General features: G+C 41.1%; 51 protein-coding genes, 1 pseudogene and 1 riboswitch (1 of these 53 cut by a window edge). Of the genes and pseudogenes, 15 read left to right on the forward strand and 37 right to left on the reverse strand.

Going from position 1 to position 57671, the window contains the following annotated elements:
* Together B7E06_RS12760 and B7E06_RS12765 are read right to left on the reverse strand one after the other, a co-directional pair.
* A protein-coding gene (locus B7E06_RS12760; protein WP_082234358.1) for a phytoene desaturase family protein crosses the window boundary here: on the reverse strand, nt 1–1392 show its 5' portion. Its footprint begins 75 nt before the window's first position; 1392 of the gene's 1467 nt are visible here — the first part of the coding sequence; its start codon is at nt 1390–1392; its stop codon lies beyond the left edge, outside the window.
* Nucleotides 1392–2876, reverse strand: coding sequence for a phytoene desaturase family protein (locus tag B7E06_RS12765; RefSeq protein WP_082234359.1), 1485 nt, complete (start codon nt 2874–2876; stop codon nt 1392–1394). Before B7E06_RS12765 ends, B7E06_RS12760 begins: the two co-directional genes overlap by 1 nt.
* A 262-nt stretch (nt 2877–3138) precedes the next feature.
* Between B7E06_RS12765 and B7E06_RS12770 the strand changes: the two genes are divergently transcribed.
* Nucleotides 3139–3297 (forward strand): YjcZ family sporulation protein, encoded by a 159-nt coding sequence (locus tag B7E06_RS12770; RefSeq protein ID WP_082234360.1) that lies wholly within the window; start codon nt 3139–3141, stop codon nt 3295–3297.
* A gap of 61 nt (nt 3298–3358) precedes the next feature.
* On the opposite strand, the gene B7E06_RS12775 is transcribed toward B7E06_RS12770, so the two are convergent.
* The 6 genes from B7E06_RS12775 to B7E06_RS12795 form a co-directional block, all read right to left on the reverse strand.
* Nucleotides 3359–4717 carry a TrkH family potassium uptake protein gene (locus B7E06_RS12775; RefSeq protein ID WP_082234361.1) on the reverse strand — a complete coding sequence of 453 codons (1359 nt, stop codon included), beginning with the start codon at nt 4715–4717 and terminating at the stop codon, nt 3359–3361.
* Nucleotides 4718–4770: 53 nt separating this feature from the next.
* The gene (locus B7E06_RS12780) at nt 4771–5196 is read right to left on the reverse strand and encodes a YwpF-like family protein (protein WP_082234362.1); all 426 of its coding nucleotides are present in this window, start codon (nt 5194–5196) and stop codon (nt 4771–4773) included.
* Between the two features lie 161 nt (nt 5197–5357).
* Complete coding sequence (gene moaA, locus B7E06_RS12785) at nt 5358–6368, reverse strand: GTP 3',8-cyclase MoaA (protein WP_082234363.1); 1011 nt, start codon at nt 6366–6368, stop codon at nt 5358–5360.
* Nucleotides 6369–6386: 18 nt separating this feature from the next.
* On the reverse strand, nt 6387–7664 hold the full coding sequence (locus B7E06_RS12790) for a molybdopterin molybdotransferase MoeA (RefSeq protein WP_143414493.1): 1278 nt from the start codon (nt 7662–7664) through the stop codon (nt 6387–6389).
* A gap of 119 nt (nt 7665–7783) precedes the next feature.
* Complete coding sequence (locus B7E06_RS21880; protein ID WP_179134047.1) at nt 7784–7921, reverse strand: hypothetical protein; 138 nt, start codon at nt 7919–7921, stop codon at nt 7784–7786.
* 85 nt (nt 7922–8006) lie between these two features.
* Nucleotides 8007–8525: an HD domain-containing protein gene (locus tag B7E06_RS12795; protein WP_082234364.1), complete on the reverse strand. Its 519-nt coding sequence runs from the start codon at nt 8523–8525 to the stop codon at nt 8007–8009.
* A gap of 129 nt (nt 8526–8654) precedes the next feature.
* Between B7E06_RS12795 and B7E06_RS12800 the strand changes: the two genes are divergently transcribed.
* The 3 genes from B7E06_RS12800 to B7E06_RS12810 all read left to right on the forward strand — a co-directional run bounded on the left by B7E06_RS12800 (nt 8655) and on the right by B7E06_RS12810 (nt 10471).
* Nucleotides 8655–9401 carry an SDR family NAD(P)-dependent oxidoreductase gene (locus B7E06_RS12800; protein WP_082234365.1) on the forward strand — a complete coding sequence of 249 codons (747 nt, stop codon included), beginning with the start codon at nt 8655–8657 and terminating at the stop codon, nt 9399–9401.
* A gap of 73 nt (nt 9402–9474) precedes the next feature.
* Nucleotides 9475–9807 carry a hypothetical protein gene (locus B7E06_RS12805; protein ID WP_082234366.1) on the forward strand — a complete coding sequence of 111 codons (333 nt, stop codon included), beginning with the start codon at nt 9475–9477 and terminating at the stop codon, nt 9805–9807.
* Between the two features lie 103 nt (nt 9808–9910).
* Complete coding sequence (locus tag B7E06_RS12810) at nt 9911–10471, forward strand: FAD-dependent oxidoreductase (protein WP_082234367.1); 561 nt, start codon at nt 9911–9913, stop codon at nt 10469–10471.
* A gap of 43 nt (nt 10472–10514) precedes the next feature.
* Here the strand turns inward: B7E06_RS12810 and corA are convergent, their stop codons facing one another.
* A complete protein-coding gene (corA, locus tag B7E06_RS12815) occupies nt 10515–11462 on the reverse strand; it encodes a magnesium/cobalt transporter CorA (RefSeq protein WP_082234368.1) in 948 nt (315 codons plus the stop codon).
* 117 nt (nt 11463–11579) lie between these two features.
* On the opposite strand from corA, the gene B7E06_RS12820 reads away from it, so the two are divergent.
* Nucleotides 11580–12185: a GNAT family N-acetyltransferase gene (locus B7E06_RS12820; RefSeq protein ID WP_082234369.1), complete on the forward strand. Its 606-nt coding sequence runs from the start codon at nt 11580–11582 to the stop codon at nt 12183–12185.
* A 28-nt stretch (nt 12186–12213) separates the two neighbouring features.
* Here B7E06_RS12820 and B7E06_RS12825 read toward each other — a convergent pair whose 3' ends face one another.
* Nucleotides 12214–13140, reverse strand: coding sequence for a manganese-dependent inorganic pyrophosphatase (locus tag B7E06_RS12825; RefSeq protein ID WP_082234370.1), 927 nt, complete (start codon nt 13138–13140; stop codon nt 12214–12216).
* 143 nt (nt 13141–13283) lie between these two features.
* Between B7E06_RS12825 and B7E06_RS12830 the strand changes: the two genes are divergently transcribed.
* Nucleotides 13284–14420 (forward strand): zinc-dependent alcohol dehydrogenase, encoded by a 1137-nt coding sequence (locus B7E06_RS12830; RefSeq protein WP_082234371.1) that lies wholly within the window; start codon nt 13284–13286, stop codon nt 14418–14420.
* 1223 nt (nt 14421–15643) lie between these two features.
* Here B7E06_RS12830 and B7E06_RS12840 read toward each other — a convergent pair.
* Both B7E06_RS12840 and B7E06_RS12845 read right to left on the reverse strand, forming a co-directional pair.
* Nucleotides 15644–17671, reverse strand: a complete 2028-nt coding sequence (locus B7E06_RS12840; RefSeq protein ID WP_082234373.1) for a penicillin-binding transpeptidase domain-containing protein — start codon at nt 17669–17671, stop codon at nt 15644–15646.
* Nucleotides 17672–17773: 102 nt separating this feature from the next.
* Nucleotides 17774–18118, reverse strand: a complete 345-nt coding sequence (locus B7E06_RS12845; protein ID WP_082234374.1) for a hypothetical protein — start codon at nt 18116–18118, stop codon at nt 17774–17776.
* Between the two features lie 165 nt (nt 18119–18283).
* Here B7E06_RS12845 and B7E06_RS22085 point away from each other — a divergent pair.
* Nucleotides 18284–18490 (forward strand): annotated as a pseudogene (locus tag B7E06_RS22085) (nitroreductase family protein); the annotation flags it as partial.
* 525 nt (nt 18491–19015) lie between these two features.
* On the opposite strand, the gene B7E06_RS12855 reads toward B7E06_RS22085, so the two are convergent.
* Nucleotides 19016–21043 (reverse strand): penicillin-binding transpeptidase domain-containing protein, encoded by a 2028-nt coding sequence (locus B7E06_RS12855; RefSeq protein WP_082234373.1) that lies wholly within the window; start codon nt 21041–21043, stop codon nt 19016–19018.
* A 102-nt stretch (nt 21044–21145) separates the two neighbouring features.
* Complete coding sequence (locus tag B7E06_RS12860) at nt 21146–21490, reverse strand: hypothetical protein (protein ID WP_082234374.1); 345 nt, start codon at nt 21488–21490, stop codon at nt 21146–21148.
* 165 nt (nt 21491–21655) lie between these two features.
* On the opposite strand from B7E06_RS12860, the gene nfsA reads away from it, so the two are divergent.
* The 4 genes from nfsA to B7E06_RS12880 all read left to right on the forward strand — a co-directional run bounded on the left by nfsA (nt 21656) and on the right by B7E06_RS12880 (nt 24803).
* A complete protein-coding gene (gene nfsA, locus B7E06_RS12865; RefSeq protein WP_082234376.1) occupies nt 21656–22387 on the forward strand; it encodes an oxygen-insensitive NADPH nitroreductase in 732 nt (243 codons plus the stop codon).
* Between the two features lie 13 nt (nt 22388–22400).
* Complete coding sequence (locus tag B7E06_RS12870; RefSeq protein ID WP_082234377.1) at nt 22401–23132, forward strand: NAD-dependent protein deacylase; 732 nt, start codon at nt 22401–22403, stop codon at nt 23130–23132.
* A 98-nt stretch (nt 23133–23230) separates the two neighbouring features.
* Nucleotides 23231–24232: an aldo/keto reductase gene (locus tag B7E06_RS12875; RefSeq protein WP_082234378.1), complete on the forward strand. Its 1002-nt coding sequence runs from the start codon at nt 23231–23233 to the stop codon at nt 24230–24232.
* Between the two features lie 88 nt (nt 24233–24320).
* The gene (locus B7E06_RS12880) at nt 24321–24803 is read left to right on the forward strand and encodes a DUF456 domain-containing protein (protein WP_082234379.1); all 483 of its coding nucleotides are present in this window, start codon (nt 24321–24323) and stop codon (nt 24801–24803) included.
* A gap of 51 nt (nt 24804–24854) precedes the next feature.
* Here B7E06_RS12880 and B7E06_RS12885 read toward each other — a convergent pair whose 3' ends face one another.
* The 4 genes from B7E06_RS12885 to B7E06_RS12900 all read right to left on the reverse strand — a co-directional run bounded on the left by B7E06_RS12885 (nt 24855) and on the right by B7E06_RS12900 (nt 30436).
* Entirely contained in the window at nt 24855–25322 is a 468-nt protein-coding gene (locus B7E06_RS12885; RefSeq protein WP_082234380.1) for a helical membrane plugin domain-containing protein, read from the reverse strand.
* The gene (fdhF, locus tag B7E06_RS12890; RefSeq protein ID WP_082234381.1) at nt 25315–28266 is read right to left on the reverse strand and encodes a formate dehydrogenase subunit alpha; all 2952 of its coding nucleotides are present in this window, start codon (nt 28264–28266) and stop codon (nt 25315–25317) included. The genes B7E06_RS12885 and fdhF overlap by 8 nt, the downstream gene beginning before the upstream one ends.
* Before the next feature lie 301 nt (nt 28267–28567).
* Nucleotides 28568–29773 (reverse strand): MFS transporter, encoded by a 1206-nt coding sequence (locus B7E06_RS12895; protein WP_179134048.1) that lies wholly within the window; start codon nt 29771–29773, stop codon nt 28568–28570.
* Between the two features lie 72 nt (nt 29774–29845).
* The gene (locus tag B7E06_RS12900; RefSeq protein ID WP_082234383.1) at nt 29846–30436 is read right to left on the reverse strand and encodes a DUF2087 domain-containing protein; all 591 of its coding nucleotides are present in this window, start codon (nt 30434–30436) and stop codon (nt 29846–29848) included.
* A gap of 153 nt (nt 30437–30589) precedes the next feature.
* On the opposite strand from B7E06_RS12900, the gene B7E06_RS12905 reads away from it, so the two are divergent.
* The gene (locus B7E06_RS12905) at nt 30590–30946 is read left to right on the forward strand and encodes a DUF488 domain-containing protein (protein ID WP_082234384.1); all 357 of its coding nucleotides are present in this window, start codon (nt 30590–30592) and stop codon (nt 30944–30946) included.
* Between the two features lie 33 nt (nt 30947–30979).
* Here the strand turns inward: B7E06_RS12905 and B7E06_RS12910 are convergent, their stop codons facing one another.
* The 7 genes from B7E06_RS12910 to B7E06_RS12940 all read right to left on the reverse strand — a co-directional run bounded on the left by B7E06_RS12910 (nt 30980) and on the right by B7E06_RS12940 (nt 41590).
* Entirely contained in the window at nt 30980–32422 is a 1443-nt protein-coding gene (locus B7E06_RS12910; RefSeq protein ID WP_179134136.1) for a phospholipase D family protein, read from the reverse strand.
* A 104-nt stretch (nt 32423–32526) separates the two neighbouring features.
* A complete protein-coding gene (locus B7E06_RS12915; RefSeq protein WP_082234386.1) occupies nt 32527–34317 on the reverse strand; it encodes an L-lactate permease in 1791 nt (596 codons plus the stop codon).
* Nucleotides 34318–34391: 74 nt separating this feature from the next.
* The gene (locus tag B7E06_RS12920) at nt 34392–35174 is read right to left on the reverse strand and encodes a fumarylacetoacetate hydrolase family protein (RefSeq protein WP_082234387.1); all 783 of its coding nucleotides are present in this window, start codon (nt 35172–35174) and stop codon (nt 34392–34394) included.
* Between the two features lie 16 nt (nt 35175–35190).
* Complete coding sequence (locus tag B7E06_RS12925; RefSeq protein ID WP_082234388.1) at nt 35191–36654, reverse strand: FAD-binding oxidoreductase; 1464 nt, start codon at nt 36652–36654, stop codon at nt 35191–35193.
* Between the two features lie 6 nt (nt 36655–36660).
* A complete protein-coding gene (locus B7E06_RS12930) occupies nt 36661–38058 on the reverse strand; it encodes a (Fe-S)-binding protein (protein ID WP_082234389.1) in 1398 nt (465 codons plus the stop codon).
* Nucleotides 38059–39330, reverse strand: coding sequence for an FAD-binding oxidoreductase (locus B7E06_RS12935; protein ID WP_082234390.1), 1272 nt, complete (start codon nt 39328–39330; stop codon nt 38059–38061).
* 82 nt (nt 39331–39412) lie between these two features.
* Nucleotides 39413–41590 (reverse strand): malate synthase G, encoded by a 2178-nt coding sequence (locus B7E06_RS12940; protein ID WP_082234391.1) that lies wholly within the window; start codon nt 41588–41590, stop codon nt 39413–39415.
* A gap of 222 nt (nt 41591–41812) precedes the next feature.
* On the opposite strand from B7E06_RS12940, the gene B7E06_RS12945 reads away from it, so the two are divergent.
* The gene (locus B7E06_RS12945) at nt 41813–42718 is read left to right on the forward strand and encodes a LysR substrate-binding domain-containing protein (protein ID WP_082235999.1); all 906 of its coding nucleotides are present in this window, start codon (nt 41813–41815) and stop codon (nt 42716–42718) included.
* A gap of 93 nt (nt 42719–42811) precedes the next feature.
* Here the strand turns inward: B7E06_RS12945 and thiT are convergent, their stop codons facing one another.
* From thiT to B7E06_RS12965, 4 genes are all read right to left on the reverse strand, one after another.
* A complete protein-coding gene (gene thiT, locus B7E06_RS12950) occupies nt 42812–43384 on the reverse strand; it encodes an energy-coupled thiamine transporter ThiT (RefSeq protein ID WP_082234392.1) in 573 nt (190 codons plus the stop codon).
* A gap of 79 nt (nt 43385–43463) precedes the next feature.
* A riboswitch (TPP riboswitch) is annotated at nt 43464–43568 on the reverse strand.
* Between the two features lie 68 nt (nt 43569–43636).
* Nucleotides 43637–44062 (reverse strand): universal stress protein, encoded by a 426-nt coding sequence (locus tag B7E06_RS12955; protein ID WP_082234393.1) that lies wholly within the window; start codon nt 44060–44062, stop codon nt 43637–43639.
* A gap of 63 nt (nt 44063–44125) precedes the next feature.
* Nucleotides 44126–44875 carry an alpha/beta hydrolase gene (locus tag B7E06_RS12960; RefSeq protein ID WP_082234394.1) on the reverse strand — a complete coding sequence of 250 codons (750 nt, stop codon included), beginning with the start codon at nt 44873–44875 and terminating at the stop codon, nt 44126–44128.
* On the reverse strand, nt 44872–45729 hold the full coding sequence (locus B7E06_RS12965) for an SDR family oxidoreductase (RefSeq protein WP_218672918.1): 858 nt from the start codon (nt 45727–45729) through the stop codon (nt 44872–44874). Before B7E06_RS12965 ends, B7E06_RS12960 begins: the two co-directional genes overlap by 4 nt.
* A 143-nt stretch (nt 45730–45872) precedes the next feature.
* Between B7E06_RS12965 and B7E06_RS12970 the strand changes: the two genes are divergently transcribed.
* Entirely contained in the window at nt 45873–46448 is a 576-nt protein-coding gene (locus B7E06_RS12970) for a YgjP-like metallopeptidase domain-containing protein (protein WP_179134049.1), read from the forward strand.
* An 83-nt stretch (nt 46449–46531) separates the two neighbouring features.
* On the opposite strand, the gene zupT is transcribed toward B7E06_RS12970, so the two are convergent.
* The 5 genes from zupT to B7E06_RS12995 all read right to left on the reverse strand — a co-directional run bounded on the left by zupT (nt 46532) and on the right by B7E06_RS12995 (nt 51986).
* The gene (gene zupT, locus B7E06_RS12975; RefSeq protein ID WP_143414494.1) at nt 46532–47338 is read right to left on the reverse strand and encodes a zinc transporter ZupT; all 807 of its coding nucleotides are present in this window, start codon (nt 47336–47338) and stop codon (nt 46532–46534) included.
* Between the two features lie 152 nt (nt 47339–47490).
* A complete protein-coding gene (locus B7E06_RS12980; protein ID WP_082234398.1) occupies nt 47491–48624 on the reverse strand; it encodes a S1C family serine protease in 1134 nt (377 codons plus the stop codon).
* A 10-nt stretch (nt 48625–48634) separates the two neighbouring features.
* Nucleotides 48635–49810 (reverse strand): zinc ribbon domain-containing protein, encoded by a 1176-nt coding sequence (locus B7E06_RS12985; RefSeq protein WP_082234399.1) that lies wholly within the window; start codon nt 49808–49810, stop codon nt 48635–48637.
* A 269-nt stretch (nt 49811–50079) separates the two neighbouring features.
* Nucleotides 50080–51276 (reverse strand): dicarboxylate/amino acid:cation symporter, encoded by a 1197-nt coding sequence (locus tag B7E06_RS12990; protein WP_082234400.1) that lies wholly within the window; start codon nt 51274–51276, stop codon nt 50080–50082.
* Between the two features lie 473 nt (nt 51277–51749).
* A complete protein-coding gene (locus tag B7E06_RS12995; protein WP_245807730.1) occupies nt 51750–51986 on the reverse strand; it encodes a hypothetical protein in 237 nt (78 codons plus the stop codon).
* Nucleotides 51987–52142: 156 nt separating this feature from the next.
* On the opposite strand from B7E06_RS12995, the gene B7E06_RS13000 reads away from it, so the two are divergent.
* Nucleotides 52143–53387, forward strand: a complete 1245-nt coding sequence (locus tag B7E06_RS13000; protein ID WP_082234403.1) for a YeeE/YedE family protein — start codon at nt 52143–52145, stop codon at nt 53385–53387.
* A 735-nt stretch (nt 53388–54122) separates the two neighbouring features.
* Here B7E06_RS13000 and B7E06_RS13005 read toward each other — a convergent pair.
* The 3 genes from B7E06_RS13005 to B7E06_RS13015 are packed head-to-tail and all read right to left on the reverse strand — an operon-like array spanning nt 54123 to nt 57572.
* Nucleotides 54123–54521: a secondary thiamine-phosphate synthase enzyme YjbQ gene (locus B7E06_RS13005; protein ID WP_082234404.1), complete on the reverse strand. Its 399-nt coding sequence runs from the start codon at nt 54519–54521 to the stop codon at nt 54123–54125.
* A gap of 17 nt (nt 54522–54538) precedes the next feature.
* Nucleotides 54539–55498 (reverse strand): diaminopimelate epimerase, encoded by a 960-nt coding sequence (gene dapF / locus B7E06_RS13010; RefSeq protein ID WP_082234405.1) that lies wholly within the window; start codon nt 55496–55498, stop codon nt 54539–54541.
* 46 nt (nt 55499–55544) lie between these two features.
* Nucleotides 55545–57572, reverse strand: a complete 2028-nt coding sequence (locus B7E06_RS13015) for an iron ABC transporter permease (protein ID WP_082234406.1) — start codon at nt 57570–57572, stop codon at nt 55545–55547.
* Nucleotides 57573–57671: the final 99 nt, after the last annotated feature.

A 57671-nucleotide genomic window follows, 5' to 3' on the forward strand; every position in this document is an offset into this window, starting at 1 on the left:
CATTACAATAGGTATACCACCGCCTGGATGAATGGATGCCCCTACAGCAAAAACATTATCTAAAGGATATGGCTGTAGCTGAGGGCGAAAAACACCTGACTGAAACAGTGTAGGAGCTATTCCAAAGCTCCCTCCCTGAAACAACCCATCCCTTTCTGCTTCTACCGGTGTGCGAACCTTCATCCATTCCACATGATTCCTCAGATCCGTAAACCCGCGTTTTTCCATTTGCTCAATTACCTTTTCCACGAGAGCATCTTTTTTTGTCCAATCTGCCTGAGACGGTACAGGGATTAATGTGTATAATACCCCTTTGCCCTCCGGAGCTAAAGAGGAATCAATAACAGACGGATGAAACGTGTAGAATGAGGGATCATCGGGAAGAACTTTTTCTTGGAAAACCTGCTTCATATGACGATCAAAATCATCAGACATAAAGAATTGATGAATGGTATTTTCATAGTACACTTTATTTAGCCCCATATAAATCAAAATACACCCTGATGAGGAAGTATACCTGCGGCGCAGCTGTTTATGAGCAGGAAATAAACGGTCCATCAGAGGAAAATCTCCGTTAAGCACTACTCGATCTACTGAATAGTCTTGTCCATTTGCTTGAAGACCCGTGATTTTCCGTTTGTTAATTTGGATGCTTTGGACTTCACAGTTTGTTTCAATCTGAACGCCCCGTTTCTCTAACTCCTCTGCAATAATTTCAACAAGCCGGGCATAGCCTCCTTTCATGTACCAAACGCCGTGCTTATGCTCACTGTAAGATACGAGAGAGTACATAGCGGGAGACTGTTCAGGATGTCCGCCAATATAGAGAGTTTGGAGTGTATATGCTTCTACTAGCCTTTCATCCTTAAAATAATTTCTCATCATCTTTTTCACATTTTGATAAGCCTTCAGTCTCATTAATGTTTGCAAATTTTTCTTAGTAAAGAAGGTTTTTTTATTAACAAATGATTTTTCTAAAAAATGTTCTTTCCCTTGAAGAAAACGGTACTTCATATCCTCTAAAAATCGAAGATAGCCTGCTTCATTACCGGGAAATTTACGCTTAATTTCTTCCAGCTGTTTTTCCAGATCAGCATATTTCGTATAGCTTTTTCCATCTTTAAAACGGATATGATATAAAGGTTCACAGGGAACAATTGGGATTCTGTCGCGGCTGATTCCTCCCTCTTCAAGAATTGAAAGCAGCATTTCAGGCAGAAGTACAATTGTAGGACCCTGGTCAATTTTATATTCACCAAATCTTTCATATGTCAGCCTGCCGCCCAGGTGGTCATTCTTTTCTAAGATTTTGACGTTTTCATTCCTATTAGAAAGCAGCAATGCTGTTATAAGACCTCCAATACCTCCTCCTACAATCGTCACTTCTGACATTATAATGCCACCTCTTTTCTTTCTTTGATCCAATTCGCCGTGATTCGTGCTGATTCGAGTATCGTCGGCAGTCCGCTTCCCGGATGTGTTCCTCCCCCAACAAGCCAGCAGTGGTCCAGTTCTTGGAATCGATTATGAGGGCGGAAATACATCATTTGTGAGAGCTGATGCGCCATACTGAAAGTTGCTCCCTTGTGGACATAATGATCGGTTTCCCACTGCAGAGGAGTTAACACTTTTTCTTCTTTAATATGATTTCTAATATCTTTAAAGCCTGTTTTCTCCTCTACTTCGTTAAGAACCAATTCCCGAAATGCTGCTTCTTTTTCATCCCAGTCTATTTCTGCATAGTTATTGGGAACCGGTGCTAAAATGTATAGAGCTGAATGTCCCTCAGGCGCCAGTGTAGAATCTGTTACACTTGCGTTATGGATATAAATGGACGGCTCTTTTGACAGCACCATATCTTTTGTCATTTCTTCTACGTTTTTTTTATAATCCTTAGCAAATAAAATCGTATGGTGGGGCATGTCATACTTACGATCGACTCCGAGATAAATCATAAATGTCGAGCAGGAATACTTCCGCTTATCCAATTTCTCTTTAGTGAATTTCTTTAATACGCCATCTTCCACAAAGCGGCTCATCGAATGGGCGAAATCAGCATTTACGATTACTTCATCGGCCGGTTCTGTTCGGCCGTTTTCAAGCCTGACCCCCCTTACTTTTTTTCCTTCTAGCACAAATTCCTTTACACCCTGATTTAAATGAAGCGTTCCGCCAAGTTCTTCAAAGGCTTTTGCCATTGCCTTTGATAATTGATTAACGCCACCTACAGGATGAAAAACTCCATACTCATGCTCCATATAAGAAAGGATAGAAAAGGCGCCGGGACACTCCCACGGAGACATACCTAGATATTTTGCCTGAAATGTAAAAGCTATTTTCAATTGTTCATCATTAAAATATTCCGATAAAACGTCATATACTGATTTCCCAATTGATAGCTGTGGCAATGCCTTTAACGCTCGCGGACTGAGATAATCGACGAGCCGATGATGCCTCGTCTGAAGCAGAGGTAGAAGTGCATTCATTTTTTTACGAGTATCTTTCATAAACCGCAAATATCCTTCTTCATTGCCCGGGAAATGTCTTTCAATTACTTCAAGCATCTTATCCCTGTCTCGATACATCGGGACTCTCCGATCCTCAAACTGAAGCTCGTACATAGGGGACAGCTCAACTAAATCTATATAATCATGCAGATTTTTTCCTGCCTGTTGAAAAATTTCTTCAGCAATATGCACCATACTCAAAAAGGTAGGTCCTATATCAAAAGTATATGGGCCAAGCTGGAAATGACCGTTCCTTCCACCTGGATAGCTTTTCTTTTCATACACATGAACGTTATAACCTTCTGCAGCAAGTAGCATAGCAGAAGCTAAGCCTCCAGGTCCTGCTCCGATAATGATAATTTCCTTCATTAACCTACCCCCAAATCATATACAAATGTTATACAAAAATTATACAAAGGTTATATAAAAGTTGCAATTAATCCTTCTCTTCCAATGTGTTCCTTTAAATTTCTATCTTTTACCATACCCTTCACTTTTAACCAATAAGCGTTTGTGTTATTCGTCCTTCATAATTTTATTTATTGAAAAAAAAAGAAAACTGGGTAATCCCCCATACCCTCCGCTTGTACCCATCATAGGCTGAGAATGTAAGATAACAGGAGGTGACATTATGTACGGAAACAGTCCTTATCCAGTATACGGAGCCAACATGCCATACTCTGTTGCTCCTTATTACGGCCGCAGGTGTCATAGACCAGGCAGCACGTTTGCATTGATCGTGGTGTTATTTATCCTGCTCATCATTGTAGGAGCCGCCTTTTACTGCTAATTAAAAAAAAGCTGTTTCCTTATCTTTGGAAACAGCTTTTTTTTTACATAGATTCTATCGATCAGCCGATAAGAATTCGTTCTTTCGGGAAAGAATATTTAGCCGTTCGATGAGGCTTATGAAAAGAAAACAGGAAAGTTAGTATCCCAATTCTCCCTAGAAACATCAGAAACATGAGTACAAACTTGCCAAATGAAGTCAAATCAGAAGTTAGACCGAGCGATAAACCGACTGTTCCAAAAGCAGAACATACTTCAAATATTATTTCATGCAGCATGGCATCTTCTGAAATACTTAAAGCTAATACCGAGGTAAAAACAGTTATAAGCGCCATCATTGTCACGACCACTGCACGGTTTAAATCCTCGTGGTGGATTTCTCTTCTAAAGATCCGAATATTATTCTCACCGCGAGCAAAGGTCAAAATAAAAATAATAACGAGAGCAAAGGTTGTCGTACGAATTCCTCCTCCCACACTGCTGGGAGAAGCTCCGATAAACATTAGAGAAGACATGAACAGTTGAGTGTGTTCTGAAAACTGGTTGATGTCCATTGTAGACAACCCGCCGCTTCTTGTAGTCACGGATTGGAATAAAGAAAAAAATAGAGATTCATGCCACGTTTTCCCCGCAAAAAACTGATTAAACTCCAATATGTAAATCATGACGGCCCCAAAAATAACAAGAGCAAAAAACGTAAAGGAAGTTAACTTGGTAAATAAAGAAAATTGGACGGTACGCAAGTCATTCCTGTTGTATAAATACTGTTTTACTTCTATGAGAACCGGAAAACCAATCGCGCCAGAAATGATCAGAATCATGTTTACAAATTGGACAAAGTAGTCATTGCTAAACGGGATGAGAGAGGCCCCCGTTATATCGAATCCTCCATTTGTCATTGCGCTGACGGCCCCAAAAAAGCCTTGGAGGTACGCTTCGCCTGGCTCATAATATTGAAGAAAATAAGTACCTAAAGTCAAAAAACCGATAAATTCAATGAGAAGAACCACAAGAACGATCTCTTTTACCAATCTTACTATACCCTCATTGGATGTTCGGTTTTGGTCGGCCATAATTAAACGACGTTCCTTTAGACCAATCTTTTTTCCTATTACCAGCCAAATCATCGTTCCAACGGTCATGACCCCAATTCCTCCGAATTGAAGGACAAAAGCGATAATAAAATATCCAGTCGTACTAAAAGTTTCTGTAATTGAAACCGTGGTAAGCCCCGTTACGCTTACTGCACTCACCGCTGTGAATAAAATATCTGTAAAACCTAATTCCACTCCAGGACGATGTGCGACTGGAAGGGCGACTAAAATAGAAGATATAGTAACTGCAATAAAATAATATAATGCGATAAGCTGAAATGGTGACAGCTGGTTCAGCCACCTTAGACTTCTCCTTCTCGCCCACATGTTTAATCTGCTCCTTTAACCTGCAAAAGAATCCTCTAGTTGCTATGTATTATCTAAGCACCAGCCTCTTTGCCTCTGCGCTTAAATTCTTCAAGTAGATCTTCCCCTTGATAACCTTCATCAAGCAATGCTTTAAGAATCTTTTCGATCTGTTCCCGGCGGCGATCTACCATAGTACCCATAAATATAACATTCATTTCATCACCAATGATATTAAGATCAATAATTCTGGCTAAAAAAGTTGCGGGCTGGTTCGAACTTTTCGTTATTTTGACCTGAATTAAAAGTTCATCTGAATTTGTCATGATCGGTTCAAAATATTCTCTGTAACTGCTGTCGACATAAGCTTCTACTACCCAGCGGCTCTTTTCATCTTCTCTATTTATAATCAGCCCGTCGTTCAATTTAATACGTCTTTGAGTAATATCGTCATTCTTCTCTTCTACAATATCTAAGGAAACAAGCTTAAATGTTTTCACTGATCGGGCTCCCTCCTGAGTGATTAATTATGAGTCTTATTATAGAGGACGATTTGAAAATGAGCAAAATTCAATTCAATTTTATTTTATTCTTTTAGATTTTCTAATCAACTTTTTACAAATATAAAAAAACGAGCTCCTCTGCAGAGCTCGTTTTTAACCTATCCTCCAATATAAGACATTTCGATCTTTTTATCCACCGGCTTTCCATTTGCTCTGTCGATAGAGTATTGATCATCACGTTTTGTCCATATTTTTATTAGATAGGATATAATCTCTTCATCACTGGAATTGGATCTAAGCATCTTACGGATATCATATCCTGTTGATGCAAACAAACACGTAAATAATTTTCCGTCCGCAGAAAGTCTTACTCTTGTACAAGAACTGCAAAACGCCTCGGTTACAGAAGAAATGATTCCTATTTCTCCTGATCCGTCTTGATATCGGTAACGATCTGCTACCTCTCCGAAATAATCCGGATCAACCGGTTCAATTGGCATTTCATTTTGAATCTGATCCACGATATCTTTCTTTGAAACTACGGCATCCATATTCCAACCGTTATGGTTACCGACATCCATAAACTCAATAAAACGGAGGGTATCCCCAGTTCTTTTGAAATAGCGGGCCATCGGAAGGATTTGGCTTTCATTCATTCCTTTTTTCACGACCATATTTATCTTTATCGATAGTCCGGCATCTCTTGCAGCTTCAATCCCTCTTAATACTGGCCTTGTTTTAATGCCGCGCCCATTTGTTTCCTGAAAGACTTCATCTTCAATTGCATCAAGACTGATGTTAACCCGGTCAAGACCAGCCTTTTTCAATTTTTCAGCCTGTTTTACGAGAAAGACAGCATTTGTTGTAATGGCGACATCGTGAATACCATCTATCTGTTTAATCCGATATACTAGCTCATCCATATTCTTTCTCATAAGCGGCTCACCGCCAGTTAAACGAACTTTCTCTGTCCCAAATCTCGCAAATATTTCTACCATCCTCACGATTTCATCAAAACTGAGAAGTTCGCTTTGAGGCATGAACGCATAATCATCTCCAAATACTTCCTTCGGCATACAGTATGTGCAGCGGAAATTGCATTGATCAATGACGGAAATTCGCAGATCTTTCATCGGGCGGTCATACTTATCTAGTACATAATCTGCCACTAGTTACCCTCCTATATATTATGAGCTGATAAAAAAGTCATCAGCCCCCTGGTCTCCTTCTAATAGAACAGCCTGGACTTTGTCACCCTTTTTGTAACCTCTCGTACCCCCGCGTAGAATTATAAACAAGTTCGTACGTGAAAGTGATGTAACGACTCCTGATTTATCCATCCCTGCAGGATATACTGTTACCTGGCTGCCCTCGTATTCTATATACCCTCTCATAAATCTATTAAAAGGGTTAGGTTTCATTATATCACGGCCGAGCACTGCATCGACCACTTTATGATAAGGCGTACGGTTCCCAACAATTTTCTGAATAAAAGGATAAGCAAACAGCTCAAATCCAACATAGCAGGCTGATGGATTACCTGAGAGACCGAAGAGCGCCTGTCCGTCCAAATCAGCAACAGTTGTCACGCTTCCCGGACGCATTGCGACCTTATTGAAAAGGACTTTTGCGCCAAGTTTATCATAAACCTCAGGCATTAAATCATAATCTCCTACAGATACTCCGCCTGTTGTAATAAGAATGTCTACTTCCTTTAGAGCAGCTGAAATTGACTTATAACAAGTGTCAAAGTCGTCAGCCAGCTTGCCATAGTACACGGGAGTCGCCCCACTTTTTTCGATTTGCGCTAAAATCATATAAGCATTTGAATTTCTTATTTTTCCAGGCTCGAGAGGCTCGTGGACTTCAAGCAGCTCAGTCCCTGTTGCGAATACCCCTACTTTCGGCTGGCTGTATACTTTTACCTCATGATAACCAAAGGTAGCGAGAAGAGCCTGTATTCCCGGGTTAATCTTAGAACCCCTGCTGACAAGCAGTTCTCCTTCATTTGTTTCTGATCCTTTCTCCATTATGTTCTGACCTTCATCCATCTTTCTTTTGATTCTCATATATGTCCTGCCGCTCTCCTGATGAGTTTGACAGATTTCAAACATTGCAACACAAGTAGCCCCCTGGGGGATTTCTGCCCCTGTCATAATGCGGACCGCTTCTCCTGATTCTATTGGTCTTGAGGCTCTTTGGCCGGCACCAATTTCCTCGATCACTCGAAATTGAACTGGATTCTCCCGTGACGCTTCTTCTGTATCTAACGCTTTAAAGGCAAAGCCATCATAAGGAGATTTCGGAAACGGCGGAATTGGATGTGTTGACTTAAGATCCTCTGCTAATATACGGTTGAAACTATTTGGAATAGAGACGGTGGCCGTCATCTGATTATGCTCGTTAATCTCCATAACGCGAGATATTGCCTCGGTTACAGGTATCGGAGTTCTATGTAGTGTCAAAGGGCTCCCCTTCTTTCTGTATTTTATCCCCATTGTATTGACCATAACGAATAAAAGGAAAAAATTCAAAAATAATGCCGAAAATTAGAAAACCCCCGGCTTAATCTGCCGCGGGTTTTCTAATAGAGATAGCGATAAAACGCTTTTCGGTTAAGAAGCTGTTCCTTCATTTCTTTCTGCGTCTTCTCAATATTTCCGTTTAAATGGTTTCTATCAATTGAAATATGGACCGCAAATGAGAAAAAATGAATGGTCATAACATATCGTCCTTTCTGCAGCTAAAAAAGCTACAGGATTACAATATGCAGAGCTACAGATCCATATGTGTGCGAATCAATTAATTTATCCATTGTCGTAATAGTCTGAAATTTTTTCATCTAAACGGCTTAAAATTTTGATAGCAATATCTTGTTCCATTTCTTTGTAATGATGAAGCCCGCCAGGCTGTTCATCCATACGGTCTGCTTCTTCAATCACTGCCTGAAGAGGTGTTCGCTTCCCTTCTAACGAAAAAGGGAGATAGCTGTCCGTATGCAGCAGTACAGCAACCGCCACTTCTTTGGCTGCCAGCCGGTCTTCTCCAAGTCTTATTAGCAATTTATGAGCACGTTCCGCCCCTTTTATTGCATGGATGTCATGACGACGATACTCCTCATAATCCCACTTACCGTCGCGATACCATTCATAGTGGCCCATGTCATGCAAAAGCGCAGACTTTGCAGCTAGTTCAGGACACACGGAATTTTGAATAGCCAGTTCATAAGCATTAGCAGCTACTGTAACCGCATGATTGATGCCTGAGCGGGCCAAGTATTTCTGTGTGATCCGATGTTTAAATATTTTCACTAATGATACACGCATCTTACCACCTCTTTTCAAAAAATATATCATTACAAGGGAGAAGGCTCAAGTTTGCTGCTATTGTCGCTTAAAAGGTTTGGAAACTTGTCTATTAAGGGAAGTTCATAAAAAGAACGGGAGGGGTTTATCTTGAATTTTATAAACGATACCGTACTAATTACAGGAGCAAGCCATGGAATCGGTAGACAATTAGCAAAATCTTATGCTGCTCGGGGAGCCGAAGTTATCCTCACTGACATTGATGCAGAGCATGGAAGACAATTGCTGGGCGAGCTACGCCAGGAAGGTGCTAACGCCTTCTTTTATAAGTGCGACGTCAGCAGCACTGAAGAAATTAACCAATTAATCAGACAAATAAAAGATACTCACAAGGTGACCATTTTAATCAATAATGCTGGTATCAGTAAATTTAAGCCGCTTTATGAATTGACAGTGGAGGAATTTGATCATGTCATCCAAACGAATTTGAGAAGTGTACTTCTATTCTCTAAAAGTCTGGCTGCTCTTTGGAAAGAGAATAATACTCCAGGGAGAATCGTTAACATTGCCTCAACACGGGCTTATATGTCTGAAGCGGATTCTGAAGCTTATGCTGCCAGCAAAGGCGGAATTGTCAGTTTAACCCACGCCCTTGCAGCATCTCTATCTATTAATAATATTCGTGTTAACTCGGTCAGCCCTGGATGGATAGCAACGGAAAATTACGAAAACCTGCGTCCAGAAGATCATAAACAGCATTTTTCTAATAGAGTCGGCACCCCTGAAGATGTAGCGAAAGCTTGTTTTTATTTAACAGATAAAGAAAATGATTTTGTAACCGGAGAAGACATTACTGTTGATGGCGGCATGACACGTAAAATGATTTATCACCATTAGCTTTTTCTTATTGTTTAACAGGCGGCATTTATGGGAAGGGGTTTATAGCTAAAAATTATGGAGGTGAGGAAAGTTGCAGCAATTGTCTTCATTTCATATTACATTTAAAAAACCGCTGTCAGCTAACCAGATTCTTAAAATTAATAAACAAGCAGTCAAATCTGAACGTCACATTTATTTTCATCAAAATCATTTAATTGCCGATGCCAGCCATCTTACAAAACTGCTATCTTTTTTTCTTTTTTCAAGCACAAATGAGCCAACCCTATTAATTATTGATGGTGTGGATACCCCTGGTGGACTCCAGGATGTTAGAAGTGCCTGCGGAGACTGTATTGACGAAGTAAGTGAACGTTCAACTTACAAGGAAGGCCAAATCACTCCAGATACATCTATTTCCATATAAACAATTATATATTATTGCTTGAAGTCCGTTTTACCGCGGGCTTTTTTATCTGTATATTCATATGTAAGCAATAAAAGATACTAGCATAGAGGAGGGTATCCTTTTGTTTGACTTAGCTATAATAGGAGCAGGACCTGCCGGTGCAAGTGCTGCATTGTTCGCAGGGAAAGCTGGAAAAAATGTTGTCTTTTTTGATCATGGGAAAAGCATTACCTCTAAAGCCTGGGTCGAGAATCATTATGGGGTTGAAGGAGTGAAAGGACCTGATTTGTTAAATACTGGACAGAAGCAGGCGATTGATCATGGAGCGCAGCTTATAAAATCTGAAGTTTCTTCCATTGAGGAAATGGAGAGCGGATATGCTCTCCAATGTGAAGAAGGAAAATATGAAGCCAGTCATGTTTTATTTGCGACAGGAATGTCTACTAAACTGGCTGACTCTTTCGGACTGAACATTGTAGAAGGCAGAGAACCTCGTGTAGCTAAAGTAATTGCCATTAAAGAGGACGGCCGTACTGAGAAACAAGGAATATGGGCAGCAGGTACAGCAGCCGGGGCAAGTGTTCATACTATCATTACAGCAGGTGATGGTGCACGAGTTGCAATAAATATTATTAGTGAATTGAACGGTCAGCGTTATGTAGATCACGATATTTTAAAATAAATAAAAAAGCTTGCAGACTATACCTGCAAGCTTTTTTTCCGGTTTAATCGAACCATCCTTTTGATTTAAACCATACGTACATGCTGACAGCCATGATAATCATAATAAACCAAACGATAAAATATCCATACTGTGTTTCAAGTTCAGGCATATTGATAAAGTTCATCCCATACACCCCTGCAATAAATGTCAGCGGCATAAAAATTACAGAGATTACCGTGAGAATCTGCATTGTCCGATTGGTTTGGTGAGAATTCAACGATAAATAGCTGTCTCTGATATCCTGGGTCATTTCCCTGTTTGATGCAATCATTTCAGTAACTTTCAGGAGATGATCGTAAATGTCGGCAAAGTATTCTTTCCGCTCTTTTACCCCCTCTAGATGATGCGTGTTTAAGAGCCTGTACAAAAGGTCCCTCATTGGATGGACCGTCTGCCTGATTCTTAATAATTCAGCACGCCTGTCAAACAACTCATCGAGAAGCTGTTCCATCGACAAGTCTTGCGTGTTTTCTTCAATTTGATTAATATGGTCTTCGATTTCATAAACAATGGGAAAGTAACCATCCACTACCTTATCGAGCAGTTCATAAAAAATATAATACTCATCCAAATCAGGCGATTTTGTCCGCACTATTGCTGATTCCACATGATCAATTACTTCAGACGGTTCTTTATGATAAGTCACTACATACCCGTCACCTAGAAAAAGGTTTTGTTCCTTTTTTTTCAAGGTTTTAGGGTCTATTGCATGAAAGACGAAAAACGTATGATCCTCATAGTAATCCAGCTTTGGCCGCTGAAGCTCATGCAGGCAGTCTTCGATTGCCAGGGGGTGAAAGTTAAAAAAAGTTTCTAAGTATTTGACTTCTTCGCCTGACGGACTTCCAAAATCCACCCAGTACCAGTCGAAGGACTTTCCGGCTAATTCTTCTATGCTCTCTACCTTCTCTATACCGTTTTGCTCTGTAGCACCATAGATTCTAAGCAATTCTTTATCACCTCTCTACTTCTTTCATATAATTACCCTGCAAAATTCTTCTAAAACGTTCGAAAGATAGAAAGCTGTGATAGTATAAAAATTAACAAACACTGGAGGTGGGTGTGAATGACCGCAAACGATATATGGCTGACGGGAAATCGTGTAACACTAAGAAGTATTCAGGAAGAAGATATCCCTAAGCTTTGGGAAATGATATATAAACCTAAAAATCCCGAATGGAAAAAGTGGGATGCCCCTTATTATCCATTAGAGCCTCATACCTTAGATACTTACCGAAGTCATGAAAACGCGAGAAAAGAACGGCTAAAAGAGACGGATCCCGATTCCCGATTAATCATTGAAGCGGACGGCAAAATTGTTGGTACGGTCTCCTACTACTGGGAACACAAGGCTTCCCTCTGGCTCGAAGTCGGTATCAGCATTTATTCAGAAGATCACTGGGGAGACGGCTATGGCTTTGAAGCACTTACATTGTGGATTGATCATTTGTTTCACGTTCTCCCATTAGTAAGAGTAGGATTAACTACCTGGTCTAAAAATAAACGTATGATGAGAGTTGGCGAAAAGCTCGGCATGAAGCTGGAGGGCCGCATGAGAAAATGCAGAATTTATGAAGGTAAATATTATGATTCCATACGAATGGGAATTTTAAGAGAAGAATGGCAGATAAAAAATAAAGAAACGCTACTTAAAAAGGGATCCTACCAATAAGGCAGAATCCCTTTTTTATTTAATAAAGTTAAGATAACTGGTCTGTGAGCGGTGGAACAATTTGCTTTTTACGGGAAACGACTCCTTTAAGCACAGCCTGGCTGTCCTCCACTTTTACACTGAACGCTTCAGATACAGCATTTTCTTTTTTGCCGGCTGTAAGCGCCGTAGAGTCATTCGTCAGAATATCAGTGATTACAAAAACAAATAGGTCTAGTCCGCGGTTCGATACTGTATTTTCGATAGCGTTTAAAATCTCTGATTTACGTTCAAGCACTTCATCAGTATCTACTGTATTCACCTGCGCTATAACTACTTTTGAATCACCCATACTGAACTCTTTAGCATCAAGGGTTAGAAGTTCTTCCGCAGATTTCCCGCTGATATCTGCTCCTGCTTTCAGCATTTCCAAGCCGTAAGCTTCAGCATCTACCTCGGCAATCTTAGCTAACTCTTCGGCTGCCTGAGTATCTTCGTCCGTGCAAGTCGGTGACTTAAATAATAAAGAATCGGAAATGATAGATGATAACATCAGGCCAGCTAAAGGCTTTGAAATCTCCTGATTATTTTCTTTATACATTTTCTTAAGAATTGTTGCTGTGCAGCCAACAGGCTCTGCACGGTAATAAAGCGGTCCGCTCGTTTCAAAGTTGGCAATACGGTGATGGTCAATAACCTCTGTTACCTGTACATCTTCAATATCGTCAGCACTCTGCTGGCGTTCATTATGGTCCACAAGAATGACTTGGTCAACTTCTGTTGCTACCTTTTCTACAAATCTAGGGGCTTCCACATTAAAATAATCCAGCGCATATTGTGTTTCGCTGCTGACTTCACCGAGGCGGACTGCCTCAGCCTCTTCGCCAAGCTTATTTTTGAGATCAGCATATACAACCGCTGAACAAATAGTGTCTGTATCAGGATTCTTATGCCCGAATACTAACTTTTTAGCCATAGATATTCTCTCCTTTTTACTGATATGTATTGGACTTCAGTACCGATTATAAGGGATAACCGCCAGTACGTCTATGAAGTCCTAGTTTAATATAGACTATTTTTGGAAATAGTCTTGTATTCGAAATAAAAGGATGGGATAAAATGAAAGCTGTAACATACCAGGGAAAAGAAAATATAGTCGTGAAAGACGTAGAAGCACCTTCCATACAAATGAATGACGATATGATTGTCCGTATTACGGCCAGCGGTGTCTGCGGTTCTGACCTGCATTTGTACAAAGGGGGACTAGAACCTGAGCAGGAAGATTACATTATCGGACACGAACCGATGGGAATTGTTGAAGAGACTGGTCCTGACGTGAAAAACTTAAAAAAAGGAGACCGTGTTGTTATTCCTTTTAATATCGGTTGTGGAGAATGCTTTTTCTGCAGCAATCAAATGGAAAGCCAGTGTGATAACTCAAACCCACATAGTGACGCAGGCGGTTTATTCGGTTTCACAGAACCATTTGGTGGATATCCAGGTGGCCAGGCAGAATATTTGAGAGTTCCATACGCTGATTTCACTTCATTTAAAGTTCCGGAATCCAGTGAGCTTGAAGATGAAAGTGTTCTCTTTCTATCTGATGTAATTCCTACCGCTTACTGGAGTGTAGAACACAGCGGAGTAAAAGAAGGAGATACGGTAATCATCTTAGGCAGCGGCCCAATCGGTCTGATGGCTCAGAAATTCGCATGGAAGAAAGGTGCTAAACGGGTAATCGCTGTTGACCAGGTAGAACACCGTCTAGAACATGGGAAGAAAACAAACAATGTGGAGACATACAACTTTAAAAATACACAAGAAATCGGTTCTGTTCTTCATGAAGAAACCAACGGTGGAGCTGATGTCGTTATAGACTGTGTAGGTATGGACGGTACAGTTTCTCCCGGTGAAAAATTCGGCTCTGAACATGATAATCAGTTTGGAACAATCAGTCCGATTATTACTGCTTCACAGTCTGTTCGTAAGTTTGGAATTGTCCAGCTGACAGGAGTGTATGGTACAGAAGCCAACGGTTTTCCAATCGGTGATTTCTTCAGTCGAAATGTTTCGCTAAAAATGGGACAAGCTCCGGTTATTCATTTAATGCCGAAGCTTTACGATATGATTGAAAATCAGGAATTTGATCCAACCGACATTATTACACATCCACTTTCTTTGGAAGATGCTGCACGAGGTTATGATATTTTTGATAAGAAAGAAGATGGTAATATTAAAGTGATTTTGAAACCATAATGATATGAACCCTAAAAACATCGGAGGAATTTGCTCCGGTTTTTTTTTGTATTGATCATCTCCCGTAGCTTATTTCATTTTTGAAGAGTAAGGACTGGTCTCTTTACGGACAAAAAGAAATCATGAAAATTACTCGCTTTTAAGCAGGTAGCCGGTGAGCTAGCTCGTTGCACTAGCGGATCTCACCTGAGTTCTATCTTCCTGCAAGAGGCTCACCATTTCCGTGTCTCTTTCTTACTTATGAAGAGAATAAGCTGTTCCGTTTACTGTATAAAATGACTCGCTTTCCGTGGGGAGCCGGTGAGCTAGCTCACACTCGCGGATTTCACCTTGGCTCATCTCCCTGCAGGAGTCTCCCCATTTCCCTTGGTGACCTTCCTTCTATGAAGGAGAATGGCTGTTCCGTTTACTGGAATAAGAGAAAAGCGGCTGGGAAATAGCTCGCTTTCCGCGGGGAGCCGGTGAGCTAGCTCGTTACACTCGCGGATCTCACCCTGGCTCAATCTCCCTGCAGGAGTCTCGCCATTTCCCAGCCTCTTTAAATTTTATAGTTCAAACGGAACGCTATAATATCAATAAGCCCTCTCATGGGATCGATCCTCTCTTCTTAAATGTTCCGTTACTCAAAAGAACGTAAAGGGCCGGGGGAAACGGCGAGACTCCTATGGGAGGATAGAACAGGGTGAGATCCCGGAGGGCGAAAAGCCCGAGGAAGCTCACCGTTCGCCCATGGAAAGCGAGTTGTTTCCCCTGGCCCGCCTCTCTTTATCAAGGGAAACGGAACAAGGGAATTCACTTCAACTTTCCATCGTATTTGTCCTCACTATTCCACTGTTCAGTTACTCTAAAAAACATAAAGGGCCCGGGGAAACGACGAGACTCCTATGGGAGGATAGAACAGGGTGAGATCCCGGAGGGCGAAAAGCCCGAGGAAGCTTACTGTGCGCCTATGGAAAGCTAGTCTTTCCCCAGGCTCGATCTCAATATTCAGGTAAACGGAACTTTCTACCCTTTAAGAAATACACTCCTTGGGAAACAGCAAGAAACAAAATATCTTTAATAGTTCGTTTCTTTACTTAATCTGGCGGAATGAAACAATCACCTCACCGCTCAGTGGCCGCAGTTCCACCTCTACTTTTTTATTTGATAATGGTGGGGTTCTACTCAAAAGTAATCTTCCTGAATAAAAAGACACCGGATGATGCATCCGGTGTCTTTCCCATTTATTCCAATTCCTGAAATACATTTTTCACTTTTTCCACGACATAGGAACTTCCCTCTTCAACATCTTCAATCATCATAGAAACAAGCAGATCTTCTTCTTCTCTGTCCCACCCGACGAACCAGCCATTTTCCTGGGCATTTTCATCCTCGAGTGATTTTTTTAGTTCTGCGGTTCCTGTTTTGCCTGCCAATTGGATACCTTCAATTTGGGGTTGATGGGCAGAGCCTGCCGGATCATCGACAACTGCGGTTAAGTCCTGGCGAATAATAGACGCAGTTTCTTCGCTGACTACATTTTCATGCCAGGCTTTACCTTGTTCCTGATCTGTAAATAATACTGGCTCTAACAATGTACCGTTTGTAATAAAAGGTGTATACGTAAGGGCCACATGAAGCGAACTCATTTGAACCTGTCCCTGCCCATAGCCTGTGTCTGCGAGCAGAATTTCCTGCTCCTTGCCAAAAGACTCATCGTTTAAGATTTGTGAACTGCTGATTGGATAAGGAAAAGGAATCTCTTCACCGAATCCAAAATCGGCAGCTTTCTCTAAAAATGTCTCACCGCCGATATTAAGAATCGTGCGGGCAAAGTAGATATTATCTGAACGAACGAGGGCATCTTTTAAGGTGACAGATTTATCTTTATTTGCTCCATCCACTCTAGTAACCGAGTAATCCCCCCACCCATCTTGTGTATATTTCTTCTCTGGAATAGTCATTTCTTCTTCAGGATTAATATCTCCTGATTCTAATCCAATCGCTGCTGTTATAGGCTTAAAGGTAGAGCCTGGGGAATAGTTGGCTGTGAATTTATTTGTCAGCGGACGCTGGTCGTTTTCCTGCAGTTCTTTTCTACGCTCATTACTCATACCTAAAATAAATTCGTTAGGATCATAAGCCGGTGAGCTTACTAGTGCGCTTACCTGTCCTGTAGTCGGGTTAATGGCTGCAGCCGATCCGGAATCTTCGCTCATTTCATCATATATCTCACTCTGCACGTCTGCATCTATTGTAAGGTTAAAATCCTTTCCTGCTTTTGGCTCTCTTTCAGCAAGGACTGCTTTTTCATTTCCATCCGCACTGTTAATGACAACCTGGCCCCCATGTTGTCCACGCAAATCTTCTTCCAATACACTTTCAAGACCAGTTTGTCCTATCAAGGATGATGCTGAGTACCCCTTCCCTTCTAATTCTTCCAGCTGCTCCGCTGTTACAGATCCAACATATCCAGTCAGATGAGCAGCTGCTTCACCCAGCGGGTATACTCTAGCATTTTTATCCTGTAACTGGCTGCCGCTTAAATCCCTGATGGCTTCAATTTTTTCTTCATCGTCATCCGCAACAGAAGCAAGAGGTACGTATGAATTTTCCTGAACCCATGACTGATTAAGCTGATCATCTATATACTCAACAGATATGTTCAGCTCGTCTGCTAACGTTTCTTTCACTTCAGCTGCTTGATCGGTATCTTCAGGCATTCTTTCCGGCACTAAACCTACCTGTTGGACAACACCGTTAACCGCTAATTCATCTCCATTTATATCAAATATTTCTCCTCTTTCCGCATTCAGCGTCTGAGCTCTGACTTTATCACCTTCGGCCATCTGAGAAAAAATCATTGATGAATCCCATCGTACAGCCCAATGATCACCATCCTCTGATTCTTCAAATACAAACTCAGCTTCATTCTCATCGTTAATTTCTCCACCCAGTGAATTCATTTTCAGCTGATAACTTAATGAAGGCTGATCCTCTTTATCAAAATCCTGATCTTCTGGTGTTTCATATGTAACTTCCAAATCACTCATCTGAATTCCATCGTATATTGTTGTATACCTTTCTACAAACTCTTCTTCACTTAGGACCTCTTTAGAACTCTCACTAAGAAAACTATACATTTCCTTATAATCTTGATTCTCCCAGGCTTCTGTATATTGTTTCAAAACTGACTCCGGATCCGGCTTATCTGAACAACCGGTAATAACTGCCAGTAGGACAGCTCCTAAAATAATACTTACACGCTTCATTTTCACCTCTCCTATATTTCAGAATCCATTATCCTATCATTAGGACCGTTTGCCTAGAATTATATCAAAAAATTACTGAAAAGCAGAAAAAATCGGCTTCTTCTATCCGGGCAGGTTTTTCTCAATAAATGAGCATAAGTGACCCACCGTTGGAAAATGTTCAAATTCTTTACCCATTGGATAGTCTTTAGCTGGATTGATTTGAATATTCCAATATTCTGTCAGCTCAGAAAATGTCTTAGCAAACAAGTTGCCGTTTCCTGCAAAGATTTCATTCAAGTCAGCTGTTGTACTTAAGTAATCTCCGGGCGGATTATATTCGGAAGAACGGTGTTTGAGGATATATTTGACTGTAGTTAAATAGATTTCATAAACCCTGTTTTTCTGGCTCATTTGCTTTAAGTTTTTTCTGGATTTATAGCTTCTGAAATCAAATACCTCTGTCATCTTATTCCTCCCTTTTCTTACTTAAATAACTATTTCTACAGTTATCGACATTATCCTCTTTAAGATATATTTATTTTCAATATCTTTCCTCCTTAAGCATTGCAGACGCTATTTATTTATAAGGTATGTTATTCTATCTACAAAATTAAAGTATGGAGGAAGAATATGAATTCAACTATTGCTACCATTTTGAACCATAGAAGTATTCGAAAATTCAAAGATACTAAACTGACAGAAGAGCAGATTCATACTATTATAAATGCGGCTCAGCAAGCTTCCACTTCCAGCTACATGATGGCTTATACAATTATCGGAGTAACAGATGAGAAGAAAAAAGAAGCATTAGCTCAAGTAAGCGGACAGCCCTACGTAANAAAAGCCCGAGGAAGCTCACCGTTCGCCCATGGAAAGCGAGTTGTTTCCCCTGGCCCGCCTCTCTTTATCAAGGGAAACGGAACAAGGGAATTCACTTCAACTTTCCATCGTATTTGTCCTCACTATTCCACTGTTCAGTTACTCTAAAAAACATAAAGGGCCCGGGGAAACGACGAGACTCCTATGGGAGGATAGAACAGGGTGAGATCCCGGAGGGCGAAAAGCCCGAGGAAGCTTACTGTGCGCCTATGGAAAGCTAGTCTTTCCCCAGGCTCGATCTCAATATTCAGGTAAACGGAACTTTCTACCCTTTAAGAAATACACTCCTTGGGAAACAGCAAGAAACAAAATATCTTTAATAGTTCGTTTCTTTACTTAATCTGGCGGAATGAAACAATCACCTCACCGCTCAGTGGCCGCAGTTCCACCTCTACTTTTTTATTTGATAATGGTGGGGTTCTACTCAAAAGTAATCTTCCTGAATAAAAAGACACCGGATGATGCATCCGGTGTCTTTCCCATTTATTCCAATTCCTGAAATACATTTTTCACTTTTTCCACGACATAGGAACTTCCCTCTTCAACATCTTCAATCATCATAGAAACAAGCAGATCTTCTTCTTCTCTGTCCCACCCGACGAACCAGCCATTTTCCTGGGCATTTTCATCCTCGAGTGATTTTTTTAGTTCTGCGGTTCCTGTTTTGCCTGCCAATTGGATACCTTCAATTTGGGGTTGATGGGCAGAGCCTGCCGGATCATCGACAACTGCGGTTAAGTCCTGGCGAATAATAGACGCAGTTTCTTCGCTGACTACATTTTCATGCCAGGCTTTACCTTGTTCCTGATCTGTAAATAATACTGGCTCTAACAATGTACCGTTTGTAATAAAAGGTGTATACGTAAGGGCCACATGAAGCGAACTCATTTGAACCTGTCCCTGCCCATAGCCTGTGTCTGCGAGCAGAATTTCCTGCTCCTTGCCAAAAGACTCATCGTTTAAGATTTGTGAACTGCTGATTGGATAAGGAAAAGGAATCTCTTCACCGAATCCAAAATCGGCAGCTTTCTCTAAAAATGTCTCACCGCCGATATTAAGAATCGTGCGGGCAAAGTAGATATTATCTGAACGAACGAGGGCATCTTTTAAGGTGACAGATTTATCTTTATTTGCTCCATCCACTCTAGTAACCGAGTAATCCCCCCACCCATCTTGTGTATATTTCTTCTCTGGAATAGTCATTTCTTCTTCAGGATTAATATCTCCTGATTCTAATCCAATCGCTGCTGTTATAGGCTTAAAGGTAGAGCCTGGGGAATAGTTGGCTGTGAATTTATTTGTCAGCGGACGCTGGTCGTTTTCCTGCAGTTCTTTTCTACGCTCATTACTCATACCTAAAATAAATTCGTTAGGATCATAAGCCGGTGAGCTTACTAGTGCGCTTACCTGTCCTGTAGTCGGGTTAATGGCTGCAGCCGATCCGGAATCTTCGCTCATTTCATCATATATCTCACTCTGCACGTCTGCATCTATTGTAAGGTTAAAATCCTTTCCTGCTTTTGGCTCTCTTTCAGCAAGGACTGCTTTTTCATTTCCATCCGCACTGTTAATGACAACCTGGCCCCCATGTTGTCCACGCAAATCTTCTTCCAATACACTTTCAAGACCAGTTTGTCCTATCAAGGATGATGCTGAGTACCCCTTCCCTTCTAATTCTTCCAGCTGCTCCGCTGTTACAGATCCAACATATCCAGTCAGATGAGCAGCTGCTTCACCCAGCGGGTATACTCTAGCATTTTTATCCTGTAACTGGCTGCCGCTTAAATCCCTGATGGCTTCAATTTTTTCTTCATCGTCATCCGCAACAGAAGCAAGAGGTACGTATGAATTTTCCTGAACCCATGACTGATTAAGCTGATCATCTATATACTCAACAGATATGTTCAGCTCGTCTGCTAACGTTTCTTTCACTTCAGCTGCTTGATCGGTATCTTCAGGCATTCTTTCCGGCACTAAACCTACCTGTTGGACAACACCGTTAACCGCTAATTCATCTCCATTTATATCAAATATTTCTCCTCTTTCCGCATTCAGCGTCTGAGCTCTGACTTTATCACCTTCGGCCATCTGAGAAAAAATCATTGATGAATCCCATCGTACAGCCCAATGATCACCATCCTCTGATTCTTCAAATACAAACTCAGCTTCATTCTCATCGTTAATTTCTCCACCCAGTGAATTCATTTTCAGCTGATAACTTAATGAAGGCTGATCCTCTTTATCAAAATCCTGATCTTCTGGTGTTTCATATGTAACTTCCAAATCACTCATCTGAATTCCATCGTATATTGTTGTATACCTTTCTACAAACTCTTCTTCACTTAGGACCTCTTTAGAACTCTCACTAAGAAAACTATACATTTCCTTATAATCTTGATTCTCCCAGGCTTCTGTATATTGTTTCAAAACTGACTCCGGATCCGGCTTATCTGAACAACCGGTAATAACTGCCAGTAGGACAGCTCCTAAAATAATACTTACACGCTTCATTTTCACCTCTCCTATATTTCAGAATCCATTATCCTATCATTAGGACCGTTTGCCTAGAATTATATCAAAAAATTACTGAAAAGCAGAAAAAATCGGCTTCTTCTATCCGGGCAGGTTTTTCTCAATAAATGAGCATAAGTGACCCACCGTTGGAAAATGTTCAAATTCTTTACCCATTGGATAGTCTTTAGCTGGATTGATTTGAATATTCCAATATTCTGTCAGCTCAGAAAATGTCTTAGCAAACAAGTTGCCGTTTCCTGCAAAGATTTCATTCAAGTCAGCTGTTGTACTTAAGTAATCTCCGGGCGGATTATATTCGGAAGAACGGTGTTTGAGGATATATTTGACTGTAGTTAAATAGATTTCATAAACCCTGTTTTTCTGGCTCATTTGCTTTAAGTTTTTTCTGGATTTATAGCTTCTGAAATCAAATACCTCTGTCATCTTATTCCTCCCTTTTCTTACTTAAATAACTATTTCTACAGTTATCGACATTATCCTCTTTAAGATATATTTATTTTCAATATCTTTCCTCCTTAAGCATTGCAGACGCTATTTATTTATAAGGTATGTTATTCTATCTACAAAATTAAAGTATGGAGGAAGAATATGAATTCAACTATTGCTACCATTTTGAACCATAGAAGTATTCGAAAATTCAAAGATACTAAACTGACAGAAGAGCAGATTCATACTATTATAAATGCGGCTCAGCAAGCTTCCACTTCCAGCTACATGATGGCTTATACAATTATCGGAGTAACAGATGAGAAGAAAAAAGAAGCATTAGCTCAAGTAAGCGGACAGCCCTACGTAAAAAACAACGGTCATTTACTTGTTTTTTGCGCTGACCTTCACCGACAGACACATTCAGCAGAAAATCTTGAAGATATGCAAGAGAACCTGGAAAACAGTGAACATTTTCTTGTATCTGCTATTGATGCAGCACTGGCTGCCCAGAATGCTGCCTTGGCTGCAGAATCAATGGGCCTGGGCATCTGCTATTTAGGCAGCTTAAGAAATAATTTGGCTAAAGTCGATAAGCTGCTTGCCTTGCCTCAGCATGTTATTCCACTGTTTGGCATGGCAATAGGGGAACCTGACCATCAACCCGAAATAAAACCCCGCCTTCCCCTTAAAGCTGTATATTTTGAAAACAAATATGAAGACCATGAAGATGCTATACGATCATTTGATGAACAAATTAAAGCATATTACCAGTCCCGTGCTTCTAATCAGCGAATAGACACGTGGACTGAACAAATGCATCGGCGGTTTTCTAATACAATACGCATGGATGTAACTGACCTCGTTCAGAAAAAAGGATACAACAAACGCTAAGAGGTGAAGACCAATGCAGCTTAAAAGAATTGCAGAGCGTATAGAAAAAGCGGATCATATTGCCGTACTGACTGGGGCTGGAGTTTCCACGGCCAGTGGTATTCCTGATTTTCGTTCAAGTACAGGATTATGGACTGAAGAACTCTCGCGTGAGGAATATATGTCAAGTGACTATTTTTTCTCACATCCAGAAGATTTCTGGAAAAAATATAAAGAGATATTTCGGATAAAATTGCTGCAGCAATATGAGCCGAACGAGGTTCATCAATTTATCAAAGAGCTGGAAAACTTAAAAAGGAAAGTATCAGTCATTACTCAAAATGTAGACGGCCTTCATAAAAAAGCAGGCAGTGAAAGGATTATTGAATATCATGGTTCTTTAGATGAAGCGCATTGTCCAGGCTGCGGCGACACCTATAGCTTGGATTTCGTACTAAATCACGAAGTACCTTTATGCACCACCTGTGCTAAGGCTATTAAACCTAATGTTGTATTATTTGGAGATTTAATTACTGAGCACGATGCTGCAGAAGCAGCTATTGATGGAGCTGATTTATTGCTGGTTCTTGGTACGTCCCTTCAGGTAACTCCATTTAGTTTTCTTCCAGATTACGCTGCAAGTCGTGGGGTTTTTTCGATTATAATTAATAAAGAACCAACAATAAAAAACTATATTTTTGATGAAGTGGTGCTCGGAGATTTAACGACTGCAGTGAGAGAATTAAAAACGTATATGCAGTCTTGAAGAATTGCTAGAAAAAAGACTCCCACCGTTTTAAACATTTCGAGACGATTAATTTAAATCGATCCAGGGTACACACTGATTAGCTGGAGGTGTAAAATATGGAGAAACTTAATTTAAGTACAACAGGGATACAAGCAAGCCTCATCGGCTTAGGTACTTGGGCGATAGGCGGTTGGAAATGGGGCGGCACAGACGAGCAGCAATCACTCGACACGATTCATGCCGCTATCGACCATGGCATTAACTTTATAGATACGGCTCCGGTATACGGCTTTGGCCGTTCTGAAGAAATTATCGGTAAAGCTGTAGAGCAGTCTGGAAAACGTGAGGACCTTATTCTTGCTACCAAAACGGGACTTGATTGGAAAGAGGAACAACCATTTAGAAATGGTACTAAAGAAAGAATTCACAAGGAAGTAGAGGATTCTTTAAAAAGACTTCGCACGGATTATATCGATGTATACCAAGTGCACTGGCCGGATCCTCTGACACCGCTTCATGAGACAGCAGAAGTGCTCAATTACTTATATAACCAGGGGAAAATCCGCGCCATTGGTGTCAGTAATTTCACACCAGAACAAATGGACAGTTTTCGCGAAGCTGCACCTCTTCACACGGTACAGCCTCCCTATAACTTATTCGAAAGACAAGCTGAAAATGATGTCCTGCCTTACGGACAGAAACACGAGCTATCAGCAATCACTTACGGTGCCTTGTGCCGAGGACTTCTTTCTGGAAAAATGTCTTCAGACCATAAGTTTGAAGGGGATGACCTTAGAAAGGACGATCCAAAGTTCCAACAGCCTAGATTTGATCAGTATTTAAATGCTGTTAAGGAACTGGACAAGCTGGCTCAGAATAAATTTAATAAGCGAGTGATTCATTTAGCGATTCGCTGGGTGCTTCAGCAGCCAGGAACAGGTATTGCTTTAATGGGAGGCAGACGACCGGATCAGCTTGATGCTATAAAGGAAATACACGATTTCGAAATCGATGAAGATACGATGATAGAAATAGATAACATTTTGGCACAAAATATAAGCGATCCGGCCGGACCAGAGTTCATGGCTCCCCCTGATAAACAGACGTTAGGCATTTAAATTAATAGAACCGGGTGCTTTACACAAGCCCGGTTCTTATTTTTTTGCTACACTATATATGGCAGAAGTCTACTAGGAGGAATACAAAGTGGATATTTTAGTTTGGATTCTTATTGTTTTATTATTTATTGCAAGTTTTGCAAGCCTAATATTTCCGATTATTCCCGGAGCTCTTGTCCTTTGGCTCGGGTTCCTCATGTATCATTTCGTATTGGATCGTACAGAATTAACGATCTTCTTTTGGGGGATCATGATCGTCCTTACAGCCTCACTATTTCTGGCTGATGTAATTGCTAACAGCTTTTGGGTGAAAAAGTTTGGGGGAAGTAAATGGGGAGAGCGTTCAGCCGCAATTGGTGTAATTATCGGTTCTTTTCTCATTCCGCCGTTTGGAATTATTATTGTTCCTTTTTTTGTAGTACTTGTTGTTGAATTATATCAAACACGCTCCGCCGAGAAAGCATTGTCCGCATCCGTCGGCTCATTATTTGGTTTCTTAAGTGGAACTGCAGCAAAAATAGTAATCCAGCTGTTTATGATCATTTGGTTCTTAGTGGAAGTATTAGCATAGAAAAAGGGTGTTTCCGTTGAGCTGTTTGCTCTTGGAAACACCCTTATTTTATTATTCTCTTCCCATCCCTTTAAGAAACTGCATCATCATCGTAATGCTCCGATTGATTTCTGGATCTCTTAAGGATTTTGCCAAATCAAATACAGAAGTTCTGTCATTTAGATCGGCTTTTTGCATTTCTTCCACACCACTATTTAACCTGTTCGTCACTTCTCTTATCGATTTTACATCAAGCTCTACTAAAAGGTAGAAAAGTTCTGGAAGATTTTCCAGCAGAGGGCTGTAGGTTTCTTTGCTGATCTCGTTCACCACATAGCCAAGAGCATCTTTCTTTGAATGAACTAATGCTCTGGCAGTATCTAACGTACCTCCCTCATTTAATGCTTTTAACAATTCAATGGCTGTAAGAATACTATCTTTATTCTCTGCCAAAGCCTGTTTAACTTCTTGATAATCTTTCTCTAATTGTTCCTCTTTCGGGATTTCCAGCCTTTTAATATTCGTAATCGCTTTACCCATCTTTTCTCACCTGATCTCCTGGGAATTCATAGTCATTTCTTTCCCATTTCCCTTCAACAAATACTCCGACTTGCGGCACAGGGTTTCCTCTTCGGTGATTGTTTGGAGGGATCGGGGACTTCCCTTCCTTCTTAAGGACTTCCATTCGAACAGCGATTTCTTTAAAAGCTGGGGTATCGGTATCCTTATCTACACGATTATCGGTAAGCAGGTTAACAGCTGATTTACCGTCAGCACTCATAGGAATAAATATTTCTTTTCCACGCACACGATCAGTAACTGTTACAGTACCGTTAGCCTCTCCAGCCTCAGAAATGAGTAATATTTTGGCTCCTTCGCGAATATTTCTTTCATCAGCCAGCTCTTTGGATACTTCCACAAACGGATAAGGAGTCTTCCTTTTGATTCCTTCTACCTTATAAGTCATATTACCTTCGTGGAAATGCTCGAGAAGGCGGCCGTTGTTAACATGAAGATCATATTCTTCCGTTGTATCGTACATAAGCTCAAACTCAAGAGGGAAGAACTTCGCTTTTCCATCATCAAAAGGAAAACCATCTACAAACAGAAGCGGCGTATCTGTTCCGTCTTCCGCTACAGGCCATTGAAGTGATTCGTACTTTTCCATGCGATCATATGTGACCCCGGCAAATAGCGGTGTCAGCTGTGCAGCTTCTGCCATAATTTCTGATGGATGCTCATAGTTCCAATCTGCTCCCATTTCACGAGCAAGCAGCTGAATAATTTCCCAATCAGGCTTAGATCCTGGAAGGGGATCAAGTGCCTTATAAAGCCGTTGAATTCTTCGCTCTGTATTGGTAAACGTTCCATCTTTCTCAAGGGCAGGCGCAGCAGGCAGGACAACGTCAGCAAACTGTGCAGTTCTCGTTAAAAATAAATCCTGTACAACGAAGAACTCCAGTTTTGCGAGAGCATCTGTTACATAATTAATATTGGCATCTACAATTCCTGTGTCTTCCCCTTTTACGTACATAGCACTTAAGGAGCCATCATGAATGGCTTTAATCATTTCATGGTTATCTTTTCCAGGATCTTTTGGAATTTCACAATTCCATGCCTTTTCAAATTTTGATCTGGCTTCATCATCTTCTGTTTCCTGATAACCTGGAAATAAATTCGGCATACTGCCAAAATCACTGCAGCCCTGCACATTATTATGACCACGAAGAGGATAAGCTCCTGTACCTTCTCTTCGATAATTCCCTGTAACGAGGAGCAGGTTTGAGATGGCTGTACTTGTATCACTACCGCGCATATGCTGCGTGACACCCATTGCCCAGCAAATAGCTACCTTATCAGTATTCGCAATCTCTTCTGCTACTTCAATTAGTTCAGCTTTAGGGATACCTGTCATTTGTTCAGCGTATTCCATTGTAAACGGTTCAAGGCTTTCCCGGTACTCTTCATACCCGTTGACCCATTCGTCAATAAACTTCCTATCTTCCAGTCCGTGATCTAAAATATATTTTGTTACAGCTGACAGCCAGACAAGATCAGTGCCGGACTTCGGCTGATAAAATCGATCGGCTCTAGTGGCCATCTCGTGTTTCCTTAAATCAAATACGAACAGTTTTTGCCCGAATAGTTTCTTCGAACGCTTAATTCTTCCAGCTAAAACGGGGTGGGACTCTGATGTATTTGTACCAATCCCAATAACTAAATTAGCTTTAGCTATATCATCGATTGAACCTGAATCTCCTCCATGACCAACTGTACGGAATAACCCTTTGGTAGCTGGTGACTGGCAGTACCTGGAGCAGTTGTCTACATTATTTGTTCCTATAACCTGACGAGAAAACTTCTGCATTAAATAAGACTCTTCATTCGTTGCTTTGGATGAAGCAATAAATCCTAAATCATCGGCCCCGCGTTTTTCCTTGATTTCATTGAATCGTTTAGCAACATAAGAGATGGCTTCATCCCATTCAACTTCTTCAAAAGAATCTCCTCGCCTGATCAACGGCTTAGTTAAACGTTCCTCACTATTCACATAATCCCAGCCGAATTTTCCTTTTATACACGTAGCGATTCCATTAGCAGGGGACTCCGGCTGTGGATCAATTTTCAAAATTTCGCGATCTTTTGTCCAAACATCAAATGTACAGCCTACGCCGCAGTAAGTACAAACTGTTTTTGTTTTTTCGATACGGCTGTCTCTCATTGAGGCCTCGGTGTCGGAAACAGCAAATAATGGGCCGTATCCGGTCTCTACTTTTTTCGTTAGCTCAATCATATTTTTTAGAATGCCCGGCTCCTGGTCTGTAATAAAACCAGCTTCTCTTTCCATTCCTTTTTCCATCATGGCATTACAAGGACATACGGTAGAACACTGCCCGCAATTGACACAGGAAGACATATCGATTGGCACATCATTATCCCAAATAACCCGGGGCTGCTCTCGTTCCCAATCAATCGTTAAAGTTTCATTTACAGCTACATCCTGACACGCTTCTACACAGCGTCCGCATAAAATGCACTGATCGGGGTCATACCTGTAAAATGAACCTGAATCATCCCGGTTGTAGGGTTTTTCTTTAAATGGACGTGACTGATGTTCGAGGCCCCATTCTGCCATCGTGTTATGAATCTCACATGTTCCATTATTATAATCACATACGGTACAATACAGTTCATGATTCTCTAAAATCCGGTCAAGTGACTCTTTCTGAGCCTTTTGTACGTGAGGCAGTTTTGTCTGTACTTTCATCCCTGCTTCCACTGTTAGGCCACAGGCTCTCTGCAGCTCGCCATTTACTTGAACGATACAGGTGTCACATGTTTCTAATGTACCTAGTGACTCCGTGTAGCAAATCTGAGGAATGTTTTCCGCAGTATCGTTTAACAGGTCAATAAGTTTCTGCCCTGGATCCGCTAAGTATTCCTTTCCATTAACGGTGACTATGGTATGATCTTGTTCGAGCATCCATGAACCCCTCCCCTATATAAATTAATTTCTTGTAAGTCTGTATAAAAATCTATATAAATCCATTCTTACGAGCAGCTGCTTGAAGAATAGATCAGACTCTGATGTCTTCTTTATAACCATATAATTTAAATCGATGCTCTCTGACAGAAAATCAGTTATCTTGAGAAAGCCTCAGAATTATATATGTACTTTTTCTATTCAAGATTAAATCTTCCGACAAATCCCTCCATTATTTTGCAGATATAGTTCCCTTTAACCTATCTACTGACTAATAAAACATAATATTAAAATGAAACAACTAATCGAAGCGTCCAGCTCTTCTGTTTCTAGTAGTATTATAATATTTAATAATTTCTCTTAACATCAAACTCACTAGCAATATCAGAGCTGCTGTTAGCTGAAAGATCCCACCTCCCGCTCCTACCCAGCGGGCATCAAAATGTTCGAGCAGCCACCCGGTCCCATACATAATGATACCCATATTAATATTTGTAGCAGAATCAAGGAAGCCGAAAACTTTCCCCTGATCGCTCGGCTTCGTATGCATCATAATTAAACTATCCAGACTTGCATTAGTCACACCGCCTGCTAAAGAAATAAGAATAAACGCCACTACTGCCTTTTCTATAGTTGAAGACTGGCTCGCTAATATGTGCATCATGCCCTCAATAAAAATTGTAAAAATCGCGGCTAATAAATACTTTCTTTTGATTAATTGAACCACCCAAAAACTTAAAACCAACCCTGTTCCTAAAGAACCGTATAACAGACCGACACCTAAGTCTCCAAGATTAAACGTAATGGCTCCGTAATAACTGATTAATACATTAATAATTCCATCAGCGACTGAAAGGGTTAATTGTATAATGATTACCCACCATACTATTTCTTCTAAAGAACGTATCCAATGTCCCGGTAGATTCTCTTTGTTTTCCTTCCTTTGAAGAGGGAGGGGCGGGATTTTTCTTAATAACCAGGCAGATGCAAAAAAGGTCGCCGCGTTAAGATAAAAAGAAGCATTATGACTAACAAAGAATGCAACAATGCCTCCGCCCACTGAGCCGGCTATAAGTACGACTCCAATCATTACTTGCTCGAGTGCATTTACTTTTATAAGATGTTTCTTTTCAACTAAACCACCAATACTGCTTTTTCGAATCGGTGAGTAAAATGCCTCTCCGCAAGCCAGAAGGAAGACCCCTACATAGATCATCCATAAATCACTCTTATTACTTATAAGCAAAAATGATAGTGCAATAGGAACACGTAAAAGATCTGTCGTAATAAGCAGTGTTTTACGATTCAACTTGTCCGCCAGTTTACCACCGAGCGGAGACAGCAGCAAAAACGGAATTACTCTTAATCCCATAACCATTCCTACTGCAAGTCCTGAGCCTGTATATTCCAGAATCAAGGCCAGCACGGCGACTTGACTGAAGCGGTCACCTACACCGCTTATCAACCCAGCCCCAAAAAATCTTGTGTATGGATGTTTCTTCAACATCATCCCTCCCCCCTTAATTAGATATATATCTAATTAGTTACCCAAAGAAAAAGCTTCGATTTAATCGAAGCCTTACAGACGCTTTACGACGACTGGCCACATTTCTGATGGATTCAATTCGTACTGCCCCTTTTCCCTGTACATGTAGCCCTGCATGATCCACTCTCTTCTTACAGTGGCATAATCATCAAAGAAGTTAAGGATTTGTTCATTAATTTCCTGCTCGCTATATGTTTTGCCCATTTCAAAATCCTGAACAAAATAAGAAAGGACGATCAGTTTCTTTTTAAGCTGGCTCGGCATCTGCTTCAGTTTTCCTTCCTTCGTTAAAAAGTTGCGAAGGATCTTCTGCTGATCTAGTTCAGATACAAATAACTCTTCTTGTTTCACTTCATCATCCCCTAATCTCAAGATTGCGGTTGACATAAACTCAAGCTTCTTTTCATCTAAGTAAAAATAAATCGTATTCCTATCCCGCCTGGCATACACCATTCCCGTATCTCGCAATTTTTTTATATGATGGGTAATCGTTGGAGCACGCAGACCAAGTTTATGAGCAATAGCCTGACCATGGAGCGGTCCTTTTTTCAGTAGTGTTAAAATCCGAAGACGGGTTGTATCTCCAACTGCTTTGTAAAAATTCACCATCCGGTCCAGCTGCATAATGTCACCTCATTAAATAATCATCTAATTAGACATTAATCTAATAATTAATTTATGTCAATGAAAATTCTGCCGAGAAAATCCCGGCAGAAGTCTGGCTTGTCTTTTTACTTTAAAAGATTTAATCTAATAAACATTGGGGAGGGAATAGGAATGAGTATCATTTTAAAGCGTATTTATGAGGAAAAAGGTGATGTGACTAAAGGAAACAGAATTCTTGTGGACCGCGTATGGCCAAGGGGTATTTCAAAAAATGCCGCCAAACTTGATGATTGGGCAAAAGACCTTGCTCCAAGTCCCAGTCTCAGAAAATGGTTTAATCACGAACCTGAAAAATTTGAAGAATTTTCAAAACAGTACCGATCAGAAATTCAGCAGGATCACCATAAGCTTTCTCTGCTAAATAGACTGAAAGAAAAATCAAAAACTGAACGTGTAATACTCCTGTACGGATCTAAAAATACAAAATTCAATCATGCTGTTGTGCTTAAAGAAATGATGAGAAAATGATAGAAAAAAACCGAAGACGGGAAGTCCAAACCGTTAATATGTCGTAAACCATGTCCATTTCTGCAGATGATAAGTTACATATCGAAGAGGGGTAAGTTTGTCTTGATACTCCTCATATTCTGTCGTAAAATGACCGTTTTCATTATTCCATATCCGCTTAAAATAGCTGTCAACTTCATGGAAAACTTCTTCTCCGCTCTGTCCGCTTATTTTTAGATTAGACTCAAGATTTAAGTTTGCCAGATTACGCCTTGTAAAATTTGCTGATCCAGCAATAATGACTTGTTCCTCTTCTTTATCGATGTAAAGCATTTTCGTATGGTACTGTTCTTTATTAATGTCATACCATCTGATCCTTAAGTTTTCATGGCCGAGCTCCTGAATCTCTGCAGCGACCGGTAAATTGGGTACCCCTGTTTTCTTATTACCAAACGCCATCGTGTTAGGGTCAAGCACGATATTTACTTTAGCGCCTTTTTCAGCAGCTTTATCAAGTAAATCCACTATTTTTCGGTCGGCTAAATAAAACATTCCCAGCCAAATCGTATCGTCTGACTTAACTTCCCCCAGCTCATTTAGGATAGCTTCATAAATTTTCCCTTCTGTTAAGTACTGGACGTTCAAATCCCCTTCCTCTGCTTTAAAAGCATCAGGATTATAATCTGGAAATTTCACATCAGCAGCAGAGTATTCCACGACCGCTTTTTCTGCTTCCAAGAGATCCTTAAGTATAGGCCCAGTGACTTTAAAGGCCACATTTTCATGAAAACTGCTCTCATTATGAGGATTTCCTGTTGAAACTATTCCCGCATTTTCCGTAACCACTACTTTTCGATGATTCGCTTTAATATTCATTAGCTTTAAATATGAACGTAAGGTCACTTCGGGAGCATCACTGGCAAACGGGTTAGGTATCCATCCTTTATTTCCTGTACCCATCCAGCTGAAGAACACACGCCATACACTTGAATAGAGGGGATTAGAATCACGGAGCTGATTCAAGTCTGTGAGGACAACTTCGATTCCATTGTCTTTTAATGCTTTCATTTCTTTAGAAACATAGGAGCCGTATCCTGTATTAACCTGATCAGTTATAAATATAATCTCCAGCTCAGGATGTTTTTTCTTCTGTTGAATTAGACGGTTTGTAAGCTCGTCAGCTAGCGGCACAAAGTCCCGGTTCTCACTTGTATAGGAATTAAATAAAAACATATCCAGTACGACAAATTCTTCTGCTTCTGATATTAGCTCATACATTTCATTAAATGTTTCAAGCTCATGAACTGTTTTTCCTGCCTCATCTTCATATGTTAAATCTTTAAAAAATTCAATATCAGAGATGTTATGAACCTCCCCTTTATAATTTGTCCCTGCCGGCAGGCTTTTCCACGAGGTATGATAAGCTATAACGATAGATAGTATCATTCCTAATCCCAATAAAAACTTAAACCATTTTTTCCGATAAACTTGCAACATCTTTTCCAAAAGACATACCTCCACTCTCTCGCTTATTATAAGTAAGAGAACAGAAAAAAACACCTGATATCATAGATAGATACCTATGAACCAGGTGTAACTCCTTATTTTGCGGATTTAAATGGCTTGTCTTTGTTTAGAGATAACTCTGTCATCCTGCGTTTATTAGAAGCAATAATATATACAGCGATAGTGCTTATGATAGCCACTATAATCGAACCAATATTAAAAATTCCTTTCTCTGCAGTCCATACAATGGTATAACCTAGAGCACCAGCGAACATTGCATAATACAGAAACGGGAAGATGGTTTTTCGTATGATATCGCCTTCTTTTCCAACCAACCCTACGACCGCACAGGCTGCTACTACATTGTGAACACAAATCATATTCCCAGCAGCTCCGCCTACAGCCTGAAGGGCTACAATCCAGTTGGCATTAACACCGATTTGGGACCCAACATTATATTGAAACAAAGAAAACATCATGTTGCTGACTGTATTGCTTCCGGCAATAAAGGCACCAAGTCCACCTACAAATGTAGAAAACAGCGGCCAGAAATCACCGGTCAGGTTAGCTACTCCTGTAGCAAGTTCCATAGGCATGCTTTCATAGCCTGCCAAGCCGCCTTCACTATTTAAAAACACCTGAACCATTGGTACTGTAAAAATCAATGCGGCCGATGCCGGAATCATCGTTTTAGCTGAGTGAGTCAAAGCTTTTTTGTAGGCTCCTGTGCTCATTTGGTGGATGATAAAAGTGATAAGGGAAACTAAAACAAATACCGTCCCCGGTGAATGAAGCGGCTGAAAGCTGGCTGTAATCGATGTCCCGAAGATGTTATTTAGCTCCAGAGTCCATGATGTGATCCATTCGTTTAATGGCAGCGCTTTCAATCTTGTTAACACTAGAATAAGTCCAATTAATAAATAGGGCGTCCATGCTCGGATCATCGACATTCTTCCACTTTTATGTGTTACATCTTTAATTTCAATTCTTCCGGTCCAGGAAGGGTCCCATTGGGACTGTTCATCGAAATCCCATTGCTGATCTTTAGGAGGCATTAGGAAACCTTTTTTAGCAGCCGGTATTACGATCGCAAGCCCTACAAGGCCGCCGATTAACGATGGAAATTCAGGACCTAGAAGGTTGGCAACTAAAACATATGGAATCGTCATTGCAAAGGCTGCAAACAGAGCGAATTTCCATATTTGAAGGCCTTCACTAAAAGATTTATTTTTACCAAAAAACCTTGTCATTAATGCTACAACAAATAACGGAACAAGTGTCCCTGTAATAGCATGAATAATAGCAACTTGACCAGCGATTCCTGTAACAAGAGACAAAAAGTTGTCTGTAATCGAGGCGTCAGCAGCAAGACCTGTCTGAACACCTACAAGTACAGGAGTTCCTACTGCACCAAATGATACAGGTGTACTTTGAATGACCATACCAGCCACTACAGCTGCCATCGCTGGAAATCCTAATCCGACAAGCAGCGGCACAGCTACAGCTGCGGGAGTACCAAAACCGGCTGTTCCTTCAATAAATGACCCAAACAGCCAGGCGACAATAATGACCTGGACCCTCCGGTCAGGGGAAATATCGATAAAACCTTCACGGATGGTTTTTATTCCACCGCTTTCCTGCAGCGTATTAAGGAGAAGAATCGCCCCAAATATAATGTATAAAAGCGTAGCAGCAACGACAAGTCCGTTAACTGAAGCAGCAGCCACTACGGCCCCCGGGACCTGCCAGACAAAAAGTGCCAGCAGAACAGCAACTATGTAGGAGATCGGCATGGCTTTACTCGCCGGCCACCTGAGACCTACGAGGAAGATCCCTACGGCAACAATCGGGAGTAATGACAGCATTGCTAAGGTACCAGTATTCATTTCTCACCCTCCATTTTTAAATATAGGTGCCAGGTACTGACTAATCCTCTATCAGTACCTGGATCCAAAAAAGTCTACTTGTTACCCGATACAGCTGCAGACGTTCTTATCAGCTGATTTTTCAATGTGCCAATCTGCTCGATCGTACACTCCACGTCATCGCCTTCTGAAATAAAATGAGCACCAAGGGGGCTTCCCGTCAAAATGCAGTCACCCGGTTTTAATGTCATGATTTTTGATAAATAGGACACCATCTCTTTTAATGGAACAATCATCAAAGATGTAGGGCTGTTTTGCTTTTCTTCCCCATTTATATAGGCTTTTACAGAAATCTCAGAAGGATCAAGTTCTGTTTCCAAACAGGGACCTAAAGGTGTAAACGTATCGAATGATTTTCCAAGTGTCCAGTGACCATCTTCATGGAAGAACTGGGGAGCGGTAACATCATTTCCAACCGTATACCCAAATATATAATCGAGCACTTCTTCTTTTTCTACATTTCTCATCTCTTTTCCAATGACAACGGCCAGCTCTGACTCAAATTTCACTTCCTCGATTAGTTCTGGAATTTCAATTTCAGCTCCCGGGCCAACTACAGAAGAGGAAGGTTTAAAGAAAAATACAGGGAGCTCCGGAAGTTTTTCAGGAAGATCACTTTCTTTTCCTACATAGTTAGCTCCGATGCCGATTACTTTACCCGGTTCGATAGGAGCCAGGAGTTCTGCCTCCTTCTCTGCAATGATTTCACCCGTATACTCCCAGTCTCCATAAATGTCTCCTGTAATTAAATGAATGCCTTCCTGTCTAAGTTCTCCATATTGAACTTTCCCAGCATTACTAAGACGCACCAATTTCATCGTAATTCCTCCTTATTCAATTAACAGCTACCGTGTCTTTGACTATTTTTTTAACATCCATACAACGGCTCGGGGTGGGGAAGAGCTTGCCTTTGTTTAAAAGATCTTCTGGATTAAACACTTCCCTTAAACGAGTCTGAGCATCGAGTTCGTCATCTGTAAAAATAAACCGCATTTCTTCTTTTTTCTCAATACCGACTCCATGTTCACCTGTAATCGAGCCGCCCACATCTGCACAGGCTTTTAGACAAGCGGTACCAGCTTCTAAGGCTTTTTCTGTCTCTCCGTCTAATCTCGCATCAAATAAGATTAGCGGATGAAGATTTCCGTCGCCTGCATGGAAGATATTAGCGATTCTTAACCCGGATTCTGCACTTATTTCGGCAATTCTATCCAGCACTTCCGGAAGCCGGCTTCTCGGGATAACCCCGTCCTGTACAAGGTAATCTGGTGAAATGGCCCCCATAGCTCCAAACCCTGTTTTTCGATTGGCCCACCATTTCCCTCTTTCTTCTTCACTTTGAGCAACTTTTACCTCTCTTACATTTCTTGCTTTACATACCGTAAGGATTTGCTCAATTTGTTCATCAATCCCAGCCACAACGCCATCTACTTCAATCAGCAGTAAAGCTTCGATATCTTTAGGGTGGCCTACAGGGAACGCTCCGGCTTCTACCCCTTCAATCGCTGTTTTGTCCATCATTTCCAAAGCAGCCGGTACAATACCCGCTGATATTATATCGGATACCGCCAGGCTTCCATCTTCTACGTTATTAAAATAAGCAAGAACGGTTTGTTTTCCTTCCGGGTTCTTAAGAATCCTGACAGTAATTTTCGTTACAATTCCAAGGGTGCCTTCTGACCCGGTCAGCAGCCCGATTAAATCATACCCTGGTGCATCTGGAACTCCGCCTTCACTAATCTCAATCACTTCTCCATTAGGAAGGACGACCTCCAGACCTAAAATATGATTGGTGGTCACCCCGTATTTCAAACAGTGTGCGCCACCGGCATTTTCGGCCACATTGCCTCCTATTGTACACACATACTGACTCGATGGATCTGGCGCATAGTAATAACCTTTGTGGGCAATTGAATTGGTCAGCTTCAGATTTACAAAACCTGGCTGAACAACAGCCTGCCGGTTTTCAAAGTCCACACTTATCAGCTTTTTCATTTTACTTAAACTGATGATCACTTCCTGATTCATTGGAATGGCTCCACCGCTAAGTCCAGTTCCTGCCCCACGGGCAAGAAAAGGCAGGTTGTTTCTATGACAATAGCGAACGATTTCAGCAACTTCTGATGTATCGCCAGGAAAAACCACTGCTTTAGGTAAAGCTTTGTGTACTGTGAACCCATCGGAATCATAGGATATAAGGTCTTCATCAGCAAAAAGGATTTCTTTAGGCCCGACAATTTCGGCCAGATTCTTAATATGAACGTCTGGATAGGTCTGTTTCTTCTTTTTGCCAAACATTAGTGATCACCCTTTTTGAGGAAATAATTCTTTCTGTTTTGCCCGCTCGTTCTGCTCGTCTTCCTTATAAGCCCAGTCGAGAAGCTGGACAGTATGGACAATTTCACTTCTTCTGCCAAATTTCTGTACACCCATAGCCATTTGAAGCATGCATCCCGGATTTCCCATAGAAATCATTTCCACTTCTTCTGGGACGTTTTCCATTTTCCTATCAAGCACAGCCTCGGCCATTTCAGGATTTGTAATATTATAGACTCCTGCACTCCCGCAGCACATATCAGCGTTTGCCATTTCTTTATACTCAACCCCCGGTATATCCTGAAGCAGCTTACGGGGTTCATGCCGGACTCCTTGACCATGAGCCAGATGGCAAGCATCATGATAGGTGATTTTCTTATGAACCGGACTTTTCGGCTTCTCGTATCCGGTATCATAAAGGTATTTAGAAATATCTTCTACTTTCTCAGAAAACCTCTCTGCTCTTTCTTTCCATTCCGGTTCATCTTTAAATAATTCCGGATATTCTTTAAGCGCACAGCCGCAGCCAGCTGCATTAACGATAACTTTCCCTGAATCTTCAAATGCTTCAATGTTCTGCTTTGCGAGCTTCCTTCCCATATCTCGGTCGCCAGCGTGCACATGTAAAGCTCCACAGCATGTCTGCTTCTTTGGTATCTCTACATCATTGTTGTTATGTGTAAGTACATCAATCGTAGACTGATTGATGTCACTGAACATAATATCCATTATGCAGCCAGTCAGCATAGATACTTTAGCTTTAGGTGTTCCCCGGGCTGGAATAAATTCTGTATCTTTGTATTTTTTTTGTACAGACTGCTTTACTTTTGGCATAATGGCTTCCATATTCGCTAAGTGGGAAGGCATAACCTTCAGTGCTCCCGTTTTTCTCACAACGGATTGAAGCCCGCTCCTTTGATAGATTTTTAATAGATTACTAACTGTATGCATTCTTTTTGGATGTGGAAATAAATCTTTTAAGAATAAGCTGCTCACGGATGCCTTCCATCCTTTTAACGGAACTGCCTGGCGGATCTGCCCCCGAGCTTCTTCAATAAGACCGCCGACGTCGACGTTAGCTGGACAGGCTGTCGTACAGGCTCTGCAGTCAAGACATTGAAACACTGGATCTGCGAATTGTTCATTGACATTGATTTTCCCTTCGGCAACTGACTTAATTAAGTGAACCCTTCCTCTGGGTGAATGTTGTTCCTGTCCTGTTTCTAAATAAGTAGGGCACGATTCAAGACACATGCCGCAATGAACACAATCTGCCCATTTATGAGGGTCTGGATGATCCTTTAATAAGTAATTTGTTAGCCGGTTATCATACTCAGAACATGGCGGATCGTTTTTTTCCAGTACGTTTGTACCGCTGGTTTCCATCTATATCCCTCCTACGAATCTCTGATGATTCAGCGTGTTGTTAGGATCAGCCTTTTCCTTAATTCCTTGAAGAAGAAAGAAATAAGCCGGGTTATGCCCCCAGACGTCCGTTTCTTTCCGCCATTCATAAGGCATGTGTTTAATTACGGCATGCCCTTTTCTCTTCTCGGCTTCAGCACGGAGCTTCTTAATAGCGGCTGTAACGCCGTCCTTATTACCTGTTAAAATGACGTAAGAAATTCCGTGTCCTGTCCCGCCGTGGCTTTCTACATGCTCTAACCCTTCGTCCTCAAGCTTCTGTGCCTCATGTATTATTTCAAAAACATCCATGTTTTTAGTGCTTATCTTTAGTACTGCCTGGTTTTGTTTTGCAGAAAGGCTGTTAGGGACTGCATTAGAAAACGAGCTCCAGAATGCGCATGCTTCTTCCCCGTTTACTATTTTGATTGGTAATCCTTCTGGAATATTAGCTTCAATCCATGTTTCCTGATAACGCACCGAATTTTCAACGTCCTCTAAGCCGATCAGCAGATGAAAGCTTTCCTCATTTAAAATTCGTTTTGAAAAAGCTGGATTCATAATCTCCAATGTAACCGGTTCCAACATAGAATCCTGAATGCTTTTGGAAAACGCGCGCAGGTCATCCAGCTTTCCTGAAGGAACTTTAATCTGTATGAGACTCTCACACTTAGGAACAGGGCGAAGCTTCATTGTAATTTCTGTGATTACACCCAATGTGCCCATAGACCCTATGAAAAGCTTATTCATGTCATAGCCTGCAACATTTTTAACTACTTTCCCTCCTGTACGGGTAAGTGTCCCATCAGGATACACAATCCTTAAACCTATTACCTGGTCTCTCGCTGATCCATATTTCATTCGTTTAGGTCCGCTTTCATTAGCGGCAATGACACCGCCGATCGTAGCGTCTGCCGGCCAGTTTGGATCAAGGGAAACCATCTGGCCGAAATCTTTTAAAAAATCCTGCAGTTCTTGTATGGTCGTTCCCGAACGGACAGTAACTGTCATATCTCCGGCGGTATGTTCTACGATACCTTTATAATCAGCGAGAGAAAGAACGATATCATAATCATTCTTTAATCCTCCGTATCCTCTTTTCGTCCCTCCAGAGACAACAGTTACTTTATCTCCTGCCTGATTTGCTTTCTTTAAGATTTCAGAGATTTCCGACTCACTCACCGGGAAGTACTTTAGTGTTCCGTTATTCCCAAATCCATTAATTGTACTTTGTAAGACATCCTTTGTTTCCATCTGTTACACCTCTTTTAGTCAGGTAATTCGGATGCTTTATAAAAGAAGCCACTAACTGTCGTTAATGGCTCCTTATCACTTATCAACCTTTCGCATATTCCTTTGCTTTCATTTCTAATCGGCGACGGTGCAGAATTGGTTCTGTATAACCGCTAGGCTGTTCTACACCTTTGAATATTAATTCACGGGCAGCCTGAAATGCGATGGAGCTGTCATAATCAGCGGCCATGGAACGATACTCTGGGTCATCTGCATTCTGTTCATCCACTACTTTTGCCATCCGTTCTAAAGTCTCTGTCACCTGGTCTTCTGTGCATATCCCATGATGAAGCCAATTTGCAATATGCTGACTGGATATTCTTAAAGTAGCGCGATCTTCCATAAGGTTAATATTATTGATATCCGGAACTTTCGAACAGCCGACCCCATGCTCTACCCATCGGACAACATATCCAAGAATTCCTTGAGCGTTATTGTCTAATTCTTCCTGAATTTCTTCCTGTGACCAATTTGGATTTTCGGCGACAGGAATCTGCAGGATTTCTTCCCTGTAGTTATCATCACTCGTAGTCCACTCACTTTGAACGTCAGCTACATCGATCTTGTGATAATGAAGAGCATGAAGTGTCGCAGCAGTCGGAGAAGGCACCCACGCTGTATTTGCACCCGCCTTCAGCTGTCCATCTTTTTGTTCAAGCATCGCAACCATCATATCAGGCATAGCCCACATCCCTTTACCGATTTGAGCTTTTCTCCTGAATCCGCTCTTAAGTCCTGTCGTTACATTGGATTTTTCATAAGCGTTCAGCCAGGTGGAGTTTTTCATTTCTCCTTTCCTGATCATAGGGCCAGCTTCCATCGAGGTATGAATTTCATCACCAGTTCGGTCAAGGAAACCTGTATTAATAAAAGCCACCCTGTCTTTAACTTTACTGATACACGCTTTTAAGTTAAGTGTTGTACGGCGCTCTTCATCCATGACTCCAATTTTTAACGTATTTCGTTTATAGCCGAGGAGGTCTTCCGTTCGTTTGAACAGATCTTCTGCAAAAGCTACTTCTTCAGATCCATGCATTTTTGGTTTGACAATATAAACAGAACCTTCTCTGGAATTCCTGTAGCGCCCGTTTTGTAATACATCATGTTTTGCAATTAAACCCGTAATAACTGTATCTAGAATCCCCTCAGGGACCTCATCACCATTTTTATCAAGCACCGCGTTGTTGGTCATTAGGTGGCCCACGTTACGGGCAAACATTAGAGAACGGCCGGGAAGCGTTAACTCTCCGCCATCGGGACGTGAGTAAGTTCGATCAGCGTTCAGTTCACGAGTTACCTCTCCATCTCCTTTTTTGAAGGTAACTGAGAGATCTCCTTTAATAAGTCCGAGGTAGTTTCTATAAACCAGCACTTTATCTTCTGCATCGACAGCCGTGACTGAATCTTCAAAGTCCATAATAGTGGTAAGCGCGGACTCTACCAGAATATCTTTCGCTCCTGCCTTATCTGTTCGGCCAATGGCATCTTCGCGATCGATTTGAATTTCTAGATAAATGCCATTGTTTTTTAATAGAATGGCCTGAGGTTCTTCCTCGTTTCCGTTATAACCAGCAAACTTAGAATCCTCTTTCAGCCCTGTCACATGTCCGCCCTCAAGCTGAACTGACAGCCGGCCGTTCTTCACTTTATAGGCTTCTACATCCTTATGTGAACCTTCTTTCAAAGGGACTGTCTCATCAAGAAATTGCTTTGAATAGTTAATAACCTTATCTCCCCTTACAGGGTTGTAGGCTCCTTTAACTTCCGCTCCATCTTCCTCTGAAATAGCATCGGTGCCATAAAGAGCATCATAAAGACTTCCCCAGCGGGCATTCGCAGCGTTTATAGCGTAGCGTGCGTTATTTACCGGAACGACCAGTTGAGGCCCTGCCTGTAGAGAAATCTCTTCATCAACGTTCTCGGTATTGATCTCAAAATCTTCAGCCTCTTCTTCAAGATAATTTAATTCTTTTAAAAAGGACTGGTAATTCTCAGCATTAAAGCTCTTGTTCTCTTTATGCCAGGAGTCAATTTGGCTTTGAATATCTTCGCGCTTTTTTAAAAGTTGTTTGTTTTCCGGTGCGAGATTTAGAACAATAGCTTCTAGCCCTGTCCAAAAGTCTTCACTGGTTATTCCGCTTTCCGGAATTGCTTCATCATTAATAAATTCATAAAGTTCAGGAGCTACTTGTAAACTTCCTAGCTGCACGTAGTCTTTCATCGCTCTTCCTCCTATAAAGTAATTTGATAGATATGGACTAAAAAAAACGCTTCCAAGATTCCGAATTTTCTATCCATTCCTTACCACTTATCTTATAATAGAAGTAAATATATCTAAAATATATATTTGGAATTTACATTATTCCATTTAGTTATAACACAGACTTTTCAGGGTTTTCCTGTTGTAAAACAGAACGAAAATGGTAAAAATGGAGTGATTTTTGTGGATATTCGTCATTTGGAATATTTCTCTGAGGCTGCCAAGCAGCTGAGCTTTACTAAAGCAGCAGCAACTCTTCACGTTTCTCAACCCTCATTAAGTAAAGCTATTAAACAACTCGAAGACGAATTAGGTGTCCCGCTTTTTTATCGTTCCAAACAGCTTGTATTAACAGATGCCGGAAAAGCTGTACTAATTAACGCAAAAAGTGTCCTGGATGCCTTTCATAATTTAAATTCCGAGTTAAAGGATGTAAAGGATTTAAAGAAAGGCGAGATAAAAATTGGCATTCCACCAATTATTGGAGCCGCATTCTTTTCTTCGGTGATTTCCCGTTATAAGGAAAAACACCCGGAAGTCAAGCTGCTTTTAAACGAGGTAGGTTCAAAAATGATTAAACAAGGGGTAGAAGACGGTTCTCTTGATATCGGACTAATCTGCAACCTTCCTCATAGAAAAGAAGAAATGTTTGAAATCATTGAGGTTATTCATGATCCACTTACACTCGTCACTGATAGAGACCACCCGCTTGCAGCTAAAGAATCCATAGATGTAAGTGAGCTGGAAAACGAACCATTTATCTTATATCGTGAAGATTTTACTCTGCACGATAAAATATTAGAGGAATGTGCCAACAAAGGTTTTCATCCGAACATTGTCTGTCAGAGCTCTCAGAGAGATTTTATGATTGAAATGGTTGCAGCCAAGCTCGGATGTGCCCTATTGCCGAGCAAAATTGCTGGTAATATTATTGATCCTATGCTGGCCGTAATTCCTTTAAAGAATTCTAATCTTAGCCTGGAGCTTGGGATGGTATGGAAAAAAAATAAGTATCTTCCGTTTGCCGTTCGAGAATTCATAGATATGTCCACACACCTTCTGGCTGGAGAAGAAATGTCTATATATTAGCAGTGTAGTCCCGAAAATAATTTTCTTAAAATGAAAAACCCCCGAACGCTGCAGCACGGGACTACAGCGTTCAGGGGTTATTTTATACATTATTCAAGCGTTTTGAGTGAGCAGTGACGGCCTCTTATAGAATAAGAGCCCGATCACAATTGAACTTAAAACAAAAGCAGGAAGCATATACCCGCCATTATAGACTAGAGAATAAATCCAGACAGGCTGGCCGGGTGGAGCAAACTCACCATAAAATACAATACCAGCAATGAAATGACCGAGAAAACGCAGAAGGCTCCCGACAAATGCGCCAGCCACCATCCACGTAATCATTCTTTTTAAATTTCTAGTTTTTGCTGCTTCCCATACAGGTTTAGCGAAAATTCCAGCAAGACCGATTACTCCAAAAGCAACGATATAATCAAGAAATGCCTGCACAGCTGTTAGGATATAAGCTCCTGTTAAGATTTGATAGAATCCCAGCAGCAGACCTGTCATCACTCCTCCCTTTAACCCCCAGCGAAAGGCCATTATAAATACCGGCACCATTGCAAAAGATACAGAGCCTCCCTGTGCCCAAAGCTTAAAAGATAAAAATGGCAGAATATCTAGTAAAATAGCTAAAGCTGAAAAAATAGCAATTTCCACTAAAAATAGAACACCTTTATTTCTCATTTTGCAGTCCTCCCTTTTATGCGCACAAAAAAAGCAATGCCAAAGGGAAGCTTCCTGATGGAGGAGTCCCGTGCATCGCCATCAAAAAAGCCACCATCCCTGCGCCAGTACTAACTGACAGGTTCGAAGGGTCTGAACATCACGCGTTCACTCTCAGCTCTAAACGGCTCCCCTTGAAGGCTTAGTATTCGTTTGCTTTTCTTGCTATATAATCTATTATATCGAAATCTTTATATCGTGACAAATAAAGCTTTATGGAACAATGGTTACAGGCTTAATCGTTGACTGCATTACATTTTGGCTCACGCTGCCAAGCAGAGCACCTCTCACACGTCCGACCCCGCGGGTCCCCATTATGATGGCCTGTATGTCTTCATCTCTTGATTCTTCCAAAATCACCTGATCCGGCAAGCCTACCCTTTTTCTAAATGTGTAAGCGACACCGGATTCTTTTAAAATGCCTTCTGCTTTTTCAAACGCTCGTTTGGCAGCTTCGTCATGAAACGCCCTGATCTGATGATCTGTTGTAAACTTACGGACGTTTCTCGTATTATAGTTAAATTGCACGTTAAGAACAATTAACTCAACGCCCGTATGTTCCGCCATGTCAATGGCATGCTGTAAAGCGCGCAGGGATCCTGATGAACCGTCAAATGGAACAAGCAATTTGGTTGTCATAATTAACCCCTCCCTTACCTCTATTATACTCGAAAACCTGCGTAAGAGGAGGGTTCCTTTTTATTACTTGGCATTTGAATAAGCTACGATAAATTCCAGGCTTCGTTCAATAATTATATCCTGATCCCCATCAAGTGTGGCTACATGATAACTATTTTCAAGGTGAATGAGTTCCTTATGTTCGGATAGGACCGTATCAAAAATCATCTCTGAATTATCAGGCGGCACTACATGATCTTCTTCAGATACAAAAATAAGCATAGGACAGTGGATTTCTCCCAGCGTATCGTGTATTTTTCCCATCAGCCTGTTCAGCTGACTGATAGCAGCGACAGGCGTCTTATCATAGGCAAGTTCGTAGACACCCGGCTTTTTAATATCAGAACCGATAGCGTCTATAAAACGCTCGTCCGAATTTTCTGCTGTATTTTCCATATCTGGAATATCTATGGCAGGATTAATCAGAATAGTCCCTGATATATCTTTGTGCTTCAGTGCGGCATATAGAGCGAGGGTACCTCCCATCGACAAGCCGGCCGCAAAGATTTTCTTGCACCTTTTAGTAAGCCAGTCATAAGCTTCATCTATAGAATCCATCCAATCTTCATAAGTGCTCTTCTCCATGTCTTCCGGGGCTGTGCCATGTCCTTGCAGACGAGGACAGGCAACTGTATAGCCTTCATTGGAAAAAGCATCAGCCAAAGGCTTTATACTTTGCGTTGTCCCGGTAAAACCATGGGAAATTAGAATCCCCACTTCATTTCCTTCCCGATAAATCGCTTGTGCTCCTTCTAAAACTGTATATTTTTTCATTTATTGACGTTCTCCTTCTTTCCCAAGATATTATTTAAGACTACTTTTTCAAGCAATCCCCACGGGAGTATATTTTTCAAGAAAACATTTAATCTTACACCAGGTCCTATTGGATATCTCAGCTTTTTAAGGCTGTCACTTGACGCAAGCTTTGTCATAAGGTCTGCGACTCTCCTTGGGTCTTCCCTCTCCTCATTATTTAACGCCCTCCAAATGCCTTTTACATAATCCTGGTAAGGAGACTTAGGATCATAGACCGCCCGGGGAAGGTCCATTCCTGATGACCATATATTTGTTTCAAAAGAACCAGGTTCGATAAGAGCGACATCGATCCCAAATGGTTTAAGCTCGAAACGAAGACTTTCAGATAATCCTTCAAGTGCATGTTTTGAACTAACATAGGCGGATAGCCCTGGAAAACCAATTAAACCGCTGACACTGCTTACGTTAATAATTTTTCCATATTGCTGTCTTCTCATTTTAGGCACAACTGCCTGTATCAGCTGGATCACGCCAAATACGTTGGTCTCAAACTGCCTGCGGTAATCATTTACAGGTATCTGTTCTAAAAACCCTCCAATAGCGAAGCCCGCATTGTTAATGAGCACGTCCACGCGCTCAAGCTGTTCTATACGATCTCTAAATTCTTGTAGCAAAGCTTCTTTAGTAACATCCAGACGCCAGACTTGTATTCTATCTTTCACAGATTTTTCTAATCCAGCCTGTTCAAAAATCTTTAATTTCTTTTCATTTCTTATCGTGGCAAAGACATTCATTCCTTTTTCTGCACACTTGATTGCCGCATGATAGCCAAAACCGCTCGTTGCTCCTGTTATGATAACTGTCGGCTGCATAACTTTCTCCTTTTCATTTAATATTAGGTAATTTCATGTCTACGCTTTGTTTACCTTTTTTTGAACACTCTTAATCTTACGTTTTGACGAATTGTACGGCATTATAATAAAATGTGAAGATGTATGAAAGAGAGGTGAATGAATTGCCCTTAATTAAGCTGCAACAGTATTCGTTTAAATATCAGATGGTAAGACTTGAAGATATTCATTTTATTAAGTTATACTTGGACGATTTAAACGGGGTGAAAATAACCGCTCCTACCCAAAAGCCATGGAATAAAGTAGAAGCTTTCCTAATGAAGAAAGAAGATTGGATACTTGAAAAATGGAAAAATATCCATCCTGATTTATATGAGAATGAAGAATCTAACCGCCTTCCATATCTTGGCCGAAAGTACAAGCTTTTGCTTTCCGCTGATCAAGTAGATGAACCTCTATTTATTTTTTCAAAAGGCAGATTTATTTTTACATACCCAGAAAATTATAATAAAGTTGAATGCTTGGCCATGTTAAACAAACACCGGGAGAAATGGCTCAAAAATAAAGCAGCAGAAAAGTTCGCTCTATTAACAGAAGTCCCAGTCTCAGTTGAAGAAGACTACTTTAGACTGGGAAAAAAAGAGAAAGATGCAATCCTTTTAAACTGGCGTTTGATACATCGGTCTAAGAGAGATATTTCCAGGCACATTGAAGACTTGAAGCATGAAAAAACATTTTAAAAAACTTGTAAGAGAATGTAGTCTGAAACCTCCATTAACATATAAAAAGCTGTAGAAAAACGTTTGTTTTTCTACAGCTTTTTTTAAATAAATAATAATAAACTCAAGGCCATGACAGCCATACCGGCTACGACCCCGTATATCGACAGGTGTTCCTCCCCGTACCTTCTGGAAGCAGGAAGCAGTTCATCCAATGAGATAAATACCATGATACCGGCCACTCCGGCAAATAGTACTCCGAACATAACATCGTTTAAGAAAGGCATAAGTATGAGATAGGCTACAAGAGCTCCAATAGGTTCTGAAAGGCCTGATAAAAAGGAAAGCTTAAAAGCTTTTTTCTTATCCCCTGTGGCGAAATAAACAGGAACTGATACAGCAATCCCTTCTGGAATATTGTGAATAGCAATAGCTGCAGCGATCGCTATTCCTAATGAAGGATCTTGAAGTGCGGAAGTAAAAGTTGCAATTCCTTCTGGAAAATTATGAATGGCGATGGCCAGGGCTGTAAAAGTCCCCATTTTCAGCAGTTGTGCATCATTAGCCGCTGACTTAGGTTTTTCCATATCCTCGACTACCTTGGGTTCATGAGGATTGCCCTGCTTAGGAATAAACTTATCAATGACAGCAATTACTAACATCCCACCAAAAAAGCTGGCTACGTTAATCCAATGTCCAGTTCCGTGCCCTAAGGCCTGAACGAGAGAATCCTGGGCTTTAAAAAATATCTCCACCATAGATACATAAATCATGACACCAGCTGAAAAGCCTAACGCCAGTGATAGGAAGCGAGTATTTGTCGTAGAAGTAAAAAAGGCTAATAAACTTCCTATACCTGTTGCCAAACCAGCCATAAGTGTGAGGCCGAAAGCGAACAATACATTCTCCATTTCCATTCCTCTCTTTCTATCTGATAATAGTCTAACTTAAATTTTTCCTTAGCGCAACTTTTTTTGAACTAGTTATATTTTATGCCCAAAGGTAAAAAGATGTGCCCAAAAAAAGACTTTCATTTGAGATTTCCTCAAATGAAAGTCTTTTTCTATCCATCCATCTCCTCACCATCACCGGATATGATGGTCATCGCATCATTTTCATATCCAAGATGATAAGTCAGCTTATATTTCTTTGAGTTAACTTCGCCGTCAACTGTTTCTTCAGTAGTAATCATAGTCGTAACATTAACCCCTTCGCCCTGGGGATCTGCCACAAGATTATCAATAGTTACTGATAATGTATTGGAATAACCGGCACGGAAGTCTTCATAGCTTGTTCCTCCCTGCCAGTTGTTCCCAAGCAACGCATAAGCGGTAACAAAATCCCCTTGGTTAATACTGTCATAAAAGTACTGAATTAAATAGGTCGCCTGGTCGGCGTCTGACTTAGATTCAATAGTTTCCCCGGAAGCCGTTATTTCAGGAAACTCCGGCAATTCATTCATTGGAGAATCAGACCACTGTCTTACCCTTGTAAGAATATCCTGAATGGGAATACTAAAACCAATAGAATCTTCCCCCAGTTTTGCGGAATTGATTCCGAGTACCTCTCCTGTCACCGCATTTATCAATGGTCCCCCACTGTTCCCAGGTGAAATCAAGGCAGAAATCTGATATACATTTTCATAAGAAAAGGGATCAAGTTCAAAATTTCTGTTCAAGCCGCTGATTTCGCCACGCGTCACCGTATTTTGCAAACCAAGCGGACTTCCGAGCGCCAGCACCTTTGTCAATAAGGGAACATCTTCCTCTTCATTAATCGGAAGTGGCTTTTTATCTTTTAAGTCATCTACTCTAACTAAAGCTACGTCTGTAGTCCTGCTGATACCGATCACTTTACCTTCCAATTCCTTGGAATCCGTTGTTATAATATTTACTTTCTCAGCATTTGCTACAACATGGGCATTTGTTATGACATCCCCCTTATCATTGTAGAGGAATCCGGAACCGATCGTACCGTTTTCCAGTTCAATTTGCACAACCTTTTTTTGCGATTCAAAAATAATATCCTGAGTATTTCTCGGGATGTCCTTTTCCTCTTCTTCAGGCACAGATTGCTGCAACATCGCACTCGCTTCAAGCTGACCCGGGATGGTCTTGTTAATATAAACGACTCCCCCTAAGCCCGCTAAAATTATACAGACCGTCAGAATCAGGCTTGTCATCCACTCTCGGCTCATCCTGTTCCTCCTACTCTACAAACCATTGCACATTTTTCACTTCTACTTCAAGATTTTCTTCTTCCATATCATAGTGCATCATTTCTAAATTTCCAGTATCTCCCGGGTTTAGGTACATCGGATATACTTGAGCAGTTTCTGTTGTAAGCACTTCCTTATTTTCATTAATTAGATCATACGTAATTTCTATTGAGCTGACGATTTTTGTCGCTTCACTTTTCACTATTCCAGAAACCGTCACATCTCCAAACTCATCTTTATTTACTTCCATTTTTTCAATTTTAACGGCATCTTCATGATTTTTTAGTTCTTCTGCTTCTGCCTGCTCCATCGCCCGCTGAATCCGTTCTTGTTTCACCTGTTCAAATGCTTGCTGCTCCTGGCGAATTCTTTCTTTCAGTCCCGAAAGATGCTGATGGTTAACTGCATACTGGAGGCCTTCATCTACGTTTGCCATAGCTTCATTATACTTTTTTTCCTTCATTGCCTCTTCTGCTTTTTTTGTACTGATAGATACAATTTTTTCTATAATTTTTTCTCTTGACCGCGAAGCTTCATCAAGATTTAAACCAGACAGCGTATTTAGTTTATCAGCTAAAGCTTCTACATTTGTCATCTCTTTTACTTCATAATTAATCTTGCCCACTGTAAGAAGTGAATCAAGCTGATTGACTCTTGGGGTGAGAGTTACTATTAGACGGTTTTTATCTTCACGCATTTGTCCACTGACAGAAGTCAGTTCCTGCTCGGCTTTATTAAGCTCATTTTGCTCGATCGCTTTGCTCACTTTATTTAATTTCTCATCCAATTTCATAACCTTATGTAAACTATCTAAATTTTGTTCGACAGCTAGATAATCCGGCCGCTTTTCCTGTGCTTTTTCAAGCTCTTTTTCCGCCTGCTTATACTTTCCTTGAAGCGCTAATTCTTCAGCTTTAGCATTTTGGGCATCGACTTGCACATTAACTTGTTTGGTATGTTCATAAGTATATATAACTATACCTATCATGACCGCTAATACGGAAATAGGCAATATTATTGGCCAAAAGTTTTTTTTAGGCTTTTGTTCATCCACCGGCTTTCCTTCGGGGACGATTTTGGGTGCATTCTCCAGTGATTCTCCACAGTTGGAGCAGTAACGGGAACCCGGCTGGTTTTCTCGGCCACATTCCGTACAAATAACCATGCGCCCTCCTCCTTTGTTGCATTCATTTAGCTCGATTTATACATTATATCACGATTTTTTAGCAAGCTGAGATTCAATTTTTTTAAATGTTTATAATAAACGCACGGCCAGAGTATAAATGGACAGCATAAGATAAAACATCTCATTGAAAGGGGATAAAAAAATGAAAGGAAGAGAAAGAAAGCCAAGACCGGTTACTAAGCCGAGAAAAGGCTGCGGGTGCGGCGGAAGCAAAAAAAACGGAAGATAAGAAAAGAGCAGCCTCCGGTTTACCCGAGCTGCTCTTTTCTTACGTCATGATTATTTCCATCTTTTCCTTTTGTAAAATGATCAACTATTGATGTGATTGCACCATCTCCGGTAACATTTGTAGCTGTACCGAAACTATCCTGAGCAAGATATAGAGCGATCATTAAAGATACCATCATTGAACTAAAACCGAGCATTGACTCTAACAGTCCAACTGCAGCCATAACAGCACCGCCCGGAACTCCAGGAGCTGACACCATAGTAATTCCCAGCATAAGGATAAAAGGCAGCAGATTCATAAAGCTTAAGGTCTGGCCCTGCATGAACAATACAGCCATCGCACAGGACGTGATAGTAATTGTACTTCCAGCAAGGTGAACATTCGCCAGTAAGGGTACAGAAAAATCAGCCACTCGATCTTTTACTCCAATCTGTTTTGTCTGCTTTAAAGTTACAGGTATAGTTGCAGCCGAGGACTGGGTTCCGAGGGCTGTAAAGTAAGCAGGCGTCAATTTTTTTAGCAGGAGAAGCGGATTTATACGTCGCAGTCCTCCAGCTATTCCATAGACGCTGAACAGATATACCCAGTGCAGAATGATAATCATCACAAATACTTTTGCGAATACACTGAGGATTGTACCAACCTGACCTCCATAAGCCATGTTCGCAAAGACTCCGAATATATGGAAAGGAAGTAATGGAATAATAATATTTTCGATAATTTTATGAATGATTTCACGAAATTCAGTCATTCCTTTATAAAGGGTATCACCTTTCACCGCTGTCATTCCTACACCTAATATAAAGGAAAGAATAAGGGCAGCCATTACCCCCATTACCGGCTCCATTTCGATTGAAAAGGAAGCCTCAACAAGGGCTTCTTCAGGGTTAGTCAATTCCCCGGTAGATTGAGTGCCAAGCATTACAGGGAATAAGTTTTTCGAAACAAAAAAGGCTGCAATTCCGGCCATAATTGTTGATAGATAAGCCAGCCCGGCCGTAATACCAAGCATTTTTCCGGCTCCGCGCCCCATGGATGCAATACCAGGTGCAATAAATCCCAAAATAATGAAAGGAATTACGAAGCTTAAGAAGTTATTAAAAATGCCTGTGAACGTAGCAAACAATTCGATTGCTCCTTCAGGAACAATTAATCCTATAAATATACCAAGTGTAATGGCCAGTATAATTCTTACTAATAATGGTATTCTTCTCACAGCTGTTCTCTCCTTCATGTTATTTAACGAGGTAAAGTGGAAAACTCTTTTTCCACTTTAACGCAACATTTGTCCTTTGTGAAGAGATTTATAATATGAAAGCCTTTTACTTATAAATTTTTTAAAACAGATGGGTACTAAGGGAATTAGTACCATATACACCATATAAAAATGAATCTGTAATACAGTTCTTTTGATTTTGTTTCTCCCTTATATAGATAATAAATACGGAGAAGCTAGCTGGATATTAGAGGGAGCCACTAAAGAAAGAATTGATATAGGTTTTGAGGAGAAGGAGGACGTCATATAATAAGGAAGTCAGCAAATAAAAGTTGAGTTTCCTACATTAATGACAGAAGTTCTCAGCTTCTCTTCCCCATTAAATTAAATAGAAAAACCCGAACTATATCGAATTCTGTAAGGGAAATTCGAATTATAGTTCGGGTTTTTAAAATATTTTAATGCTTATTTTTTCATTTCGAAAACTTAGTTTGCTCGAGTCGGTTTTCAAGATAATAGCTTTCTACACTGGATGTATGAAGTGCAACAGTGTCTTCAAGGAACCACCAGTCCCCACGTTCAAGCTGTTTTTCAATAAACTCTAATGTTTCTCTCGCATTTAGTTCCTCACTCAATTCAAGCTGGTGGGATACCTCACGCTTACTATCAAGTAGAAATACTACGTTCCATTCTTTTTTTTGTTCTGCCAACTTGGTCACCATCCTTTATTATGTATTCTATTTGTTTCATACCCTGTTTCATTTACGTTTAACCGTTTGAGTTTTAAAAGTTTACAAATACCAGCTGATGATTTACTATAATAAAAGTCAAAACAAAGTAAGTATATCGGAATTAGGAGGGTAATTATGGAACAGACTTCTAAGATAAACAACTGGGATCAGCGATCCACAACTGTTGTAGACACGCTGGCACCCGTCCAAAAACCGTTCGTCTGGTTAGGAATTATAGCATCATTCATTCTATTTGCTTCTATTGTAATGACTACTACATGGACACAAGGTGTTCTTTTTATAATTGGTTTAGCCTTAGGTGTAACGCTTCTTCACGCTAAGTTTGGCTTCACATCTGCATTCAGGCGCTTAGCTTCGGTTGGTAATGTACAGGGATTACAGGCTCATATGCTTATGCTGGCCGTAGCTTCCGTCCTGTTTGCTATTATATTATCCACAGGCTTCAGCTTTACCGGTACTACGCCACAGGGATATGTATCTCCTGTGGGAGTCAGCGTTTTAGTTGGTTCCTTCTTATTTGGCATCGGGATGCAGCTTGGGGCCGGGTGTGCCTCAGGTACACTATACGCTGTAGGAGGCGGCAGGTCTTCCATGGTCATAACCCTGGCAGCTTTTATAGTTGGTTCCGTTCTCGGGGCTTATCATCTCGGTTTTTGGCAGGAAACTCCGTCACTTCCTCCAATCTCCCTGGCGGAGTCTACAGGACTAGGCTATTTTTGGGGGTTAATTTTGCAGCTTTTCATGTTTGCGGGTATTTATGCGATTACAGTAAAAATCGCCCGCAAGAAAAATCCGCCGCGTATGAAACCTTTAAAAACAACTAACGGTATTAAAAGGATTTGGCGCGGTGCTTGGCCGCTCCTTACGGCAGCTGTGATTCTTGCTGTATTAAATGCGATTACACTTTCTGTTCGCGGCAACCCATGGGGAATAACATCAGCATTTGCTCTATGGGGCTCAAAATTTCTCCAAATGTTTGGTGTAGATGTGGCAAGCTGGCAGTTCTGGCAACAGGATCCTGCTCCGCTTAATCAATCAGTCCTTGCTGATTCTACCAGTGTAATGAACTTTGGAATAATTTTAGGTGCTTTTATCGCTGCAGCTTTTCAAGGAAACTTTAAACCAGGTAAGATTAAGCCTGGAGTTGCGGCAGCATCCGTAGTTGGCGGACTTATGATGGGATATGGCGCCCGTCTTGCTTTCGGCTGTAACATTGGAGCATATTTCGGAGGAATTGCTTCTTTCAGTCTTCATGGCTGGGTTTGGGGAATTATGGCTCTCGCCGGAACATTCCTTGCCTTATATATAAGGCCAATGTTCGGACTTTCCAACCCGAATCCTAAAGATTCTGTTTGTTAAATAAAAGCCTCAGGCGGCCTTCACCTGAGGCTTTTTTATAATTTGGGAGAAAGCTTTCTGTTTCTAAATGACTGTTCCTTTACTCTTAAAAAAGGTAAAGCCGTTGGGAAATCACTCGTGGTCTCCCTTAGCTCTATCTCCCTGCAGGAGTCTCACCATTTCCCAGCCTCTTTACCGTTGATTGGGTAAACAGAACGCTGTAGTTCAGTAACCTTTCTTAAGGAAATAGTCTTTTCTTACACAGTGTTCCGTTACTCCTAATAAACGCATGGGGCCGGGGGAAAGGACGAGACTCCTATGGGAGGAAGAACAGGGTGAGATCCCGGAAGGCTTTAGCCTGAGGAAGCTCAGCGTTCGCCCATGGAAAGCGAGTCTTTCCCCTGGCCCGCACTTCTCATTAAGATAAACGGAACTGACAGCCTTGAATCTCCTGGATAGTAGAACTGAAAGCTACTGGAAGGCTTAGCTTGAGAAAGTTCACCGTTCCGCCCATGGAAAACGAGTCTTTACCCTAGACCCTTCCTTTTCATTAAGATAAACGGAACTGACAGCTCCGGAAAGCCTTTAGTATGGGAAAGCTCACCGTTCCCCCATGAAAATCCAGTCTTTGTAACGCACCGGTTCACGCAAACAGCAACAACTTCCCAAATAACCGTGAATAGTGGAAATCTCCGTACCAACATAAATAGTCATACACTAAGAAAGCAGCCTGTGGTAGGCTGCTTTCTTAGTGTATTAAGATAATATTTTAGCTGTTACTTTACGTGAGCGCGGCCCGTCAAACTCGCAAAAATAAATTCCCTGCCAAGTTCCCAGCACAAGAGACCCATCAGATATAATTATGGTCTGGGCATGCCCTACCGTACTTGTTTTCATATGGGCAGCTGTGTTTCCTTCCATGTGTAGATCTTTAGAATCTTCCCATGGGTACAGTTCACGAAAGCGCCGCAGCATATCCGTCTTCACGTCAGGGTCAGCGTTTTCATTAATCGTAATTCCAGCTGTTGTATGAGCGGATGAAACAATAACGGCTCCATCAGCAATCCCCTCTTCTTGCACCCAGCTTTCAATCTGGTCTGTAATATCAATCATTTGGTCATGCTGGTCTGTGCGAATAGAGAATGTTTTAATCATAACGTCATCCTTTCTGTTTAGAGTTGAGTAGCTGCATATTTTTTTAATTCTTCATAAGTATCAATTTCTAGTTGATGGGTTTTTTTATCTTTCCATTCCCACTCTTTTGCTGCTATATCGATTTCAATTTCAGCACTGTACACATATGTTGCATTCCCTCTCAGCTGAATAGAATAACGTCTTTCTTCTTTGTTAACCACACAGTTAACTAGTCCGCCTTTATTAATGACAACAATCGGCTCTCCAATATCATTGCTTCCAAATATCGTAGATACTAAGGTAGATGCTGACATCGCTGTACCGCACGCATTCGTAAGGCCGACACCTCTTTCATACGTTTGTACGAAAATCTTATTATGATCAAGGATTTTCACAAAACTCACATTAACTCCTCTAGGAAAAACTGTTAGCAAATCGTTCGCTTTTTTCCCTGTTTGTTCAAGCTTTTCTTCATTGATATTATTCACAATACTAATGATATGAGGGTTTGGCACACTTAGTGCGGTAAAAGTGAGGTCTCGTGCCAGTTCAGGGATCACCTCATCCATAGCTTCACTTTTCTCAAAGTTCATAGGCAGAGAATCTATTTCAAAGCTTACAGGCTCAATAGATACAGCAAATGTATCTATTCCTTTAAAAATGTGCTCTACTTGTTCAACATTTAAAACAGCTTTCTGTGTTTCAATCTGTACCCGGCTGCGCCCTTCTTTTTCAATAATATGACGAGCCACACACCGCAGACCGTTTCCGCACATTTCAGCTTCTGTTCCATCCGAATTAAACATTCTCATCTGAGCTTCAGCTACATCACTTTTCAGTACATAAAGGATGCCGTCTGAACCCACACCTGTTTCTCTATCACATAATAGTAGAGCCAGCTCACGTCGTTCTTCTTCTGAAAAAGCATATTCGTTTGTAATTTCGTCAATCAATATAAAATCATTTCCAGAACCATGGCATTTAATAAACTCTATCATTTTTTCATACTCCCTCTATCCCTTTTCTTTTAACCCTTTTATTTTATCATACTGAGCGACGCTTCATAAGCCATAGAAAATAAGGGGCACCGATTAAAGCTACAAGTATCCCTGATGGAATTTCATTAGGAGCAAGCAGTGTCCGGCTGAAAAGGTCAGCTGCCACTAGTAAAAATCCGCCCACCAGCATAGTTATGGGCAGCAGCTTCTGATTGGCACTTCCGACAAGCAGCCTTGCGAAGTGTGGAGCAATTAAACCAATGAATCCAATGGAACCAACGGCTGCTACACTGCAGGCCGCAAGCAAAGTAGCTAAAAGAGCCATCTTAAAACGAGCAGAAACAACATGTAATCCCAGTCCTTTTGCCGCATCATCACCCAGCGAGAGAACGTCAAGGTTTTTAATGTGAACGGCTAGCAATGGAATAAACAAAATAACAGGCCAGAGTAAAAACTGCAGTATTTCTTTCCAACCCTTTGCATAGGTGGTACCTGATAACCAGGTTAAAGCTGAAGCTACCCCGAGTTCAGCTTGCACAACCATAATCTGTATGAAGGCCGATCCAAAAGCGGAAACTCCAATACCTAAGAGTGCGAGGGTTGTCGGATTAAATTCAGCTCTGGCTCCTAGTGTCATAATAACTACAAAGAACATTAGGGCCCCTGCCATGGCTCCAACAGGAATCCATAAGGCAGATGCACTGAAAAAATACATCGTTGCTAAAGCACCAACACCCGCTCCAGAAGTTATGCCTATTACGGAAGGATCAGCCAACGGATTTCTGAGAACTCCTTGAAAAATCAGTCCACTGACTGCTAATATCGCTCCTGCCAGCAAAGCAACAAGTGACCTTGGCAGACGCAGTTCAAAAATGAAGTTCCTCATAAATTCGTTCGTCTGTCCCGATATAGCTTCGATAGTCAGCAGCGGCTCAAATCCATAATTTCCTGAAGACATGCTCACAAACACTGCTGCCAGTATGACAATAAACAAAATAGGAATTAATTTTTTCAGCGATACGTTGAAAGAGGAGCGGCCGGCCAAAATGGAACCTGTTTCCTTCGTGTTCCCTTGCTGCTTCATACGAAGGACTAAGAAAATCAGCCATGGAGAACCGACTAAAGCTGTAATCGCCCCTACAGGCAGTTCAGAGAAAGATGGATCTACAATACGAGCGAGTACATCTGCGAGCAGCAATACATTCGCTCCCCAGAGAAAAGAGCCGATCAATAATGGAATGTGAGAACGATAGCCCAGCAATTTAATTAAATGGGGGGCAACGAGTCCGACAAATCCAATGGGTCCCACGACACTTACAGTAACCGATGTCAACATTACAGCGGCAAGAATCGTTATAAGCTTCACTCTTCTAATATTTTGCCCGAGAGCCGTGGCTACTTCATCACCAAGGGATAACGTGTCCAGCTTGCGTGCGAAAACCAACAGCAGCAGGAAACATATAATAATAAAGGGAAGAGAAAAACGAACGCCGTCCCAATTATTTTGAATAAGCGTACCGGATCCCCATAAGAAAAGTCCCTGTGTCTCATTTTCATAAAATATCTGCAGCACTGAAGTTAAGGAAGAAAATAAAAACGTAACGATCATACCGGCAAGCACCATACGAACAGGTGTAGCATTACTTCCACCCGAAAGAATATAAACAAATCCGAAGGTTAGAATGCCCCCGATAAAAGCGGTCATTATCCCATTCGCAAACGTTGCAAACGGAAGAAAGATAGTGGCAGCCACTACGGCAAAATAAGTACCAGAATGAATACCTAATGTACTTGCTGAAGAAAGCGGATTTTTCGTCACGGTCTGAAGAACAACCCCTGAGACAGCTAGTGCCCCCCCGGCCAGAATGCCAATAACTGCGCGCGGCATCCTAAGCACTCGAACAGTATGATGCTCAATCGTATCCATCGGAGAGAAGAGCGATGCTATTACAGTATCTAGAGGAATCTCTACATTTCCTTGATTAATATGTATAAAGATTAATAAAGACAATAAGGCGCTCCCACCACCAAAGGTGAGAGCCCCTATAAGAATTTTTTTATAGACGGATTTCATATAGTATCACTACTCTTCTTTCTATTTAACTATGATAATAAAAAAATGGGCGGAAACAAGAGAACTGTAAAACGAGTATACCTGCATTCCTAAAGCGAT

Source organism: Halobacillus massiliensis (assembly GCF_900166625.1).
Lineage (GTDB): Bacteria > Bacillota > Bacilli > Bacillales > Halobacillaceae > Halobacillus_A > Halobacillus_A massiliensis.

Bases quoted from the DNA above. Each gene is read 5' to 3' on its own strand.
- B7E06_RS12765 (WP_082234359.1), bottom strand. From the start codon at position 2,876: ATGAAGGAAATTATCATTATCGGAGCAGGACCTGGAGGCTTAGCTTCT.
- B7E06_RS12770 (WP_082234360.1), top strand. From the start codon at position 3,139: ATGTACGGAAACAGTCCTTATCCAGTATACGGAGCCAACATGCCATAC.
- B7E06_RS12775 (WP_082234361.1), bottom strand. From the start codon at position 4,717: ATGTGGGCGAGAAGGAGAAGTCTAAGGTGGCTGAACCAGCTGTCACCA.
- B7E06_RS21880 (WP_179134047.1), bottom strand. From the start codon at position 7,921: ATGACCATTCATTTTTTCTCATTTGCGGTCCATATTTCAATTGATAGA.
- B7E06_RS12795 (WP_082234364.1), bottom strand. From the start codon at position 8,525: ATGCGTGTATCATTAGTGAAAATATTTAAACATCGGATCACACAGAAA.
- B7E06_RS12820 (WP_082234369.1), top strand. From the start codon at position 11,580: ATGACCGCAAACGATATATGGCTGACGGGAAATCGTGTAACACTAAGA.
- B7E06_RS12825 (WP_082234370.1), bottom strand. From the start codon at position 13,140: ATGGCTAAAAAGTTAGTATTCGGGCATAAGAATCCTGATACAGACACT.
- B7E06_RS12830 (WP_082234371.1), top strand. From the start codon at position 13,284: ATGAAAGCTGTAACATACCAGGGAAAAGAAAATATAGTCGTGAAAGAC.
- B7E06_RS12840 (WP_082234373.1), bottom strand. From the start codon at position 17,671: ATGAAGCGTGTAAGTATTATTTTAGGAGCTGTCCTACTGGCAGTTATT.
- B7E06_RS12845 (WP_082234374.1), bottom strand. From the start codon at position 18,118: ATGACAGAGGTATTTGATTTCAGAAGCTATAAATCCAGAAAAAACTTA.
- B7E06_RS12855 (WP_082234373.1), bottom strand. From the start codon at position 21,043: ATGAAGCGTGTAAGTATTATTTTAGGAGCTGTCCTACTGGCAGTTATT.
- B7E06_RS12860 (WP_082234374.1), bottom strand. From the start codon at position 21,490: ATGACAGAGGTATTTGATTTCAGAAGCTATAAATCCAGAAAAAACTTA.
- nfsA (WP_082234376.1), top strand. From the start codon at position 21,656: ATGAATTCAACTATTGCTACCATTTTGAACCATAGAAGTATTCGAAAA.
- B7E06_RS12870 (WP_082234377.1), top strand. From the start codon at position 22,401: ATGCAGCTTAAAAGAATTGCAGAGCGTATAGAAAAAGCGGATCATATT.
- B7E06_RS12875 (WP_082234378.1), top strand. From the start codon at position 23,231: ATGGAGAAACTTAATTTAAGTACAACAGGGATACAAGCAAGCCTCATC.
- B7E06_RS12885 (WP_082234380.1), bottom strand. From the start codon at position 25,322: ATGGGTAAAGCGATTACGAATATTAAAAGGCTGGAAATCCCGAAAGAG.
- fdhF (WP_082234381.1), bottom strand. From the start codon at position 28,266: ATGCTCGAACAAGATCATACCATAGTCACCGTTAATGGAAAGGAATAC.
- B7E06_RS12895 (WP_179134048.1), bottom strand. From the start codon at position 29,773: ATGTTGAAGAAACATCCATACACAAGATTTTTTGGGGCTGGGTTGATA.
- B7E06_RS12900 (WP_082234383.1), bottom strand. From the start codon at position 30,436: ATGCAGCTGGACCGGATGGTGAATTTTTACAAAGCAGTTGGAGATACA.
- B7E06_RS12905 (WP_082234384.1), top strand. From the start codon at position 30,590: ATGAGTATCATTTTAAAGCGTATTTATGAGGAAAAAGGTGATGTGACT.
- B7E06_RS12910 (WP_179134136.1), bottom strand. From the start codon at position 32,422: ATGTTGCAAGTTTATCGGAAAAAATGGTTTAAGTTTTTATTGGGATTA.
- B7E06_RS12915 (WP_082234386.1), bottom strand. From the start codon at position 34,317: ATGAATACTGGTACCTTAGCAATGCTGTCATTACTCCCGATTGTTGCC.
- B7E06_RS12920 (WP_082234387.1), bottom strand. From the start codon at position 35,174: ATGAAATTGGTGCGTCTTAGTAATGCTGGGAAAGTTCAATATGGAGAA.
- B7E06_RS12925 (WP_082234388.1), bottom strand. From the start codon at position 36,654: ATGTTTGGCAAAAAGAAGAAACAGACCTATCCAGACGTTCATATTAAG.
- B7E06_RS12930 (WP_082234389.1), bottom strand. From the start codon at position 38,058: ATGGAAACCAGCGGTACAAACGTACTGGAAAAAAACGATCCGCCATGT.
- B7E06_RS12935 (WP_082234390.1), bottom strand. From the start codon at position 39,330: ATGGAAACAAAGGATGTCTTACAAAGTACAATTAATGGATTTGGGAAT.
- B7E06_RS12940 (WP_082234391.1), bottom strand. From the start codon at position 41,590: ATGAAAGACTACGTGCAGCTAGGAAGTTTACAAGTAGCTCCTGAACTT.
- thiT (WP_082234392.1), bottom strand. From the start codon at position 43,384: ATGAGAAATAAAGGTGTTCTATTTTTAGTGGAAATTGCTATTTTTTCA.
- B7E06_RS12955 (WP_082234393.1), bottom strand. From the start codon at position 44,062: ATGACAACCAAATTGCTTGTTCCATTTGACGGTTCATCAGGATCCCTG.
- B7E06_RS12960 (WP_082234394.1), bottom strand. From the start codon at position 44,875: ATGAAAAAATATACAGTTTTAGAAGGAGCACAAGCGATTTATCGGGAA.
- B7E06_RS12965 (WP_218672918.1), bottom strand. From the start codon at position 45,729: ATGCAGCCGACAGTTATCATAACAGGAGCAACGAGCGGTTTTGGCTAT.
- zupT (WP_143414494.1), bottom strand. From the start codon at position 47,338: ATGGAGAATGTATTGTTCGCTTTCGGCCTCACACTTATGGCTGGTTTG.
- B7E06_RS12980 (WP_082234398.1), bottom strand. From the start codon at position 48,624: ATGAGCCGAGAGTGGATGACAAGCCTGATTCTGACGGTCTGTATAATT.
- B7E06_RS12985 (WP_082234399.1), bottom strand. From the start codon at position 49,810: ATGGTTATTTGTACGGAATGTGGCCGAGAAAACCAGCCGGGTTCCCGT.
- B7E06_RS13000 (WP_082234403.1), top strand. From the start codon at position 52,143: ATGGAACAGACTTCTAAGATAAACAACTGGGATCAGCGATCCACAACT.
- B7E06_RS13005 (WP_082234404.1), bottom strand. From the start codon at position 54,521: ATGATTAAAACATTCTCTATTCGCACAGACCAGCATGACCAAATGATT.
- dapF (WP_082234405.1), bottom strand. From the start codon at position 55,498: ATGATAGAGTTTATTAAATGCCATGGTTCTGGAAATGATTTTATATTG.
- B7E06_RS13015 (WP_082234406.1), bottom strand. From the start codon at position 57,572: ATGAAATCCGTCTATAAAAAAATTCTTATAGGGGCTCTCACCTTTGGT.